Annotated in this window: 28 protein-coding genes and 1 pseudogene (1 of these 29 running past the window's edge); 14 read left to right on the forward strand and 15 right to left on the reverse strand. The window is 72.5% G+C overall.

Translation table 11 applies throughout. The features are described from left to right. Nucleotides 1-128: 128 nt before the first annotated feature. The 3 genes from ACFWHU_RS33060 to ACFWHU_RS33070 all read right to left on the reverse strand — a co-directional run bounded on the left by ACFWHU_RS33060 (nt 129) and on the right by ACFWHU_RS33070 (nt 3159). A complete protein-coding gene (locus ACFWHU_RS33060; protein WP_385802264.1) occupies nt 129-1100 on the reverse strand; it encodes a sugar phosphate isomerase/epimerase family protein in 972 nt (323 codons plus the stop codon). A gap of 271 nt (nt 1101-1371) precedes the next feature. Continuing rightward, on the reverse strand, nt 1372-2319 hold the full coding sequence (locus tag ACFWHU_RS33065) for a hypothetical protein (RefSeq protein ID WP_385802266.1): 948 nt from the start codon (nt 2317-2319) through the stop codon (nt 1372-1374). A gap of 441 nt (nt 2320-2760) precedes the next feature. Further along, nucleotides 2761-3159 (reverse strand): winged helix-turn-helix transcriptional regulator, encoded by a 399-nt coding sequence (locus ACFWHU_RS33070; protein ID WP_385802268.1) that lies wholly within the window; start codon nt 3157-3159, stop codon nt 2761-2763. 118 nt (nt 3160-3277) lie between these two features. Between ACFWHU_RS33070 and ACFWHU_RS33075 the strand changes: the two genes are divergently transcribed. After that, complete coding sequence (locus ACFWHU_RS33075; RefSeq protein ID WP_387229486.1) at nt 3278-4138, forward strand: SDR family oxidoreductase; 861 nt, start codon at nt 3278-3280, stop codon at nt 4136-4138. 109 nt (nt 4139-4247) lie between these two features. Here ACFWHU_RS33075 and ACFWHU_RS33080 read toward each other — a convergent pair. Next, nucleotides 4248-5210: pseudogene (locus ACFWHU_RS33080) on the reverse strand (SDR family NAD(P)-dependent oxidoreductase). 353 nt (nt 5211-5563) lie between these two features. On the opposite strand from ACFWHU_RS33080, the gene ACFWHU_RS33085 reads away from it, so the two are divergent. The 3 genes from ACFWHU_RS33085 to ACFWHU_RS33095 all read left to right on the forward strand — a co-directional run bounded on the left by ACFWHU_RS33085 (nt 5564) and on the right by ACFWHU_RS33095 (nt 7714). Beyond that, complete coding sequence (locus ACFWHU_RS33085) at nt 5564-6331, forward strand: NPP1 family protein (protein ID WP_387229489.1); 768 nt, start codon at nt 5564-5566, stop codon at nt 6329-6331. A 234-nt stretch (nt 6332-6565) separates the two neighbouring features. Beyond that, nucleotides 6566-6799, forward strand: coding sequence for a hypothetical protein (locus tag ACFWHU_RS33090; RefSeq protein WP_387229492.1), 234 nt, complete (start codon nt 6566-6568; stop codon nt 6797-6799). An 81-nt stretch (nt 6800-6880) separates the two neighbouring features. Continuing rightward, the gene (locus ACFWHU_RS33095) at nt 6881-7714 is read left to right on the forward strand and encodes an SDR family oxidoreductase (protein ID WP_385801501.1); all 834 of its coding nucleotides are present in this window, start codon (nt 6881-6883) and stop codon (nt 7712-7714) included. Between the two features lie 45 nt (nt 7715-7759). On the opposite strand, the gene ACFWHU_RS33100 is transcribed toward ACFWHU_RS33095, so the two are convergent. From ACFWHU_RS33100 to ACFWHU_RS33120, 5 genes are read right to left on the reverse strand one after another with little or no spacing between them, the layout of a single operon-like run. Continuing rightward, nucleotides 7760-10582, reverse strand: coding sequence for a hypothetical protein (locus ACFWHU_RS33100; RefSeq protein ID WP_387229495.1), 2823 nt, complete (start codon nt 10580-10582; stop codon nt 7760-7762). Beyond that, nucleotides 10579-11691, reverse strand: coding sequence for an AAA family ATPase (locus ACFWHU_RS33105; RefSeq protein WP_385801505.1), 1113 nt, complete (start codon nt 11689-11691; stop codon nt 10579-10581). The genes ACFWHU_RS33100 and ACFWHU_RS33105 overlap by 4 nt, the downstream gene beginning before the upstream one ends. A 39-nt stretch (nt 11692-11730) precedes the next feature. Then, nucleotides 11731-13086, reverse strand: a complete 1356-nt coding sequence (locus ACFWHU_RS33110) for a VWA domain-containing protein (protein WP_387229501.1) — start codon at nt 13084-13086, stop codon at nt 11731-11733. Continuing rightward, nucleotides 13083-14501 carry a hypothetical protein gene (locus tag ACFWHU_RS33115; RefSeq protein WP_387229504.1) on the reverse strand — a complete coding sequence of 473 codons (1419 nt, stop codon included), beginning with the start codon at nt 14499-14501 and terminating at the stop codon, nt 13083-13085. Before ACFWHU_RS33115 ends, ACFWHU_RS33110 begins: the two co-directional genes overlap by 4 nt. Then, nucleotides 14471-14974 (reverse strand): hypothetical protein, encoded by a 504-nt coding sequence (locus tag ACFWHU_RS33120; RefSeq protein ID WP_385801511.1) that lies wholly within the window; start codon nt 14972-14974, stop codon nt 14471-14473. Before ACFWHU_RS33120 ends, ACFWHU_RS33115 begins: the two co-directional genes overlap by 31 nt. A gap of 227 nt (nt 14975-15201) precedes the next feature. Between ACFWHU_RS33120 and ACFWHU_RS33125 the strand changes: the two genes are divergently transcribed. Further along, nucleotides 15202-16230 carry an aldo/keto reductase gene (locus ACFWHU_RS33125; RefSeq protein ID WP_387229507.1) on the forward strand — a complete coding sequence of 343 codons (1029 nt, stop codon included), beginning with the start codon at nt 15202-15204 and terminating at the stop codon, nt 16228-16230. 21 nt (nt 16231-16251) lie between these two features. Here the strand turns inward: ACFWHU_RS33125 and ACFWHU_RS33130 are convergent, their stop codons facing one another. Beyond that, nucleotides 16252-17115: an SDR family oxidoreductase gene (locus ACFWHU_RS33130; RefSeq protein ID WP_385801515.1), complete on the reverse strand. Its 864-nt coding sequence runs from the start codon at nt 17113-17115 to the stop codon at nt 16252-16254. Nucleotides 17116-17422: 307 nt separating this feature from the next. Between ACFWHU_RS33130 and ACFWHU_RS33135 the strand changes: the two genes are divergently transcribed. From ACFWHU_RS33135 to ACFWHU_RS33150, 4 genes are all read left to right on the forward strand, one after another. Further along, nucleotides 17423-22873, forward strand: a complete 5451-nt coding sequence (locus ACFWHU_RS33135) for an SDR family NAD(P)-dependent oxidoreductase (RefSeq protein WP_387229510.1) — start codon at nt 17423-17425, stop codon at nt 22871-22873. Next, nucleotides 22816-27627 (forward strand): type I polyketide synthase, encoded by a 4812-nt coding sequence (locus tag ACFWHU_RS33140; RefSeq protein WP_387229585.1) that lies wholly within the window; start codon nt 22816-22818, stop codon nt 27625-27627. The genes ACFWHU_RS33135 and ACFWHU_RS33140 overlap by 58 nt, the downstream gene beginning before the upstream one ends. A 64-nt stretch (nt 27628-27691) precedes the next feature. Beyond that, a complete protein-coding gene (locus ACFWHU_RS33145) occupies nt 27692-43510 on the forward strand; it encodes an SDR family NAD(P)-dependent oxidoreductase (RefSeq protein WP_387229513.1) in 15819 nt (5272 codons plus the stop codon). Nucleotides 43511-43549: 39 nt separating this feature from the next. Further along, on the forward strand, nt 43550-47497 hold the full coding sequence (locus tag ACFWHU_RS33150) for a type I polyketide synthase (protein WP_387229516.1): 3948 nt from the start codon (nt 43550-43552) through the stop codon (nt 47495-47497). Nucleotides 47498-47591: 94 nt separating this feature from the next. Here ACFWHU_RS33150 and ACFWHU_RS33155 read toward each other — a convergent pair whose 3' ends face one another. After that, nucleotides 47592-47858: a hypothetical protein gene (locus tag ACFWHU_RS33155; RefSeq protein WP_385801524.1), complete on the reverse strand. Its 267-nt coding sequence runs from the start codon at nt 47856-47858 to the stop codon at nt 47592-47594. A gap of 360 nt (nt 47859-48218) precedes the next feature. Between ACFWHU_RS33155 and ACFWHU_RS33160 the strand changes: the two genes are divergently transcribed. Genes ACFWHU_RS33160 through ACFWHU_RS33175 form a run of 4 tightly spaced genes read left to right on the forward strand, consistent with a single transcriptional unit; the run spans nt 48219 to nt 53597 of the window. Next, nucleotides 48219-49019, forward strand: a complete 801-nt coding sequence (locus ACFWHU_RS33160; RefSeq protein WP_385801526.1) for an ABC transporter ATP-binding protein — start codon at nt 48219-48221, stop codon at nt 49017-49019. Then, complete coding sequence (locus ACFWHU_RS33165; RefSeq protein ID WP_385801528.1) at nt 49019-51544, forward strand: FtsX-like permease family protein; 2526 nt, start codon at nt 49019-49021, stop codon at nt 51542-51544. The genes ACFWHU_RS33160 and ACFWHU_RS33165 overlap by 1 nt, the downstream gene beginning before the upstream one ends. A gap of 11 nt (nt 51545-51555) precedes the next feature. Then, a complete protein-coding gene (locus ACFWHU_RS33170; RefSeq protein ID WP_387229520.1) occupies nt 51556-52989 on the forward strand; it encodes a sensor histidine kinase in 1434 nt (477 codons plus the stop codon). After that, on the forward strand, nt 52953-53597 hold the full coding sequence (locus ACFWHU_RS33175; protein WP_385801532.1) for a response regulator: 645 nt from the start codon (nt 52953-52955) through the stop codon (nt 53595-53597). The genes ACFWHU_RS33170 and ACFWHU_RS33175 overlap by 37 nt, the downstream gene beginning before the upstream one ends. A 96-nt stretch (nt 53598-53693) precedes the next feature. Here the strand turns inward: ACFWHU_RS33175 and ACFWHU_RS33180 are convergent, their stop codons facing one another. From ACFWHU_RS33180 to ACFWHU_RS33195, 4 genes are all read right to left on the reverse strand, one after another. Next, complete coding sequence (locus tag ACFWHU_RS33180) at nt 53694-54455, reverse strand: thioesterase II family protein (RefSeq protein WP_387229524.1); 762 nt, start codon at nt 54453-54455, stop codon at nt 53694-53696. 19 nt (nt 54456-54474) lie between these two features. After that, nucleotides 54475-54666: a ferredoxin gene (locus tag ACFWHU_RS33185; RefSeq protein ID WP_385801536.1), complete on the reverse strand. Its 192-nt coding sequence runs from the start codon at nt 54664-54666 to the stop codon at nt 54475-54477. A gap of 28 nt (nt 54667-54694) precedes the next feature. After that, nucleotides 54695-55924 carry a cytochrome P450 gene (locus ACFWHU_RS33190; protein ID WP_387229526.1) on the reverse strand — a complete coding sequence of 410 codons (1230 nt, stop codon included), beginning with the start codon at nt 55922-55924 and terminating at the stop codon, nt 54695-54697. 90 nt (nt 55925-56014) lie between these two features. Then, nucleotides 56015-57238: a cytochrome P450 gene (locus ACFWHU_RS33195; protein ID WP_385801541.1), complete on the reverse strand. Its 1224-nt coding sequence runs from the start codon at nt 57236-57238 to the stop codon at nt 56015-56017. A gap of 424 nt (nt 57239-57662) precedes the next feature. Here ACFWHU_RS33195 and ACFWHU_RS33200 point away from each other — a divergent pair, with 424 nt between their 5' ends. After that, on the forward strand, nt 57663-57671 hold the 5' portion of the coding sequence (locus tag ACFWHU_RS33200; protein WP_387229528.1) for a proline iminopeptidase-family hydrolase. The gene runs 888 nt beyond the window's last position; the window shows 9 of its 897 coding nt (coding positions 1-9); it begins with the start codon at nt 57663-57665; its stop codon lies off the right edge, out of view.

A 57671-nucleotide genomic window follows, 5' to 3' on the forward strand; every position in this document is an offset into this window, starting at 1 on the left:
TTTTCTTGGTTCTTGGGGTGGGGGGATGGGTTTTGCTTCTCCTCGTCCGTGTTCGTTAGGGGGGGGTGTGCGGGGGGGGCGCCCCCGGGGGGGGGCGGCCCCCGACCGTCTTCCGGGGGGAAGCCCTCTCAGCCGAGGAGTCCCTTGAGCGCCGTGAAGCTGCGCTCCGCCGCGCCGAGCGAACCCGGCGGATTGGGCTGGGTGTTGGGCGCGGTGTCCTGCTCCCAGATGCCGACGTGCGAGGCGCGCGGACCGATGTCGCGCACGAACTTCTCGTACGGGAGGTCGCCGGCACCGAACTCGACGATGTCGAAGCCGTTGGCGTTCGCCGAGTTGGCGTCGCCGTCCTTCATGTGGAACAGCGGGTAGCGGTACGGCTGGTTGCGCACGTACGCCGCCGGGTCGAATCCGGGGTAGCGGTACTGGCCCACGTACGCCCAGTAGATGTCCAGCTCCAGATAGACGTGGCGCGGGTCGGTGTTCTTGAGGAACACGTCGTACAGCCGGACCGACGGCTGGTCGGTGGCGAACGCGAACTCGCCCGCGTGGTTGTGCTGGTAGAGCTTCAGACCGCGCGCGGTCGCCGCGGCGCCCCAGACGTTGAACTCGTCGGCGGCGGCGCGGTAGCCCGCGACGGTGTTGACGTTCGTCGGCGCGTTGGCCGTACCCACGTGGGGCATGCCGAGGATCTGCGCGGCGTCCAGCTCGCCCTGGAGGTTCGAGCGGAAGTTGCCGATGCCGACGTGGCTGCCGACCGCGCGCAGGCCGTTGTCGTCGAGCAGCTTGCGGATCTCCGGGAGGGTGATCTGCCGGCCCAGGATGGAGGTGTTCTGGGTGTAGCCGGCGAACTCGATCTCCTTGTAGCCGATCCGCGCCAACTCGGGCAGGACGACGCCGAATCCGAGGGCGCTGACCTTGTCGCGGATGCTGTAGAGCTGGATGCCGATGCGGTCCTTCGGGATGGACAGACTGGCCGGCGCCGCGGCTGCGGCGGAGGTCGCGGCGGCCCCGGTGACGGAGGCAGCGGCGAGGGCCACGGTGGTGCCGGCGGTGGCGCGCAGGAAGTCTCTGCGATCAAACGACTTGCGAATATGGCTCACGGTCACTCCTGGGGAATGAGGAGAAGAGGGTAGGACCGGGGCGCGCGCGGCCGAGTCGCTGCTCGGCGGTGCGCGCCACTACGGCGGGGGTGGGCCGCTGCCGGCGGGAGGGGAGCCGCCCGGCGATACGGAGATGCGAGATGCGGAGATGTGGAAGTGCGGAGGTACGGCGGCGGGGGCGGCCGCCGTCACCTGCCGGTGTCGCCGCGTCAGCCGCGACACACGCCGGGACAGGCGCCGCTACGGGCGCTGTCGCGGGCGCCTTTCGGGATCAGAGGCGGGACTTGCCCGCCTCATGGGCGTCGGACCGCGCCTCGGCGGCGCGCTCGGCGGCCCGCTCGGCGAGGTCGGCGCCGCGGTCCTGCGGCGCGGCCTTCCTGGCGGAGCTGGAAGAGCCGGCGGCGGCGGTCTCGCCGGTGACGGCGCCACGGATACGGGTCAACTCGCCCACGACCAGGACGGGGTTGTTGCCGGTCGCGGTGAGCCCGCCGCGCACGATCGTGTTGTCGAGCACGGCGTTGGCGGTGTTGTCGGTGACCGACAGGTTGCCGCCGAAGTACGAGGCGCCGGCGCAGGAGCCGAGCACTCCCTCGCCGCCGATCTGGAGGTTGTCGGCGTTGCCCGAGTACGTGGCGGCGCCGTACACCTCGCTGGCGCAGAACACGCCGCCGAGGGCGTTCCCGTCGACGGTGAGCGCGCCCTTGACGGTGGAGTCGTACACGTCGCTGTACTGGTTGTCGGCACCGGTCAGCGAGCCGTTGAGGGTGCTGCCGGAGACGTAGAGCTCACCGGCCGTGGTGCTGACGTTCCCGCCGAGCGTCGAGTCGACCGCGTAGATGAACCCCTCGGTGGTGTTGACGGCCTTGAGGTTGCTCTTCTCCAGGTGCGTGCCGAACGCGGAGTCGGTGGTCAGCGTGCCCTTGACCGTGGTGTCGGTGAGGTCGAGATAGGCGTTCTCCTCGACGGTGACCGCGCCGTTGAAGGTGGCGCCCGCCGCCACGAGGTCGGCGCCGGCCTCGACGGTCACCGAGCCCTTGACTCTTGTGCCGGTGAGGGTGCATGACTTCCCGGCAGGTACGACCAGGTCGTTGCTGACGGTCACAGCCCCGCCGTCACCGACACAGGTGGTGTAGAGAGCCGCCTGGGCCGAACCGGAGAAGGCCACCAGGCTCCCGGATGCCACCAGCGAGGCCGTGGCGATGAACGTACGGATCTTCATGTCGCTTCCCTTCAGCTGCGGTCACGGCAGAGTCGGTGACCCGGCCGGTTTCCCGTGTTTCGACGGGGGTGCTGCACGGTGCGTGTGCGACGACCGCGGTGACGGCGATCGCGCAGCGCCTCGTGACGGGCGGTGGCCCGGCCATGGGGGGAGAGACGTGGAAAGACTCGTGGGGTGAGGGGCGTTCGGGTGAACGCCGATCGGCTGCGGTGTTACCGCGACGAAACACATGTCCCGGTGGGCCGAGACATTAGAGCGACGCGTGGGGACTGTCCAGAGGTTCGGTACGAATCTCTGGAACTTTCTAATGATTCATCAAAAGGTGTGAGGTGCCGGGAGAAAACGCGACGGAACGTACGCGGTGTCCGGCGGGGAGGCGCTCAACGGCGCGGCGGTGCGTTGCAGTTCGCGACAGTGAAGAGGGTGGGTGTGCGGGGCCCGTCAGGCAGTCGCGGCGGGCGGTACCGGTGCGCGTGCCTCGTCGTACGCCTCGCGGGCGGCGAACACCGCGTCCAGCCGTCGTTCCGTCCAGCGCGCCAGTCCCCACACCTGCTCCGCCGCCTCGCGGCCCAGCTCGGTCAGTGAGTAGTCCACGCGCGGCGGGATCACGGGCTTGGCGTCGCGGTGGACGAAGCCGTCCCGCTCCAATGTCTGAAGGGTCTGGGCGAGCATCTTCTCGCTGACGCCGTCGACCTCGCGGCGCAGTTCGCTGAACCGGTACGAGCGCTCCAGCAGCGCGGCGAGCACCAGCACCCCCCAACGGCTGGTGACATGTTCCAGCACCAGCCGGGAGGGACACATCCGCCGGTTGACGTCGGGCCTGGCTGCGCTTTCGTCCATTCCGGTACCTTACTTCAAGGTGGGTACTTCCTTTCAGTTAGTGCGGCACATATCGTAGATCCAGTCCGTTACGAAACGGGCCAATCGCCTCAAACCGCACTAGTCAGATAGGCGCCTCATGAGCATCGTCGTCACCGGAGCGACCGGACACCTCGGCCGTCTCACCATCGAATCCCTGCTGGCCGCCGAGGTACCGGCCGGCGAGATCGCCGCCGTCGCGCGGGACAGGGCGAAGGCCGCGCCCCTGGCGGCGCTCGGCGTCGAGGTGCGGACCGGCGACTACGACAGCCCCGAGTCACTGACGGACGTCTTCCGGGCGGGTGACCGCGTCCTGTTCGTCTCCGGCAGCGAGGCGGGCCGGCGCGTACCGCAGCACACCGCCGTCGTCGACGCCGCGCGGGCGGCGGGCGTGGCCCAACTCGCGTACACCGGCGTACTGGGCGGACCCGACGCCGACTTCGAGCTGGCCGCCGAGCACAAGGTCACCGAGCGGCTGATCCTTGAGTCCGGGCTGCCGTACACCTTCCTGCGCAACGGCTGGTACACCGAGAACTACACCGAGAACCTGGCCCCGGTACTGGAGCACGGCGCCGTCGTCGCCGCCGCGGGCGACGGACGTGTCGCGAGCGCGAGCCGCGCGGACTACGCGGCGGCGGCAGCGGCGGTCGTGACCGGCGAGGGGCATCTGAACAAGGCGTACGAGCTGTGCGGCGACACGGCGTGGTCCTTCGACGAGTACGCGGCGGAGCTGTCGCGGCGGACCGGGCGGACGATCGCCTACAACAACGTCCCCGGCGAGACGATGCTGGGCATCCTCACGGGCGCCGGCGTGCCCGAGCCGATGGCCGCGATCCTCGTGGACGTGGACAGGGCCATCGAGCGTGGGCTGCTGGTCGGTAGGACGGGTGACCTGTCCCGGCTCGCGGGCCGGCCGACGACGCCGCTCGCGGAGTCGGTCGCGGAGGCGCTGAAGGGCTGAGCGCGTTGCCGGGGGGTTGCCGCGGCGGGGCGGGGCGGTCTGTGGTCGTCGCGGTGGTCGGGAAGGTCTGTGGTGTTCGCGGTGACCGTCGGAGTGGCCCGGCCCCGACTCAGGGTGTCGCCGCGAAAGCGTCCACCCCGGTCAGCTCCGCCGACAACCGCCAGAGCCGCGCGGCCTCTTCGGGATCGGTCGCCCACGCGCTCACACCGCTGCCCAGGACCGTGTCCGGCGCGGCGGGCTCGGCGATGTCGCAGTCCTCGCAGTACACCCCGCCCGCGTCCGCCAGCCTTGGAGAGGTCGCCGCCCACACCTGTGTCGCGGCGCCCTCTTCAGGGGTCTTCCAGCCGCTGTTCGTCGGGCTCGAGTCGATCGACTTCGTCAGGTCGTCCAGCTCCGTCTCGGACATGTGGCGTCCCAGCGACGTGGCGATCGTGCCGGGGTGCACCGAGAACGCCCGCACCCCGGAGTCCCGTCCCAGCGCGTCCAGTCGGACCGCGAACAACGCGTTGGCCGTCTTGGCCTGGCCGTACGCCTGCCACTTGTCGTAGCCGCGCTCGAACTGCACGTCGTCCCAGCGCATCGCCGAGAGCTGGTGCCCGTTGGAGGAGACCGAGACGACGCGCGCCGCCGCGCTCGATCGCCGGCCAGAGCCGGTTCACAAGCGCGAAGTGGCCGAGGTGATTGGTGGTGAACTGCGCCTCCCAGCCGGGGCCGACACGCGTCTCCGGGGACGCCATGATCCCGGCGTTGCCGATCATCAGATCGATGTCGCGGCCCGAGGCGAGGAACCGTTCGGCGAAGGACCTGACGCTGTCGAGATCCGTCAGATCCAGCTCGTCCACCTCCACACCGTCGATCCCGTCGACCGCCGCCTGAGCGGTGGATCGCCGACGCGCGGGAACGACCACGCGCGCCCCGGCGCCCGCGAGCGCGCGAGTGGTCTCCAGGCCGAGGCCCGAGTAGCCACCGGTGACGACCGCGAGCCGGCCGGAGAGGTCGATGCCCCGCAGAACCTCGTCCGTGGTGGTTCTGGTTCCGAATCGGTACCGATCTTGTGCTGTTGAGTGGTCATGAATCGAAGCTAGGGATTGGAGTGCGCTCGAAGTCAACATCGACATGGCTGTTCGCTCCGGCCCGGACCGGCCGGCGCGCCGGCCCACCTATTCGGGGGAGTCTTCCCCGACCAGGGCAGGGGGCAGGCCGCGGGCCACGCCGGGAACCGGTCTTCGGAGCACGCCGGGGCCCGGGGCGCGGATCGGGCGGCATGATCGGCCCGGTCCCCAAGTCGCCTGCCCCTTCTATTGGTTGATCTTTCACCACGCCGACACCTGTCGACGCTCGGTACGTCAACAACGACCCCAGAAGATGATCCGAGCATGTCAAAATGACCGGTGCCCCCACGCCGCGGTCGATCAGGAGGACGCAGTGAAGAAAAGCTCGCGCATCCGCAAGGTCTCGTTCACCCTTGGCAGCGCCCTCGCGCTGGTCATCGCATTCCCCGGCAGTGCTCTCGCCGATCCCCCCGGCGCCCTGCCCGCCAACGCGGACGGGCTGGAGCAGACGTTCCAGCCGGCGTACGACTACGACACCGACGGCTGCTACCCCACCCCGGCCATCGGCCCGGACGGAACCGTCAATCCGGGTCTCAACCCCAGCGGCGCCCTCAACGGCCAGTGCCGCGACTCCTGGGACCTCGACAACACCAACGGATACTCGCGGTCCAAGTGCAACAACGGCTGGTGCGCGATCGTGTACGGCCTCTACTTCGAGAAGGACCAGGCCGTGGTGGGCAGTTCGCTCGGCGGGCACCGTCACGACTGGGAGCACGTGGTGGTGTGGGTGCAGAACGACCAGGCCCAGTACGTCTCCACCTCCGCCCACGGCAACTTCGACATCCACTCCCGTGACCAGATCCGGTGGGACGGGACGCACCCCAAGGTCGTCTACCACAAGGACGGAATCGGGACGCACGCCTTCCGCGCCGCGAACAACAACGACGAGCCGCCGGAGAACCACCACGGCGGATGGCAGTTCCCGCGGCTGGTCGGCTGGAACGGATACCCGGCGGGTCTGCGCGACAAGCTGAGCCAGGCCAACTTCGGCAGCGCCGTCTTCGGCCTCAAGGACGGCAACTTCAACGGTCACCTGGAGAAGGCCAAGCCGGCCGGCATCCCGTTCGACCCCAACGCCTGACGATCGGAGCACGGTCGGGGCCGGGGGGGGGGGGGGGGGGGGGGGGGGGCCCCCGCCCCCCGCCCCCCCCCCCCCGGCCCCGGCGCTGTTCGCCCTGTTAGCCTCACCGTGTGTTCCTCTTCCGTGCGTAGGACCTCGTAAAGACCGCGACGGCAGCCCGAGTCGCGGTCCTTCGGCGTCCCTGTACGGCTCGGCGCCCGAACCCGCGCCGCCTTTTTCGAGGAACCACTCCGAATGTCGTCGTACGCCGCTGTCCTGCGGACCCCGCATGCCGCGAGCACCTTCGGTGCCGCCCTTCTCGGCCGGCTCTCCTACGGGACGCTCTCCCTCTCCCTCCTGCTGGCGGTGAAGGACGCCTCGGGTTCCCTCGCTCTGGCCGGCACCGCACTGGCGCTGATCTGCGCCGCCGTGACGCTCCGCGCCACGAGTCGCCGAAGCCCGGTTCGAGGCGCCGCAGGGGCTTCTTGACCTGAAGTCCGGTTGAGGTCCTAGCGTCGGATCTCGCGCGCGACCGTCGCACCGCCGCTCCACGACAGGAGAGAACAACTCATGATCCTCGTGACCGGGGCCACCGGAAACATAGGGAGCACTCTCGTGCGGGAGCTCCAGGAGTCCGGTGCCGGACCGTTGCGGGCTCTCACCCGGGACACCTCGTCGGCGGCGTTCCCGGCGGGGACCGAAGCGGTGGAGGGCGACCTCGCCCGGCCGGCGTCGCTGAAGAGCGCGCTGGACGGCGTGCGCTCGCTGTTCCTCGTCTCGCGTATCGGCCCGGACGCCGAGATCATCCGGGCCGCCCGCTCGGCGGGTGTGGAGCATGCGGTGCTGGTGTCGTCCATCACCGTCCGGACCCATCCGCACCTCGGCCCGGCAGAGGAGAACCTGACCGTCGAGCGACTCCTCAAGGACAGCGGCATGACGTGGACGATCCTGCGTCCCACCCAGTTCGCCTCGAACGCCCTGTGGTGGGCGGCGACCATCCGCGAGCGGGAGACGGTGCGCGTGCCGTACGCGGACGTCGGCCTCCCCACGATCCACCCCGCGGACATCGCGTCCGTGGCGCGGGTGGCGCTGACCGAACACGGCCACCGGGGACACACCTACGCGCTGACCGGGCCGGAGCGGATCACGGCCCGGCAGCAGGTGGCGACCATCGCGACGGTGCTGGGGCGGGACGTCCCGCTCGCCGGCATCAGCAGGGCGGAGGCCCACCGCACGATGGCCGCCTTCCTGGACGACGAATCCGCGGACGCGGTGCTCGACGTGACGGGCGGCGACATCAACGACGAACTGCTCGCGGTGCACGACACCGCACCCCGCATCATCGGCGCCCCGGCCAGGACGTTCCGGCAATGGGCCACGGAGAACGCCGCCGCCTTCGGCTGAACCGCCCGACCGGGACAACTCCTGGCAGGGGCCGACCGGTTCGCGTCATGTACCGGCCAGCAGCACCTCCAACGCCGCGGCCGTCTCCGGGTGGCGGGCGGCGAGCAGGGCGCCCGACGGGGCGGGATCCGCCGTCTGCCACGATCCCTCGCAGCCGAGCAGACCCGCGAGCGCGTCGCACGTCGCGGGGTGCGCGGAGAGCAGCGCGGCACCGGCGCTCCCTCCGGCTCCGGTCGCGCGGGCGGATCGAGGCACCGCGGTGTCCGGTCCTTCCCGCCAGGGCGGTGTCCACGCGTCCAGCGCGTCGAGCCGGCCGGGGAAGATCCGGCCCGCCTCACGGATCAGCAGCGGCGCCAGGTCGGCGCCGTCGGACCGCAACGTGGTGATCAGCTTCGGCAGCCACGGCAGCAGTACGTGATCCGGCAGCCGTGCGAACGCGTTGGACACCGCCTCCACGACGAAGTCCGCCAACTGCGGTACCGGCTCCAGCGCGTGCAGGAATCCGCTGAGATGGCGGGGATAGGCGGGCACCACCAGGGGATTGCCCAGCAACTCGTCGCAGCGCGCCCGAAGGTCGGCGCGCGAGAGCTGTCCGAGCTGGACCTGAGCCGCCCACAGCAGCGCCACCTTGGCGGGCTCGCGCGGATGCGACTGCGCGAACGCCAGCTCCAGTTGGGTCCGGTCGCAGCCCAGCGACACCGCCAGAGACTCCATGCTGAACAGGAAGCCCAGCATCGCGGCCACCTGCCGGACCCGCGCGTCCTCGTCGGTGAACGCCGTCGGCAGCAAGGTGCAGTAGTGCGCGTAACCGGTCTTGACGAAGGACTCGATCCACGGCGGCAGCACCGGTTCACTCGTCCGGTAGTACGCGAGCAGCCGGCGCACCCGGCGCAGCACCTCCGGCGCGCCGTCGACGCTGCGCTCGGTCGCCAGGACCTCCAGGGCGCGCGTGCCCAGTTCGTCGGCGAGGCGGCGGCTGCCCAGATACAGCGTCGCGTTCTCGACGGCCTCAAGGACATCCGCCGTGGTCGCCTGCGGATCGTACGCACGGCGCCGCAGACGCTGCTCCAGGACCTGCTCGATGCTGACGCCCTCGTAACCCAGCTCGATCAGCGCCCGCTGATGGGTGCCCAGCGCCAGGTCCCACGACTCCTGGATGGGCCGCTCGCCGAGCGCCCGTTCGCCCATGATCGCCCGCGCCGCGCCGTACGGCAGCAGATGACGCAGCATCCACAGCACGTCGGAGCACCGCTCCAGTTCCGGACTGGCCGCCATGTCCAGCAACGCCCTCTGCACACCGCGCTGTTCGAGCTTCAGACCGAGCGGCGCGAGCCGGTCGTGCACATCGCGCGCGAGCGGCGGCAGCGCGTCGTACCCGACCTGTCCGATCCGGTCGCCGCCCATCATGATCTCGACGATGCGGCGCACGTCGCGCCGGCCCGGCACGGTGTCCTTCTCGATACAGGTGATCGCCGCGTCCTGGAAGTCGTACGGCGTGGGCCTTGCCCGGTCGCGCATTCCGGCCAGCAGGATCGACGTCTCGAACACGGCGATGGCGTCGGCGGTCGAGGCGAGATAGCCGTTACGGCGCGCGGCGCGCACGATCTCCACCGACCAGCCGAGCAGTTCGGCCTCGTCCAGCCGGTCGAGCACGGGCGGGCGTCGCAGGAAACCGGACAGCTGGTCCGAGGGGGTGCCGTCCGCCTCGGGGAGGGCCGGGACCGCGGCCTTTCCCGGTTTCGTCGCCTTCTTCGCGCCCGCCTGTCCCACGAGCCGGAACGGCTGGACCTTGGTGCGCCGCAGGTTCTTCGTCCACTGGGTCGCGGCGATGGACACGGAGCCCGCGGTGAGACCGAACTGGGCCTCGATCGCCGCGTGGCTGGAGGGAATCAGACCGTGCTGCCACACGCTCGCGCTGGGCGGGCCGATCTCGAAGGTCGCGGCGCCGTGGACGCCGAACTCCTCGACCCTGCTGGCCGCGTGGAACGCACCGCAGACGTAGAGACAGTCCGCGGCGTCGGTCCCGGAGGCGGCGAGATGCTCGCGCATCCTCGTCCACATGTAGCGCTCGCGGTCCTCGTCCACGCGCACCCGCCGCGCGTCGCCGGGCGCCAGCCGGCGGAAGAGGCTGCCGATCAGCAGCATGACCTGCCGGTAGGTGTCGTGGTCGCTGTCGCCGAGCGGCAGCTCGACGTACTGGTGCCACCACTCCGACCAGTGCCGCACCCGGCCGTGGCGCAGCAGGTGCTCCTCCAACTCGGCGAAGCGCGGGCGCAGATCGCCGATCTCCACGCCGACGGCGTCGCCGTGCAGACCCGCCTCCTCCTCGGCGGGCGGCGCCTCCGGGTCGGCGGTCTCGGTGGCGTCCGCCGAGTCCGTCCCGTCCGTCTGCCACTGGAACACGTGGTCCGACGAGCGGTCCACGAGGACCAGCTCCACGCCCGGTGTGTCCAGCGCGTAGGCGATCGCCTGGTACTCGGCCGACGCCTCGGTGATCGGTGCGACGACCGACAGCGGCGCCCAGTCGGCCGGGAAGCCGTCGACCTCGCTCGCGAATGCCTGAACCGCCACCGGGAGCCGGCAGTTGCGCAGCTCGGACAGGAGCGGCGCCATGTCCTCGCACAGCTCCAGATAGACGACCTTCGGCCGCTTCTCCCGCAGCCGCCGCGCCATGGCGATCGCCGAGGCGGGCGAGTGGTGGCAGACGGGGAAGATCTCCAGCGGTTCGCGGACCGCGCGGTCGACGTCGTCCACGATGCCGAGGAGGATGCCCTCCAGCGCCTCGGGCCCGTCGGCCAGCGTCGCGGCGGCCTCGCTCAACTGCGTACGCAGTGCGTCGAAGGCCGCCTCCTTGGGCACGGCGCTCATGACAGGGTGGCGATCGCGTCCCGGCCGCCCTCCAGGAACTCGGGCCAGGCCCCGCCCTTGTCCTTGCTGCGCGGCTCGACCACACCGTGCAGGTACTTGTTGAGAATCGCCAGGTCCTCGGGTTCGCGCCGCGCCAGCGAGCCGACGAGCGAGGAGGCGAGGGCGCGAGCGGTCAGCTCGCGCTCGCCGAAGAAGTTGCTGTGCAGGATCGCGTCCTCCAGTACGCCGATCTGCTCGGCGCTCGACAGCGCCGACTCCAGCTTCTCGTCGTCGCTGCCCGCCGCCGCGGCGGAGGCGCGCAGATCGGCGAAGCTCTGGAGGAGGACGTCCAGCAGCGTGGGCGGCACGTCCAGCTCGATCCGGTGCCTGCGCAGCAGTTCCTCGGTACGGAAGCGGACGATCTCCGCCTCGCTCTTCCTGTTCGTCACCACCGGGATACGGACGAAGTTGAACCGGCGCTTGAGCGCGGAGGACAGGTCGTTGACGCCCCGGTCGCGGCTGTTGGCGGTGGCGATGACCGAGAATCCGGGCTTGGCGAAGACGATGCCGTCGCTGTCCAGCTCCGGGACCGAGATGTACTTCTCCGACAGGATCGAGATCAGGGCGTCCTGGACGTCGCTGGTGGAGCGGGTCAGCTCCTCGAACCGGCCGATCGCGCCGGTCTCCATCGCCGTCATGATCGGGGAGGGGATCATCGACTCACGCGACTGGCCCTTGGCGATCACCATGGACACGTTCCACGAATACTTGATGTGGTCCTCGGTGGTGCCGGCGGTGCCCTGCACCACCAGGGTGGAGCTGCGGCAGATCGCGGCGGACAGCAGCTCGGCCAGCCAGCTCTTCCCCGTTCCGGGGTCACCGATCAGCAGCAGGCCGCGGTCGGACGCCAGGGTCACGACGGAGCGCTCGACCAGGCTGCGGTCGCCGAACCACTTCTGCGGAATCTCGCGGTCGAGACCGTCGGAGCGCTCGGACCCCAGGATGAACAGCCGGACCATCTTCGGTGACAGACGCCAGGAGAACGGCTTGGGACCGTCGTCGACCGACTCCAGCCAGTCCAGCTCCTCGGCGTACTTGATCTCGGCGGGGGCGCGCAACAGGTCAGACATATTCGTGCCTTTCTGCTTTCTAAGTCTTTCGGGTGCCGTCTAAGTGAGAAATGTCTTGAGTTCGTGCACGAGTCCCCGGATATGGCCGGAGACGACCGGCGTCCCGAGCGCCTTGAAGCGCTCGCGGAACCAGGGGTTGACCTCCTGGCGGCCGGAACTGGTGACCGAGCCGACCGGGATGAACTTCACCCCGGAGCGGTGGACCGCCTCGATGCCCTCGAACAGCGGCTGGGAGCGGTCGAATTCGTAGAAGTCCGAAATCCACACCATCACCGTGCTGCGAGGCTCGGTGATCTTCGGGCGGGCCATCGCCATCGCCACGGGACCGTCGTTGCCGCCCCCGAGGTTGGTGCGCAGCAGCGTCTCGAACGGGTCGTCGACCCACGGAGTCAGATCGATCGCGCGGGTGTCGTAAGCGATCAGATGCACGTCCACCTTCGGCAGTCCGGCGAAAATGGAGGCCAGGATGGTGCAGTTGACCATCGAGTCGACCATGGAGCCCGACTGGTCCACGACGACGATCAGTCGCTGCGGTGTCGTCTTGCGCGCGGTGTGCCGGTAGTAGAGGCGGTCGACATAGAGCCGTTCCTCCTCGGGGCTCCAGTTGGTGAGGTTCTTCCAGATGGTGCGGTCGAGATCGAGGTTGCGGAACACCCGCTTGGGCGGCACGGAGCGATCCAGGGCGCCGACCGTGGACTTCTCCACCTGCGTGCGCAGCACCTCGGCGACCTCGTCCACGAAGCGCCTGATCAGGGATTTCGCGTTGGCCAGTGCCACTCCGGACAAGTTGCCCTTGTCGCGCAGCAGTTGCTCGATCAGCGACATGCTCGGGGTGAGCCGCGAGGCGAGCGCGGGGTCGGCCAGTACCTCGCGCAGATGCATCCGCCTGACCAGATCGGCTTCGATGGCGCCCAGCTCCGGGCCCGCGCCTCCCGCGGGGCGCCCTCCGCGCAGGGCACCGGGCTCGCAGCCCAGTGCGCGCTCCAGCCAGCCCGCGTCGGACTGCCACTGCGAGAGCTGCCCGGCGGTGACCGTGCCGGAGCCGGAGGCGAAGACGTTGAGCAGCACCTTCGACACCAGCGCCGCGCGCCGAACCTCGGCGGCCCGGTCACGTTCGTCGGCACTGTCACCGTCCGACCCGGTGGTGGACTCCGGATCGGGCACCATCAGACCGTCCAACTCGGCCGCCAGCTCGGGGTGTCGCTGCACCGTCGAGTCCACGGAGACCTTCGGGTCCAGCAGCGCGGGCGGCAGGCCGATGTCCTCGACGACGGCGAGGCTCGCCGATTCCAGCGCCGCCTGCTCCTCGGGGTCGAAGAGCCGGGCGAGAAGTCGCCAGTAAAGGACCTGGCGGCGGCTGTCGTGCGAACTCACCTCAGGGTTCTCTCCGGTCATTTCCGCAACAGCCTTCCCGCGCGCTCGCGCAGCACCGCCGCCGCGTCGGTGGCCGCCTTCTCCGCCTTGGCGCCGGCCTTGTCGGTCGTGCCGCCGGCCCAGGCCCCGGCGTGGACCGCGACGGGCTTCTTCCGCACGGTGGTCTCCACGGCGAGCGGCTGGACGGTGAACGCCCCGGCGTCCCAGCGAAGCAGGCCGACACAGGCCCTCGACGCGGCGACGGCCTCGGGGGTGAGCGGTCCTGCGGTCGGTATACGGTCGGTGTCGACGGCCAGCCGGTGTCCCGCGACGGTGAACGACAGCCCCCCGTCGTCCTTTTGAGCGCCGTAGCCCTCCAGGAATACGGGCACGGCGATGCGCGAGGGATGCCGGTCCAGGGGAGCGGCCGGGAAAGCCGTGGCGGTGGACATGGCGACGCGCGCGGTGGCGAGGGCGTCGGCGGGCCCGCCCGTACGTGCCTGCGCGTCGTTCCAGATCAGGTCGCCCTCGGCGGTGACCGGCATGTCGGTGAGGTCCATCGAGCGGGCTTCGCTCACGGCGGTCAGCAGCGACATGTGCGGGCGAAGGAGCTGCCAGAGGCCGGCTCCGACGACCGTGTCGGGCTTCGGCACCGAGACGCCGGCACGTACCAGACGCGGCGCGGCGCCGTCCGCGGGCTCGAACACGCCGTGCACCTGGGCCTGTACGGCGGTGGCGTGTTCCTGCACGTCGACGCCCAGGGGCAGGAGGCGACCGGTGGCCGTACCGGTCACGGGTACGTCGGCCGCGCCGGGCACGGTCAGCACCATCGCCCGCGACCACAGGTCCGCCCAGCGGCGTACGGGAACCCGGCCCAGGGCCGAACCCGGGCAGGACGCGGCGAGTTCGGCGGCGAAACCGTCGAGCAGCGTCGCCAGGCGGCGCAGCGCCGGGTCCGGCAGCATCGCGGACACGACGGGAGCCGCCCCCGCGACCACGTCGTGATCGATGCCCTGCCAGCCGCAGCGCGCCAGATCGGACAGCCAGGATCGGGCGGCCGTGAGCAGGTTCCCCGCCGGCCGTCCGACCGGCGCGGCGATGCTCTCCTGGGCGCGGGGCCGGCCGATCGCCTCCTCGACGCGGGCCGTCAGCGCGTCGTGGACGGAGCCGAAGAGGGCGGTGCGGGCGGCGGCGAGCGCGACGAGGTGGTCCTCGCTCGCGGCGCCGGCCACCGCCTTGTCCGCAGCCTCGGTGACCACGGCGGCCAGCGGCGTCCCCGCGACGGCGCCGGCGAGTTCCGTCAGGCCGGTGTCCCGCACGGCGTGGGGGCGGAGCAGGCCCACGACGAGAGCCTCATCGAAGGAGTCGACGGCCGCCAGGGCTTCGTCGAGCCCGTCGACGGTCTCGGTGAGCAGGTCGGCACGCATCACGCCACCGCCCTGGTCGGCGGGAACCACTGCATCTCCGGCAACGGCGTGGTGGTCGGGGCGAGTTCCAGATAGGCGAGGTGGCGCAGGAACCGGCTGAAGACGGTCGCGGCGGCGGTGGTGTCACCCTGCGGCGGACGGGTGTCCGTCATACCGGCGGTGAGGGTGTGCGCGGTCGGCTCGCCCTCGGCGGTCTCGACCCGCAGGTAGCGGGCGACGCGCTCGGCGCCGTACTGGAGCACCGCCTCCTGGACGAGGGTCCGGATGTGATTGCAGAACCCGCCGCGCGCGCCGCCGCAGGGCCGGTTGTTGTTGGTGCTGCAGGCGTAGGCGTACGTGACGGCCGCGACCGACGAGACGTAGACCCGCGCGATGTCCGAGCCACTGGACACCACACCTTGCAGACGACCGTCGGCCAGCTCGACGAACGGCACCTTGGCGAGCTTGCGTGGCCGCGCGGGTGGTACCACCCGCGCCGTGCTCGACCTCTCCCAATGTGACACCGCACCATCTCCTTTGCATCAGGGGGGAGTTCCTCGCCAGAACGGCGGAACACCGAAGAACTTACTGGTGACCACTGACAACGCCGGTTCGCAGCCGTCGTTCACGGACACGCGGACAGCCCTCGTTGCTAAACGGAGCAGCGTTCCGTATTGTCGTTCTGGAACACTGTTCCGTTTCCGTCGGCGCATCGCGCCGCGGCGGGCATCACCATCTCCGTAGGAGCGACATGAAGTACCGCACACTGGGCCGCACCGGCATCAAGGTCAGCCCCTACTGCCTGGGCGCGATGATGTTCGGCGCCCTGGGCAACCCCGACCACGAGGACTCCGTCCGCATCATCCACAAGGCGCTGGACGCGGGCATCAACTTCGTCGACACCGCCGACGCCTACTCGCGCGGCGAGTCCGAGGAAATCGTCGGCAAGGCGCTCAAGGGCCGCCGGGACGACGTCGTGCTCGCCACCAAGGCGCACCTCCCCATGGGGGAGGACCCCAATCAGCAGGGCAACTCACGCCGCTGGCTCACACGGGCGCTGGACGACTCACTGCGCCGGCTGGGCACCGATCACGTCGACCTGTTCCAGATCCACCGGCCCGCGCCGGACACCGACGTGGAGGAGACCCTCTCGGCCCTCACCGACATGATGCGCGCGGGCAAGGTCCGGGCCATCGGCACCTCCTCCTTCCCCGCTTCGGACATCGTCGAGGCGCAGTGGGTCGCCGAGCGGCGCGGCCTGGAGCGCTTCCGTACGGAGCAGCCGACGTACTCGATCCTCAACCGCGGCGTCGAGCGCGAGGTGCTGCCGGTCTGCGAGCGCTACGGCATGGGCGCCCTGGTCTACAGCCCGCTGGCGGGAGGACTGCTCACGGGCCGCTACCGCAAGGGGCAGCGGAACGACACCCACCGGGCCGGTTTCGGCTTCAAGCACCTGAGCGACGAGCGCCGGCTCGACGCCGTCGAACAGCTCATCCCCGTCGCCCGGGAGGCCGGGATGTCGCTGACGCACCTGGCGACGGCCTTCGCGATCGCCCACCCCGGCGTGACCTCGGCGATCATCGGCCCGCGCACGATGGACCACCTGGACGACCTCGTCGCGGGCGCCGACATCGGCCTGAGCGACGAGATCCTCGACCGGATCGACGCCGTCGTGGCCCCCGGCACCGACGTGGGCACGCTGGACATGGCCTACGCCCCCCCGGCCGTCGGACAGGCCCATCTGCGCCGTCGCCGGGCCGAGGAGCGCACCGCCGCCTGAGCCGTCGCGCCGCCGCCCGGCTCAGCGACCGTTCTCCGGGGTGGGACGGGGGCCCGCCAGGGTCTGCGCGTACGCGACGAACTGGGGGAGCCAGTCGTCGAAGGCGACCTTGGTCACCATCTCGATCGCCGCCTCCGCACCCTCGCCGACCGGCGAGTGCAGTGGTGTGGCGGGATCCTCGGCCGCGGCGACGACGGCTTCCGCGACCACACTCGCGTCGGCGGCCCCCTCGGCCGTGCCGAGCATGAACCGCCTCAGCCACGCCTCGTCGGCGCCGTACGGACCGTCCTGCGCCACCTCACGCGCGAGCGCGTTCGTGTGGACGTCCGTCGCGAAGCTGCCGGGCTCCAGGCACACGACACGGATCCCGAACCGTCCCACCTCACCCGCGAGGGCTTCGCTGACGGCTCCGAGTCCCGACTTGCCGGCCGCGTAGAAGCCGCCGTACGGCACCGACCAGGTGCGCCCCGCGAGCGAGCTGACGTTGACGACGACCCCACCGCCCTGTCGTCGCATGGCGGGCAGGACGGCCCGCGCGGTCCGCAGCGCACCCCAGAAGTTCGTCTCCATCACGGCCCGCGCCTCGTCGAAAGGTGTGGTCTCGACGGCGCCCACGTGATTGACACCGGCGTTGTTGACGAGGACGTCGACGGCTCCGTGCGCGCTCTCCACCTCGCGTACGGCGGCCGTCGTCGAGGCGTCGTCGGTGACATCCAGGGTGATGATCCGAAGGTCGAGACCCTCGGCCTCGGCCCGCTCGCGGAGCCGGGTCGCCTTCGCGACGTTCCGCATCGAGGCGTACGTACGGTCCCCGCGCCGGGCGAAGGCCAGCGCCGTCTCCAGACCTATCCCGCTGCTGCACCCGGTGATGAGTACCGTTGCCACGCCGGTTCCCCTGTCCCTCGATCAGAAGCGTTCCCGGCCGAGCAGACTAGAAGAGAGAACAGGGCCGGGCTCAGCCCCTACGCGCCCCTACGGCGGGAGCCCGGGATCGTTCGCCGCGTCGCGCGGAGCGCCGGCCGCGCCCGCCCCGAAACACCTGACGGGACCCATGCGCGGGCCGCTGGGGGGGTTAGGGGGTGTTGGCCTTCCGGGCCCCTGCCTAGCCTCACTGGAGCGGGGAGACGTGATCACGAAGCCGTCTCGTCCGCTGCTCGGAGGGCTTCTTCGATTCCGATCGGATGGCGCGTTGGTGAACAACGACGATCAACTCCTCGACTACCTCAAGCGAACGGCCTCCGATCTGCGGGAGGCCAGGCGCCGGCTGCGCGAGTGGGAGCAGCGGGCCCACGGCCCCGTCGCGATTGTGGGCATGGCCTGCCGCTACCCCGGCGGTGTCAGCACGCCCGAGGAGCTGTGGCGCCTGGTGGCGTCCGGGACCGACGCGGTCTCGGACTTCCCCGCCGACCGCGGGTGGGACGTGGAGGCTCTCTACGACCCCGACCCCGACGCTCTCGGCAAGACGTACGCGCGCAGCGGCGGATTCCTGCACGACGCGGCCGACTTCGACCCCGACTTCTTCGGGATCAGCCCCCGCGAGGCACTGGCCATGGACCCGCAGCAGCGCCTGCTGCTGGAGGTGAGCCACGAGGCGTTCGAGAACGCCGGGATCGTGCCCGCCGACCTGCGCGGCAGCAGGACCGGGGTGTTCGCGGGCGTCATGTACAACGACTACGCCACCCGCCTCGCGACCGTGCCCGACGACCTCAACGGCTATCTGAGCAACGGCAGCGCCGCCAGCATCGCCTCGGGCCGGGTCGCCTACACGCTCGGGCTCGAAGGGCCCGCCGTCACCGTCGACACCGCGTGCTCCTCCTCGCTCGTCGCCCTGCACTGGGCCGTCAGGGCGCTCCAGTCCGGTGAGTGCACGCTCGCGCTGGCCGGCGGAGTGACCGTCATGTCGACGCCCGAGACATTCGTGGACTTCAGCAGGCAGCGCGGTCTCTCCCCGGACGGCAGGTGCAAGGCCTTCGGCGCGTCGGCCGACGGCACCGGCTGGGGCGAGGGCGTCGGCATGCTGGTGGTCGAACGGCTCGCGGACGCCCGGCGCAACGGACACCCGGTGCTCGCCGTCGTCAAGGGCAGCGCGATCAACTCCGACGGTGCCAGCAGCACGCTCACCGCGCCCAACGGGCCCTCCCAGCAGCGCGTCATCCGCCAGGCCCTGGCCGGCGCCGGACTCACCCCGGCCGATGTGGACGTCGTCGAGGCGCACGGCACCGGTACCTCCCTCGGTGACCCCATCGAGGCGCACGCGCTGCTCGCCTCCTACGGACGCGAACACCCCGCCGACCGTCCCCTGCTCCTCGGCTCCGTCAAGTCGAACCTGGGGCACACCCAGGCCGCCGCCGGGGTGGCCGGGGTGATGAAGATGGTCATGGCGATGCGGCACGGCACCGTCCCGCCCACCCTGCACGCCGACGAGCCCTCCACCGAGGTCGACTGGGAGTCCGGCGCCGTCGAGCTCGTCACCGAACCGCGGGCATGGCCCGCGACCGGCCGGCCGCGCAGGTCGGCGGTCTCCTCGTTCGGCATCAGCGGCACCAACGCGCATCTGATCCTCGAACAGGCCCCCGAGGCGGAAGCGGTCCCGGACTCGGAAGCGGCCCCGGAGGCGCAAGCGCCGTCCCCGCGCCCCGCCACCGTGCCGTGGCTGCTCTCCGGCCGTACGCCGGAGGCACTGACCTCGCAGGCCCACAAGCTCCGCGCGTACCTCACCCGCCCCGGTGCCGACAGTGCCCCTCCCGCCGGCGTCGGATACGCGCTCGCCACCACCCGGACGCCGTACGCCCACCGCGCGGCCGTCCTCGGCGCCACCGCCGAAGAACTGATCGCGGGACTCGACAACATCACCGGTACGGGGCAGCGCGTCACCGACGGCACCACGGCGTTCCTCTTCACCGGGCAGGGGTCCCAGCGTGTCGGCATGGGACGCGAACTGCGCACCTCCTTCCCGGTGTTCGCCCACGCCTTCGACGCCGTCGCCGCACTCGCGGACCCCGATCTGGAGCGTCCCCTCGCCGAACTGATCGAGGGCGACGCCGAACAGCTCACCCGCACCGACCACGCCCAGGTCGCGATCTTCGCCGTGGAGGTCGCCCTCTTCCGGCTCCTCGAATCGCTCGGCGTACGGCCCGATCTGCTCGCCGGGCACTCCGTCGGCGAGATCGCCGCCGCGCATGTGGCGGGGGTGCTCTCCCTGGCGGACGCCGTCACGCTCGTCACGGCGCGCGGCCGGCTGATGCGCCTGCTCCCGGCGGGCGGCGCCATGGCGGCGATCCGCGCCACCGAGGCCGAAGTCCTGCCGCACCTGACGGACGGCGTCGCACTCGCCGCCGTCAACGGGCCCGCGTCCGTGGTCGTTTCGGGCGCGGCGGCCGAAGTCGACGCCGTCGCCGCGCGGTTCACCAAGAGCCGCAGGCTGAGCGTCTCGCACGCCTTCCACTCGCCGCTGATGGAACCGATGCTGGCCGAGTTCGAGCGGGTCGTCCGTACCCTCACCTTCCACCCACCGGCCGTCCCCTTCGTCTCGGCGCTCACCGGAGCCGCCGCGGACGCCGAACTCGCCACCCCCGACTACTGGGTGAAGCACGTCCGCGAACCGGTGCGCTTCGCAGCCGCCGTCACCGCCCTGCACGCACTGGGCGCGCGCAGGTACGTGGAACTCGGCCCCGACGCCGTACTGACCGCCATGGCCCGCGACTGCCTCGGCGGTGACATCGCCGCCGTCGCCACCATGCGCCGCGACGGCGCCGAGGAGCACGATCTCGTCGCAGCCCTGGGCCACCTCCACGGCGCGGGTGTCGCCGTCGACTGGGGCGCCTTCTTCGCACCGTACGGTCCCCGCCGCGCCACCCTGCCCACCTACGCCTTCCAGCGCGACAGGTACTGGCTGGAGGCGACCGCGGCCGGCGGTGACGCACAGGGCTTCGGCCAGCAGCCCACCGGCCACCCGCTGCTCGGCGCCGTCAGTGAACTGCCCGACACCGGTGGCCTGTTGCTCACCGGACGGCTGTCCCTCGCCGACCAGCCCTGGCTCGCGGACCACGCGGTCCTCGGGTCGGTGCTGCTGCCCGGCACCGCCTTCGTCGAGATGGCCGTCCAGGCCGCCGACCGTTCCGGCTGCGCCGCTGTCGACGAACTCACCCTGCACGCACCGCTGTTGCTGCCCGCAGACGGCACCGTCGCCGTCCAGGTCGCGGTCGGCGCCGAGGCCGAGGGCCGCCGCACGCTGACCATCTTCTCGCGCCGTGCCGACGTGCCCGACGCACCCTGGACCCGCAACGCCGACGGCGTCCTCGCCGTCGACCATGACGCCACCCCGCCCGCACCGCGGGACGTATGGCCGCCCGAGGGCGCCGAGCCCGTACCGCTCGGCGACCTCTATCCCCGGCTCGCCCGAGTCGGTTACGGCTACGGCGCGGCCTTCCAGGGTCTGAAAGCCGTCTGGAAGCGCGGCGACGACCTCTTCGCGGAGGCCGAACTCCCGCAGGACGCGGGAGCGGACGCCGCGGCCGGTGCCACCGCCTTCGGCCTCCACCCCGCGCTCCTCGACGCCGTCCTCCACGTCAACCTGGTCGAACTCGCCGAGGGCGAGGCCGTCCTGCCCTTCTCCTGGAACGGGGTCACCCTGCACGCGGCCGGAGCGAGCCTGCTGCGGCTGCGCATGACCAGGTCCGAAGGTGACGGGGTCGCCCTCGAACTCTCCGACGGCCGGGGCACGCCCGTCGCGACCGTACGGGGACTCGTCGCCCGCCCCGTCAGCGCCGCCCAACTCGCCGCAGGAGCCGACGAGTCACTGTTCTGCCTCGAACGCGTACCGCTGCCGGGCGGTGCGCCCGCCCCCGTACGTACCGCCGTATGGGGCGCCACCGACCTCGGCCTCGGCGTCCCCGCCCACCCGGACCTCGGCGACATCGCCGCCCTCGCGTCCGTCCCCGACGTCGTGGTGCTGCCCGCCGCTCCCGCGCCCGGCGCCGACTCCGTGCCCGCCGAGGCGCGCGCCGAACTCCACCGCGTCCTGGGCGCCGTCCGCTCGCACCTCGCCGACGAACGGCTCGACCGGACCCGCCTCGCCGTCCTCGTACACGACGACGACCTCACCCACGCCCCGCTCACCGGTCTGCTGCGCGCGGCCGAGTCTGAGAACCCCGGCCGGTTCCTGCTGGTGCACACCGACTCCCTCCCGTCCGACAGCGCCGAACCCGCCGACGCCGGACGACTCCTCGCGGCGGCACTCGGCTGCGACGAACCCGAAGTCTTCGTCGCGGAAGGAGAGATACGAGTCCCACGCCTCGCCCGCGCCAAGACGGGGGAGGGGCCCCGGTGGGACACCGCCGGCACCGTCCTGGTCACCGGGGGCACCGGCGGACTCGGCGGCATCATCGCCCGCCACCTCGTCACCCGACACCGCGTGACCCGACTACTGTTGACGAGCCGACGCGGCGAACAGGCCCCCGGCGCAGCGGAGTTGCGCTCCGAACTCACCGTGCTCGGCGCCGAGGTGGACATCGTCCGCTGCGACGCCGCCGACCGCGGCCAACTGGCCGCGCTCTTCGACACGTACGACATCCGGGGCGTCGTCCACGCGGCCGGTGTCGTCGACAACGCCACCCTCACCGGCCTCACCTCCGACCAGATCGACCGCGTGCTGCGGCCCAAGGCCGACGCCGCCTGGCATCTGCACGAACTCACCAAGGACCGGGACACCGTCGCCTTCGTCCTGCTCTCCTCGACCGCCTCACTGCTGGTCGGCGGCGGCCAGGCCGGCTACGCGGCGGCCAACTCCTTCCTCGACGCGCTCGCCGCCCACCGGGTCGCCGAGGGACTGCCCGCCGTGTCGATGGCCTTCGGCCTCTGGTCCGGCACCGGCGGTATGGCCGACGAGATGGACGCGGCCGACCTGGAACGCATGGGCCGGCTCGGTCTGCCCGCGCTGCCCGCCGCCCAGGGCCTCGCCCTCTTCGACGCCGCCGCCGGCGGACCCGACCCCGTACTGGTCCCCACCCGCCTCGACACCGCGGCCGTGGCGGCGCGCCCCGACGGCATCCCGCCGCTCCTGCGCGGACTGGTCAGGCCCGCCCGCCGGCGCGCCGCAGCGACCGGCGCCACCGAGGAAGGCACGCCCTGGCGGGAGCGGCTCGCGCCGCTCGCCGACGACGAACGGGACCGCGCACTGCTCACGCTCGTCCGCACCCAGGTGGCCGGTGTGCTCGGGCACACCTCGGAGAGGTCCGTCGAGCCCGGACGCGCCTTCCAGGAGATGGGCTTCGATTCGCTGGCCGCCGTGGAGTTGCGCAACCTCCTCGGCAGGGCGACCGGGCTCACCCTCCCGGCGACCCTCGTCTTCGACCGGCCCACACCACTGGCACTGGCCGCGTACCTCAAGGCACAACTCGTCCCCGGCCCCGCCGATCTGGTCCGGTCCCTGCTCGTCGGAGTGGACCGGCTCGAAACCGAACTCACCGCCCTGCCCGACCTCGACGACGCCCACGCCCGCGTCGGCGCGCGCCTGGAGGCGCTGCTGCGCACCTGGTACGACACCCACGCCGCGGCCGACACAGGGGCCGGGCCCACCGACCTCGGATCCGCCACCGACGAGGAACTCTTCGCGAAGATCGACAACGAACTGGGAGCCCGGTAATGGAAGAGTCCGCCACTCAGGACAAGCTCCGCGACTACCTCAAGCGGGCCACGACCGAGCTGGAGCGAAGCCGCCTTCGGGTGCGCGACCTCGAGGAGCAGTACCGCGAGCCGATCGCCGTCATCGGCATGGGCTGCCGCTACCCCGGCGGGGCGCGCACCCCGGAGGACCTGTGGCGGATCGTCGCCGACGGCACCGACGTCGTCTCCAGCTTCCCGCTCGACCGCGGCTGGGACATCGACGCGCTGTACGACCCCGAGCCCGGCGTGCCCGGCAAGAGCTACGTACGGCACGGCGGCTTCCTGCACGACGCCGCCGAGTCCGACCCGTCCTTCTTCGGCATCAGCCCCAAGGACGCGGCAGGCACCGACCCGCAGCAGCGGCTCCTGCTGGAGACCTCCTGGGAGGCGTTCGAGCGGGCGGGCATCGACCCGCTCTCCGTGAAGGGCAGCCCCACCGGTGTCTTCGTCGGCCTGATGCACCACGACTACGTCGGCGGCACCATCTCCGGCAGCATCGTCTCCGGGCGCATCGCCTACACCCTGGGCCTCGAAGGCCCCGCCGTCACCATGGACACGGCCTGCTCCTCCTCCCTCGTCGCCCTGCACAACGCCTGCCTGGCCCTGCGCCGGGGCGAGTGCACCCTCGCGCTCGCCGGGGGCGCCGCCGTGATGGCGAGCCCCGAGATGTTCGTCGAGTTCAGCGAGCGCCGCGCGCTGTCGCCCGACGGCCGCTGCCACTCCTTCTCCGAGGACGCGGCCGGCGCCGCCTGGGCCGAGGGCGCGGGCATGCTCCTCGTGGAGCGGCTCTCCGACGCGCGCCGCAACGGCCACGAGGTGCTCGCCGTGATCCGCGGCAGCGCCATCAACCAGGACGGCGCCTCCAACGGCATGACCGCCCCGAGCGGCCCCGCGCAGATCCGCGTCATCCGCCAGGCACTCGCCGACGCGCGACTCGCCCCGCACCAGATCGACCTCGTCGAGGCGCACGGCACCGGCACCACCCTGGGCGACCCCATCGAGGCGCAGGCCGTCATCGCCACCTACGGCCAGGACCGGCCGAAGGGCCGGCCCGTCAGGCTCGGCTCCATCAAGTCCAACATGGGCCACCCGCAGGCGGCGGCGGGAGTGGCCGCCGTCATCAAGGTGGTCATGGCGATGCGCGCCGGAGTGCTGCCCAAGACCCTGCACGCCGAGCGGCCCTCCACCGCCGTGGACTGGACGGCGGGCGACATCGAACTCCTCACCGAGGCGCTGCCCTGGGACGCCGCCGACGCGCCACGCCGCGCGGGCGTCTCCTCGTTCGGCATCTCCGGCACCAACGCGCACATCATCGTCGAGGAGGCCACCGGGTCCGAGGCCCCGCGCTCCGAGCCCGGCCCCGAACTGCCCGTGGTGCCCTGGGTGTTGTCGGGCCGCACCGCGGAAGCCGTACGCGCGCAGGCGGGCCGGCTGCTCGACACCGTCGACCCGTACGACCCCGCCGACGTGGGTCTCTCGCTCGCCACCACCCGGTCCGCGTTCCCCCACCGCGCCGCCGTCACCGGCCGGGACCTGGCCGAACTCCGTGCCGGACTCGACGCGTTGGCGGACGGCCGGGAGGCGCCCAGGACCGTGGCGGAACCGGGCAGGCTCGCCGTCCTGTTCTCCGGGCAGGGCTCGCAGCGCCCCGGCATGGGACGCGAACTGCACGCCGCGCACCCCGTGTTCGCCCGCGTACTCGACGAGATCTCCGACGCGTTCGGCGAACATCTCGAACAGCCCCTGCGCGACGTCATGTTCGACCCCGAGTCCAGGCTCCTGCACCAGACCGCGTACACACAGGCCGCGCTGTTCGCCTTCGAGACCGCCCTCTACCGGCAGTTGGAGAGCTGGGGCGTACGGCCCGACCTGCTCGGCGGCCACTCCATCGGCGAGATCGTCGCCGCCCATGTCGCTGGCGTCCTGTCCCTGCCCGACGCGGTCACGCTGGTCTCCGCGCGCGGCCGGCTCATGCAGGCCCTGCCCACCGGCGGCGCCATGATCGCCGTCGCCGCCCCCGAGAGCGACGTCGCCCCGCTGCTGAGCGACGGTGTCGACATCGCCGCCGTCAACGGCCCCCGGAGCGTGGTCGTCTCGGGCGACGAGGAGGCGGCCCTCGCCGTAGCCGCGCGGTTCGAGAAGACCAACCGGCTCAAGGTCTCGCACGCCTTCCACTCGCACCGCATGGACGGCATGCTCGACGCCTTCCGCGACGTCCTCACCACGCTCACCTTCCACCCGCCGAAGGTGCCCGTCGTCTCCAACGTCACCGGCCTGGTCGCCGGCGCCGAACTCACCACCCCCGAGTACTGGGTACGGCACGTACGCGGCTCCGTGCGCTTCCACGACGGCGTCACCACCCTCGCCGCCGAAGGCGCCACCCGCTTCCTGGAGGTCGGCCCGGACGCCGTCCTCACCGGCATGGCCCAGGACGTCGTCCCCGACGTCATCGGCACCCAGCGCCGGGACCGCGAGGAGACCAAGGCCCTCATGGACGCCCTGTGCCTGTTGCACACCAGCGGCCAGGGCCCCGACTGGCACGCGGTGTTCGCGGGCGCGCGGCGCGTGCCGCTGCCCACGTACCCCTTCCGGCGCGACCGCCACTGGGAGAACGCGCCGTCGCTAGGATTCGGCGCCCCCGGACAGCCCGACGAGGAGCGCGGCGACGCCTTCTGGCAGCTCGTCACCGACGGCGACGTCGGCGCGGTGGCCGCGACCCTCGGTGTCACCGACGAGACCGCGGTCGGCGCCGTGCTGCCCGCGCTCGCCGACTGGCACGGCAAGCGGCAGGCCAACTCCGAGGTGGACGGCTGGCGTTACCGCGTCGGCTGGCGCCCGCTCCCGGTGGCGGACACCGCCGTACGGGGCCGGTGGCTCGCCGTCGTACCCGAGACGTCCGCCGACGACCCGTGGCTCAAGACCGTCCTGACCGGGCTCGCGGACCGGGGCCTGGACATCGACACGCTCCCGGTGCCGGACGACGGCCAGGACCGCGCCGCGCTCGCCGCGCTGCTCACGAGCCGCCCGGACACGGCCGGTGCCACGGAGCCCGCCGGCGTGCTGTCGCTGCTCGCCCTGGAACACCCCGTCGCCACCACGGCGGCCCTCGTCCAGGCACTCGGCGACGCCGGGATCGCCGCACCCCTGTGGTGCGCCACCCGCGACGCCGTCGCCCACGCGCCCGGCGACATACCGACCGGCTTCCGGCAGGCCGAGGCATGGGGGCTCGGCAGGGTCGCCGCGCTCGAACACCCCGACCGGTGGGGCGGCCTGGTCGACCTCCCGGCCGAACCCGGCCACCGCACCCCCGGCCTCCTCGCCGGAGTACTGACCGCCGACGGCGGCGAGGACCAGATCGTGGTCCGCGAGTCCGGCGCCTACACACGGCGCCTCGAACACGCCCCGCACCGCGCGGGCGCACCCTGGCAGCCCACCGGCACGGTCCTGGTGACCGGCGCCACCGGCGCCGTCGGACAGCACGTCGCCCGCCGGCTCGCCGCCGACGGGGCCGAACACCTGCTGCTCGTCAGCCGGCGGGGCCCCGACGCGCCGGGCGCCGGCGACCTCGTCGCCGAACTCACCGCCACCGGCGTCCAGGTCACCCTCGCCGCCTGCGACACCGCCGACCGCGCCGCGCTCGCCGCGCTCCTCGACACCGTGCCCGCCGCCCACCCGCTGACCGCCGTGGTCCACCTGGCGGGCGTGCTGGACGACGGCGTACTCGACGCGCTGACCCCCGAGCGCTTCGCCGCCGTCCTCGACGCCAAAGTGGAGACCGCACGGCACCTGCACGAACTCACGCGGGACACCGACCTCTCCGCGTTCGTCCTGTTCTCCTCGCTCACCGCGACCGTCGGCGGCGCCGGACAGGCCAACTACGCGGCGGCCAACGCCTCCCTCGACGCGCTGGCCGAGTACCGGCGCGCCACCGGACTCCCCGCCACATCGGTGGCCTGGGGCCCCTGGGGCGGCGGCGGTATGGCCTCCGACCACACCGTCCGCGACGCGGGCCGGGCACTGGGCATCAAACAGCTCGACCCGGACCGCGCGCTGACCGCGCTGCGCCGCGCCCTGGAGAGCGGCGACACCGTCGTGACCGTCGCCGACGTCGACTGGACGAAGTTCGCGCCCGCGTTCGCCGCCGGCCGGCCCGCGCCGCTCTTCGGCGACCTGCCCGAGGTGCAGGCGGCCCCCGCCGCGGCCGACGCTCCCGTCGCCGACGACTTTGCGAGGAAGCTGGCCGGACTGACCGCGGGCGAACGCGACCGCGCCCTGGAGGAGTTGGTCCGCGGGCAGGCCGCCACCGTGCTCGGCCACGGCAGCGCCGACGGGGTCGAGGCCACCGCCGCTTTCCGCGACCTCGGCTTCGACTCGCTCAGCTCCGTCGACCTGCGCAACCGCATCAGCGCGGCGGCCGGAGTCCCGCTGCCCGCCACGCTGATCTTCGACTACGCGACACCCGCCGCCCTCGCCAAGTACCTCGGCACCGAACTCGCGGGCGCCGAGGAGTCCGTGGACTCCGTCCTGGCCGAACTGGACCGGCTGGCGGCCCGATTGGCCGACCTGTCGGCCGAGGACCTTCAGGAAGGCCGTGTCACGTCCCGGGTCCGGGCCGTGCTGAACGGTCTCGACGAGCGGGTCGCGGACGGCGGTGGCGCCGTCGCCGGACAACTCGAAGAGGCCACCGCCGACGACGTCTTCGCGTTCATCGACAGAGAACTCGGCTCCGCGTGACCTGGACCCGCCCGTCCACCACGCCCACGGCCCCCTCCCTTCCGCACAGAAGTGGCGACATCCGATGACAGACGATGACAAGCTGCTCAGCTACCTCAAGCGGGTCTCGGCGGAGCTCCACGAGACGCGCCGGAGGCTGCACGAGGCCGAGTCCGAGAACCAGGAACCGATCGCGATCGTCGGCATGAGCTGCCGCTTCCCCGGCGGTGTCAGCACGCCCGACGAGCTGTGGCGGCTGCTGTCCGAGGGCACCGACGCCATCACGGAGTTCCCCGGTGACCGGGGCTGGGACGTGGAAGGGCTGTACGACCCCGACCCGGACGCCGCCGGCAAGAGCTATGTGCGCAGGGGCGGATTCCTGGAGTCCGTCGCGGACTTCGAGCCCGACTTCTTCGGCATCTCGCCGCGCGAGGCCGTCACCATGGACCCGCAGCAGCGACTGCTCCTGGAGACGTCCTGGGAGGCGCTCGAGGACGCCGGGATCGCGCCCGGTTCCGTACGCGGCGCCCGCGTCGGCGTCTTCACCGGCACCAACGGCCAGGACTACCGCGACCTGCTGGCCCGCTCCACCGACGCGGGCGAGGCGCTCGGCACCGGCACGCTCGCCGCGGTCATCTCCGGCCGCGTCTCCTACACCCTGGGCGTCGAGGGCCCCGCCGTCACCGTCGACACCGCCTGCTCCTCCGCGCTCGTCGCGCTCCACCTCGCCGCGCAGGCACTGCGACAGGAGGAGTGCACCCTCGCCCTGGCCGGTGGCGTCTCGGTGATGACCACGCCCAACTCCTTCATCGCCTTCAGCCGGCAGCGAGGGCTCGCGCTCGACGGCCGCTGCAAGTCCTTCTCCGACGACGCCGACGGCACCGGCTGGGGCGAGGGCGTCGGCATGCTGGTGCTGGAGCGGCTGTCGGACGCCCGCCGCAACGGGCACGAGGTGCTGGCCGTCCTGCGCGGCTCCGCCGTCAACCAGGACGGCGCGTCCAACGGGCTCACCGCGCCCAACGGCCCCTCCCAGCGGCGTGTCATCCGCCAGGCACTGGACAGCGCGGGCCTCACACCCGCCGACATCGACGCCGTCGAGGCCCACGGCACCGGCACCCCGCTGGGCGACCCCATCGAGGCACGCGCGCTGCTCGCCACGTACGGCCACGACCGGCCGCGGGGACGGCCGTTGTGGCTCGGCTCCGTCAAGTCGAACATCGGTCACACCCAGGCGGCCGCGGGTGTCGCCGGAGTCATCAAGATGGTGCTGGCGCTGCGGCACGGCGTACTGCCGAAGACGCTCCACGCCGACGAGGCGTCCACACAGGTCGACTGGACCGAGGGCGACGTCCGCCTGCTGACCGAGACACGGCCCTGGCCCGAGTCCGGCCGGCCGCGCCGCGCGGCCGTCTCCTCCTTCGGCGTCAGCGGCACCAACGCGCACACCATCATCGAGCAGGCGCCCGCCGACGAGCCGGTACCCGCCGATGGACCGACGGCCCCCGAGCCGCGTGTGGCGCCGTCGCCGCTGCCCTGGCTCGTGTCGGGCCGGACCGAGGAGGCGCTGCGCGAGCAGGCCGCCCGTATCGTCGCGGCGGTTGCGGAGCAGGACCCCGCCGATGTCGCCCACGCCCTCGCGACCACCCGGACCCCGCAGCAGTACCGCGCGGTCGTCATCGGCGCCGACCGCGACGCACTGCTGCACGGCATGGGCCGGGTCGCAGACGGCGCGCCCGGTCCTATCACCGGCCGCGTGGCCAAGGGGCTGACCGCTTTCCTCTTCACCGGCCAGGGATCACAACGGCCCGGCATGGGGCGGGAGTTGTACGACCGGTTCCCGGTCTTCGCCCGCGCCTTCGACGAGATCTGCGCCCGGTTCGACGACGGCCTGCGCGAGATCGTCTTCGGGACCGGCACCGGCACCTCGGACGACGCCGGGATCGACGCCGGTACCTCGGACGACGCCAGTACCGGTACCGACGCCGAACCGCTGAACCGGACCGACCGCACCCAGGCCGCGCTGTTCGCCCACGAGGTCGCGCTCTACCGCCTCGTCGAGTCCTGGGGCATCACCCCCGACTACCTCGCCGGGCACTCCATCGGCGAGATCGCCGCCGCGCACGTCGCGGGCGTCCTCACACTGGACGACGCCTGCACCCTCGTCGCCGCCCGGGGCCGGCTGATGCGGGACCTCCCCGCAGGCGGCGCGATGATCGCCGTCCAGGCCACCGAACAGGACGTCCTGCCACTGCTGTCGGAGCGCGTCGGCATCGCCGCCGTGAACGGACCGGACGCCGTCGTCGTCTCCGGCGCCGAGGCCGAAGTCATCGAGCTGGCGGGCCACTTCGCCAAGACCAAGCGCCTCGCGGTCTCGCACGCCTTCCACTCGCCGCTGATGGAGCCGATGCTGGCGCAGTTCCGCGCCGTCGCCGAGAGCCTCACGTACCACCGGCCCACGGTGCCCGTCGTGTCGAACGTGACCGGCACCCTCGCCGCCGACGCGCTCGCCACCGCGAACCACTGGGTCCGGCACGTACGGGACGCCGTGCGCTTCCAGGACGGCGTCCGCACCCTCGAACAGGCCGGTGTCACCCGCTTCCTGGAGCTGGGCCCCGACGCGGTCCTCACCGCCATGGCCCGCGCGAGCCTGGAATCCGCCGACGCCGTGCTGGCCGCCACCGCACGGCGCGAACGCCCCGAGGCCGAGACACTGCTCGCCGCCGTCGGCCGGCTCCACACCGCCGGACTCGACGTCGACTGGGGAGCCCTCTTCCAGGGCGCCCGCCGGGTCGCGCTACCCACCACCGCCTTTCGGCGTGAGCGCTACTGGGCCGACCCCGCGACGACCGGCGGCGACGTATCCTCCGCCGGACTCGACTCCGCCGACCACCCGCTGCTCGGCGCCGCCACCCTGCTCGCCGACACCGACGGCGCCGTACTCACCGGCCGCCTATCCGCGCACACCCACCCCTGGCTCGCCGACCACGTCGTCGGCGGCCGGATCGTGGTCCCCGGCACCGCCATGGTCGAACTCGCCATCCGCGCCGGCGACCAGGTCGGCAGCGGCCGGCTCGAAGAACTCGCCCTCGAGGTACCCCTCGTCGTACCCGCGGGCGAGGCCGTCCGCGTCCAGGTCACCGTCGGCCCGCCCCGCAGCGACGGCACGCGCACCGTCGCCGTCCACGCGCGCCCCGAGGACGCGACCGCCGACCGGCCCTGGACCCTGCACGCCGGGGGACTTCTCGGCGAGGCGGGAGCGGTGGGCGGCGCTGGGGTCGGCGCGGTGGGTGAACCGCTCAACGAGTGGCCCCCGCCCGAGGCGGAACCCCTCGACCTCACCGGCCTGTACGAGCGGCACGCCGCGTCCGGCCTCGACTACGGCCCCGTCTTCCGTGCCCTGCGCGGCGCCTGGCGGCGCGGCGACGAACTCTTCGCCGAGGTACGGCTGGACGAGCGCCCCGCCGCGGACGCCGCCTCCTTCGGCCTCCACCCCGCCGCCTTCGACGCCGCCCTGCACGCCCTCGCGCTGCTCGGCGACGGCTCCGACGACGACACCGCGCGCCTGCCCTTCATGTTCGCGGGCGTCTCCCTGCACGCGGTCGGCGCCTCGGCGCTGCGCGCCCGGCTCGTCCCCACCGGCATCGACACCTTCACCCTCGACCTGGCCGACGCCACCGGCGCACCCGTCGCGACGGTCGCCTCGCTCGCCGCCCGGCCGCTGACCAACCTGCGCGGCGACGGGGACACGGACAGCGGCGGGGTGAGCGACGCGCTGTACCGCACCGGCTGGCAGCCGGTGCCCTGGCTCGGCGACCCGGGCAGCGACGGTGAGGACGTCTACGACACGGACACCGATCCCGACACCGGCTCCGACTTCGCCGAGGGCGGTACGGGTGGCCCCCGCGTCCTGCACAGCCTGCCCGGCTCCGACGCCGGCGCCGTTCATGCCGCGACCCACACCGCGCTCGCCGCCCTCCAGGAGGACGACCCGCGCCCGCTGGTCGTCGTCACACGCCGCGCCGTGTCCGTCGACGGCGAGGACGTGGCCGACCTCGCGGGCGCCGCCGTATGGGGACTCGTCCGCTCGGCCCAGTCCGAGACGCCCGGCCGTTTCACCCTGCTCGACCTCGACCCGGCGGCCGACGCCGATCTCGCCGTACCGCTCGCGCTGGCCTCGGGCGAGCACCAGGTCGCCGTCCGCGAGGGCGCCGCCCACGCACCCCGGCTGCTCGCCGCGGGCACCCTCCCGGCGCAGGACCGCCCGGCGCTCGACCCGAACGGGACCGTGCTGCTCACCGGCGCGACCGGCGGCCTCGGCCCCGTCATCGCCCGGCAGTTGGTCACCGCGCACGGCGCCCGCCATCTCGCGCTGGTCAGCAGGAGCGGACGCGCCGACGACGCGCTCGTCGCCGAACTCACCGCGCTCGGCGCCCACATCACCGTCCACGCCTGCGACGTCGCCGACCGCGCGGCGCTCGCCGCGCTCCTCGACGGGATTCCCGCCGCCCACCCGCTCACCGCCGTCGTGCACGCCGCCGGCGTCCTGGACGACGGGGTGGTCTCCGCCCTCACCCCGGAGCGCCTGGACGCGGTGCTGCGCCCCAAGGCAGACGGCGCGCTGAACCTGCACGAACTCACCGCGGGCCTCGACCTGCGGGCCTTCGTGCTGTTCTCCTCCGTCGCCGGCGTCGTCGGCTCGCCCGGCCAGGGCAACTACGCGGCGGCCAACGCCTTCCTCGACGCGCTCGCCGCACACCGGTCCGCACACGGCGCCGCCGCCCTGTCCCTCGCCTGGGGCCCCTGGACCCCGCTCGGCGGTATGACCAGCAGCCTGGCCGACGCCGACCTCGCGCGGATCTCCCGAGGCGGCATGGCCCAGCTCACCGCCGAGGACGGCGCGGCCCTCTTCTCCCTCGCCCTCGGCTCCGGCCTGCCCGCTCTCGCACCCGTACGGCTCAACACGGCCTCCCTGCGCGCCCAGGGAGCGGCGGTGGCGCCCGTCTTCCGCGCGCTGACCGGCCGCACCGTCCGCCGCGAGGCCCTGGCGGAGGGCGCCGACGTGCCCTTCACCGACCGCATGGCCGCGCTCGGCGAACAGGAACGCGCCGACGCGCTGCTGCGCACCGTACGCACCCATGTCGCGGCCGTCCTCGGCCACGCCTCGCCGGACGCCGTCGACCCCGAACGCGCCTTCAAGGACTCCGGGTTCGACTCGCTGGCCGCGATCGAACTGCGTAACTCCCTCGCGGCGGAGACCGCCCTCCGGCTGCCCGCCACCCTCGTCTTCGACTACCCGTCGGCCGCCGCCCTCGCGGCCTTCCTCGGTACGAAGATCGGCGACACGCCGACGGTCCGGCGCTCGACCGGCCGCGACACGCGGCGCCGCACCGACGAACCGCTCGCGATCGTCGGCATGGCCTGCCGCTACCCCGGCGACGTACGCACCCCGGAGGACCTGTGGCGGCTGGTCGCCGATGGGACCGAGGCGATCACCACCTTCCCGGCCAACCGGGGCTGGGACACCGACCGCGTCTACGACCCCACGCGGCAGCGCCCCGACACCAGTTACGTGCACAAGGGCGGATTCCTGCACGACGCGGGGGAGTTCGACGCCGCTTTCTTCGGTATCTCGCCGCGCGAGGCACTGGTCATGGACCCGCAGCAGCGGCTGCTGCTGGAGACCTCGTGGGAGGCCCTGGAGAGCGCGGGCATCGACCCCGCCTCGCTCAAGGGCAGCAGGACCGGCGTGTTCGCCGGGGTGATGTACCACGACTACTTCGGCGCCTTCGGCACCGGCAGCATCGTGACCGGCCGAGTCGCCTACACCCTCGGCCTGGAGGGCCCGACGCTCTCCGTCGACACGGCCTGCTCGTCGTCGCTCGTCGCGCTCCACCTGGCGGCGCAGTCGCTGAACCGGGGCGAGTCCGACCTCATGCTCGTCGGCGGCGTCGCCGTCATGGCGACCCCCGAGACCTTCATCGAGTTCAGCAGGCAGGGCGCGCTCGCCCCCGACGGCCGCTGCCGCGCGTTCGCGGCCTCCGCCGGTGGCACCGTGTGGGGCGAGGGCGTCGGCGTCCTCGCCGTCGAACGGCTGTCGGACGCCCGGCGCAACGGGCACGAGGTGCTCGCCGTGCTGCGCGGCTCCGCCGTCAACCAGGACGGCGCGTCCAACGGACTCACCGCGCCCAACGGCCCCTCCCAGGAGCGGGTCATCGAACAGGCCCTGGCCAGCGCCCGGTTGAGGCCGTCCGACGTCGACGTGGTCGAGGCCCACGGCACCGGTACGACCCTCGGCGACCCCATCGAGGCGCAGGCGCTGCTCAACACGTACGGGCAGAGCCGGACGGACGAGCCCCTGTGGCTCGGCTCGGTCAAGTCCAACATCGGTCACACCCAGGCCGCCGCCGGTGTCGCCGGAGTCATCAAGATGATCATGGCGATGCGGCACGGCGTGCTGCCGAAGACCATCAACGTCGACGAGCCGTCCGACCAGGTCGACTGGACGGCGGGCGAGGTCGAACTGCTCACCGAGGCGCGGGCATGGCCCGACCGTACGAGGCCGCGCCGCGCGGCGGTGTCCTCGTTCGGCATCAGCGGCACCAACGCCCACGTCATCATCGAGCGCGCGCCCGAACCGGCCGTCGTACAAGGCGAAACGGGGCCGAACGCGGAGACGGACGCGGGGCCGAACGCGGAGACGGACGCGTCGGCGGAGGGCGGTGCCCTTGCGCCCGTCCCGTGGGTGCTGACCGCCAAGTCGCCAGCCGCGCTGCCCGAACAGGCCGCCCGCCTGCTCGCCCACCTCACCACCCACCCGCACGCGCGCCCGGCCGACATCGGCCACTCACTGGCCACCACGCGCGGCCACTTCGCCCACCGCGCCGTCGTCATCGGCCCCGACGCGGCCGAACTGCGCGACTCACTCGCCGCGTTGGCCGCCGGCGCCACCGCCCCCGGCCTGGTCGAGGGCACCGCCGCCGGACACGCCAGGCCGCTGTTCGTCTTCCCCGGCCAGGGCTCCCAGTGGACCGGCATGGCCACCGAACTCCTCGACGAATCACCGGAGTTCGCGGCGAGGATGCGTGAGTGCTTCGCCGCCTGCGCACCGCACATCGACTGGGACCCGATGGCGGAGCTGAGCGGACCGCTCGACCGGGTCGATGTCGTCCAGCCGCTGCTGTGGTCGGTGATGGTCTCGCTCGCCCACACCTGGGCGGCCCACGGCGTACGGCCCGCCGGCGTCATCGGGCACTCCCAGGGCGAGATCGCGGCGGCCGTCGTCGCCGGGGCGCTCTCCGTGGAGGACGGCGCCCGTATCGTCACCCTGCGCAGCAAGGCCATCGCCGAGGACCTGGCGGGCAGCGGCGGCATGATGTCCGTCGCCCTCGCCGCCGACGAGATCGGCGAGCGCATCGCCGCGTGGGACGGCCGGATCTCGGTCGCCGCCGTCAACGGCTCCGCGTCCGTCGTCGTCTCCGGCGACCCCGAGGCACTCGACGAGCTGAAGGTACGCCTCAAGGCCGACAACATCCGCGCCAAGCGGCTGCCGGTGGACTACGCCTCGCACTCCGCGCACGTCGAGACGCTACGGGCCCGGCTGCTCACCGACCTGGCCGACGTCACCCCCCGCACCTCCGACGTACCGCTGTACTCGACCGTCACCGGCGAACTCCTCGACACCGCCACGATGGACGCCGCCTACTGGTTCACCAACCTGCGCGAGACCGTCCTGTTCGAGCGGGCCACCCGCGCGGCCGTCGCCGCGGGCCACACCCTCTTCGTCGAGTCCAGCCCGCACCCGGTCCTGACCATCGGCGTCCGCGAGACCGACGAGTCCGTGACGGCCGTCGGCTCGCTGCGCCGCGAGGAGGGCGGACTCACCCGCTTCGTCACCGCACTCGGCGAGGCCTTCACCGGCGGGGCCGACGTCGACTGGGACACCGTCCTCGCCGCGCACGCGCCGCGCCGCGTCCCCCTGCCGTCGTACGCCTTCCAGCACGACTGGTACTGGCTCGACAGCGTCTCTGGCAACGGCGACGTCACCTCCGCCGGACTCGACAGCACCGGACACCCGCTGCTCGGAGCGGCCATGGTGCGCGCCGACGGCCAGGGCGTCGTCCTCTCCGGCCGGCTGTCCGCGGGGACGCACCCGTGGCTCGCCGAACACGTCGTCGGAGGCCAGGTCCTCTTCCCCGGCACCGGCCATCTCGAACTCGCGCTGCGCGCGGGCGACCAGGTCGGCTGCGGACGGATCGCCGAACTCACCCTGGAGGCGCCGCTCGTCCTGCCCGAGCAGGGCGCCGTACAGCTCCAGACCGTCGTCGGCGCCGACGACGGCCACGGCAACCGCCCCGTCACCATCCACTCCCGCCCCGAGAGCTCCGACAGCTCCGGCGGCTCCGGCAGTGACGTGGCGTGGACCCGCCACGCGGAGGGACTGCTCGCCGCAACGACACCGGTCACGGACGACCCCGGCCTCGGCGTGTGGCCCCCCGAAGGCGCCCAACCGGTCCCGCTGGACGGGCTGTACGAGCAACTGCTCGACGTCGGCCTGTCCTACGGACCCGTCTTCCAGGGCCTCAAGGCCGCCTGGCGGCTCGGCGCGGAGATCTACGCCGAGGTCGCCTTCGACCAGCAGACCGACGGCTACGGACTGCACCCGGCGCTCGCGGACGCGGCCCTGCACACCGTCAGCCTCACCGAAGCGGCGGGCGATGCCGCGCTCCTGCCGTTCGCCTGGTCAGACGTCCAGCTCCACGCCACCGGTGCGACCGCCCTGCGTGTACGGCTGCGTCCCGCCGACGGCGCCGGGCCCGACGGCGCCGTGGCGCTGGACCTCGCCGACCCGACGGGCGCCCCCGTCGCGAGCGTCGGCTCGCTCGCGCTGCGGGCGATCTCCACCGAGCAGATCGCCGCCGCCGCGCGCGTCAACCTGGCGGGCTCGCTCCACCGGGTCGCCTGGGAGCCGATCACGCCGATCACGCCGATCGCCCCGGCCGCCCCGGCCGACGGAGCGCCCACCGACCACCCCGTCCGGATCCTGCGCGCACCGGCCGGCACGGACGCCGCCGAGGTCCGCGCGAGCTTCGACGCCGTCCTCGGCGAACTCGGCGACGCCCTCGCCGACGAAACGACCGCCGACGGCGACCTGTTGGTGGTCACCGGCACCGACCTCGCGGGCGCGGCCGTCGGCGGCCTCGTACGCTCGGCACAGACCGAGAACCCCGACCGCATCGTGCTCCTCTCCTACGACGGGCCCGCCGCCGAACCGCTGCCGGACGGCCTGGTCGCCGCGGCCCTCGCCACCGGCGAACCGCACCTCGCCGCCGCCGGCGACGGTGCGCTGTCCGTACCGAGGATCGTCAGGACCGGACCCGCCGACGACGCTCAGGACACCCGCCCCGACCTCACCGAAGGCACGGTCCTGGTGACCGGCGCCGCCGGCGCGCTCGGCCGCGTCATCACCCGCCACCTCGTCACCGACTGGGGCGTACGACGGCTCCTGCTGCTCAGCAGGCGCGGCGCCGACGACGCGCTCGTGGCCGAACTCACCGCGCTGGGAGCCGAGGTCGACACCGCGCGCTGCGACGTAGCGGACCGCGACGCGCTCGCCGCCGTGCTGGCCGGCATCCCCGAACAGGCGCCGCTGACCGGCGTGGTGCACGCCGCGGGCGTCCTCGCCGACGGCGTCCTGTCCTCCCTCACCCCCGAGCGCGTCGACACCGTCTTCCGGCCCAAGGTCGACGCCGCCTGGCATCTGCACGAACTCACCGCCGACCTCGGACTGCGGGCGTTCGTCGTGTTCTCCTCGGCCGCCGCCACACTCGGCTCACCCGGCCAGGGCAACTACGCGGCGGCCAACGCCTTCCTCGACGCGCTCGCCACCCACCGCCGCGCCCGTGGACTGCCCGCGCACGCCCTTGCCTGGGGCCTGTGGGAGCAGGCGAGCGGAATGACCGGAGCGCTCGACGGCACCGACAAGTCCCGTATCGCACGCGGCGGAGTCGCCCCGCTGGCCACCGACGAAGGGCTCGCGCTCTTCGACGCCGCCCTAGCCGGGGAGGAGCCCGCACTGCTGCCGGTCAAGCTGGACCTGGCCGGCCTCCGCGCCCAGGGCGACGCGCTCGCGCCGCTGCTGCGCCGGCTGGTACCCGTACGGCGCGGGGCCGCCGCGACAGGGAGCGGCCAGAGCGCCGACTCGCTGCGCGGCAGGCTCGCCGGGCTCCTCGACAGCGAGCGCGAACCGCTCCTCGTCGACCTCGTCCGGTCCCAGGTGGCCGCCATCCTCGGCCACCGCTCGGCAGAAGCGGTCGAACGCACCAGCGCCTTCAAGGAGTTGGGCTTCGACTCACTCGCCGCCGTCGAACTGCGCAACGGTCTCAACGCGGCCACCGGACTCCGGCTCCCCGCGACGCTCGTCTTCGACCACCCGACGCCCACCGCACTGGCCGGCTTCCTGCTCACCCAGCTCACCGACGGGCTTGAGCCCGGTACGGCGACCGGCACCGCGCGGGCGGGCACCGCCCGGCCCGCCGCCGACCCGGACGAACCCATCGCCATCATCGGCATGGGCTGCCGCTTCCCCGGCGGCATCGAATCCCCCGAGGACCTGTGGCGGCTCGTCGCCGACGGCGCCGACGCCGTCGGCGACTTCCCCGACGACCGCGGCTGGGACCTCGACGCGCTCTACGACCCCACCCTCGACCGCCCCGGCACCAGCTACACCCGCGAAGGCGGATTCCTGCACGGCGCCGCCGACTTCGACGCCGAGTTCTTCGCCATGGACGGCGAGGAGTCCCTCGTCACCGACCCGCAGCAACGCGTACTGCTGGAGACCTCCTGGGAGGCCCTGGAACGCGCCGCGATCGATCCGGCGACACTCCGCGGCTCCCAGACAGGTGTCTTCGCCGGGGTCATGTACCACGACTACTTCGGCAGCTTCGGCTCCGGCAGCGTCGTGTCCGGCCGCATCGCCTACACACTCGGCCTCGAGGGCCCGACCCTGTCCGTGGACACCGCCTGCTCCTCGTCCCTGGTCGCCATGCACCTCGCGGCGCAGTCGCTGCGCCAGGGCGACTGCTCGCTCGCGCTGGCCGGCGGCGTGACGGTGATGGCGACCCCGGGCGTCTTCGTCGAGTTCAGCCGACACCGCGGGCTGTCGAGCGACGGACGGTGCCGGTCCTTCGCCGACTCGGCGGGCGGCACCGGCTTCAGCGAGGGCGCCGGTGTCCTCGTACTGGAACGGCTCTCCGACGCCCGCCGCAACGGCCACCAGATCCTGGCGGTCCTGCGCGGCACGGCCGTCAACCAGGACGGCGCCTCCAACGGAATCACCGCCCCCAACGGCCCCGCCCAGCAGAAGGTCATCCGCAAGGCACTCGAATCGGCCGGTCTCACCGGCGCCGACGTCGACGCCGTCGAGGCCCACGGCACCGCCACCACCCTCGGCGACCCGATCGAGGCACAGGCCATCATCGCCACCTACGGCGCCGGGCACAGCGAGGAACGGCCGCTGTGGCTGGGCTCGGTGAAGTCCAACATCGGCCACGCCCAGGCGGCGGCCGGCGTCGCGGGCGTCATCAAGATGGTGCAGGCGCTGCGCAACGGCGTCCTGCCGCCGACCCTGCACGTCGACGCGCCGTCCCGGCACATCGACTGGGAGGAGGGCAACGTACGGCTGCTCACCGAGTCGCGCGAGTGGCCCGCGTACGACAACAGGCCCCGGCGCGCGGGCATCTCCTCCTTCGGACTCAGCGGCACCAACGCGCACGTGGTCATCGAGGCGGCGGCCGAACCCGCGCCCCGGACGCCGAGCACCCCGGCCGATGACACCCCGGCGGCGCCGGACAGCGTGCCCTGGGTGCTCTCCGGACACACGGCCGAAGCACTGCGCGCCCAGGCCGCCCGGCTCCTCGACCGTTTCGAGGGCCTCCCGCGCGAGAGCGCCGACACGGCGGACACGACGGACCTCCTCGCCCCCGCCCGGCCCGTCGCAGGCGCCCTCGCCACCACCCGTGCCCATCACACGCACCGCGCCGCCGTCGTCGGCCGCACCCCGGCCGAACTCCTCGACGGTCTGCGAGCCTTGGCGGACGGCACCGGCGCGGCCACCGTGCTGACCGGGACCGCCAAGGACGGCAAACTCGCCTTCCTCTTCTCGGGGCAGGGCTCCCAGACCGCGGGCATGGGGCGCGAACTCGCCGCCGCCTTCCCGGTCTTCGCCCGCGCCTTCGACGACGTACGGACCGCGCTCGACCCGCTGCTCTCCCGCCCGCTCGCCGAGGTCATGGAGTCCGAAGAGGCCCTGGCCCGGACCGAGTTCACCCAGCCCGCCCTCTTCGCCGTCGAGGTCGCGCTCCACCGCCTGCTCGAATCCCTCGGCGTGACACCCGACGTCGTGACCGGCCACTCCATCGGCGAGTTCGCCGCCGCCCATGTGGCCGGGATCCTCACGCTGGAGGACGCCTGCGCCCTGGTCGCAGCCCGCGGCCGGCTGATGCAGCAACTCCCGTCAGGCGGCGTCATGGTGGCCGTCAAGGCGACGGAGGACGACGTACGGCCACTGCTCACCGAAGGCGTCGCGATCGCCGCCGTCAACGGACCCGACGCCGTGGTCCTCTCCGGCACCGCCGACGCCGTACGCGCCCTGGCCGGCCGCTTCGAGCGGACCAAGGAGCTGACCGTCAGCCACGCCTTCCACTCACCGCTGATGGACCCGATGCTCGCCGCGTTCGAGGACGTCGCGAACAGCGTCACCTACCACCGGCCCCGGCTGCCCGTCGTATCGGCGCTCACGGGCGCCCCGGCCGCCGAGGACGACCTCCGCTCGGCCGCCTACTGGGTGCGCCACGCCCGTGAGGCCGTACGGTTCCACGACGCCGTACGCGGCCTGGAAGAGGCAGGCGTGCGGCGGTTCGTGGAGGTGGGGCCCGGCGCCGCGCTGACCCCCATGGCCATGGGTTCCCTGACCGGCGACGCGCTCGTCGTGCCCGTACTGCGCAAGGACCGGGACGAGCCGTCCTCCGTCGTCGCCGCGCTCGCCGCGCTGCACGTGCGCGGCGGGAGCGTCGACTGGGCGCGGCTGCTGCCCGACGGCGCCGGTGTCGACCTGCCGACGTACGCCTTCCAGCGGCGCAGGTACTGGATGGACAGCGAGCCGCAGGCGGGCGGCGCCGGTGGCGGACACCCGCTGCTCGGCAGCGAGGTGGACCTCGCCGGATCCGGCGGCACGCTCTACACGGGCACCCTGTCGCCGCGCGAGCGCCCCTGGCTGGCCGACCACGCCATCGGCGGCGCCACCCTGCTGCCCGGAACCGCCTTCGTCGAGATGGCACTCGCCGCCGGTGCCCGCGCCGGATGCGACACCGTCGACGAACTCACCCTCGCCGAACCGCTGTTCCTGCCGGAGAGGGGTTCCGTACCGATCCAGTGCGCGGTCGGCGCGCCCGACGAGACCGGCGCGCGCCCGTTCCACGTCTACTCCTCGTCGGCCGCCGGCGGTCCCTGGACCGAGCACGCCGCCGGGCTGCTGCGGCCCGGCACCGACCCGGCCCCGCAGGAGGAGACGGCCGCCTGGCCGCCGGCGGGCGCGGAGCCGGTCGACGTGGGCGGCATGTACGAGCGACTGGCCGAACTCGGCGCCGACTACGGCCCTGCCTTCCAGGGGCTGCGCGCGGCCTGGCGCCTCGGTGACGAAGTACTCGCCGAGGTGACGGTCGATCAGGAGCCCGACCCGGTCGGCCCGTTCGGACTGCATCCAGCCCTGTTCGACGCCGCGCTGCACGCCGTGGGACTGCGCGAGGGCGCGGCGGAGCACCTCGCTCTGCCCTTCGTCTGGAGCGGGGTGCGGCTCCACGCCACGGGCGCGACCGCCCTGCGGGTACGGATCGGGCCGAACGGTCCCGGAGCCGTACGCGTCGAGGCCACCGACACGCTCGGCACCCCCGTCGTCCGGGTCGATTCACTGGTCCTCAGGGAGCCGCCCCGCGACCTCGCCGCACGTGCGGCGGGCGGCGAGGACACCCTGTTCACCCAGGGCTGGGCCGAACTGCCCGTGGCCGGAGTCCCGTCCGGCCGGAGCTGGGCCGTCGTCGGCGCAACCGGCGGTGACATCGTGGACGCCCTGGCCGGCCAGGTCGGCCAGGTGACGGCGGCGGACTCGCTCGACGAGGCACCGGACGCCGACATCGTCGTCCTGCCCTACGCCTCGGGCGCGGAACCCGCAGAAGTCCGTGACGGACTCGCCGCACTCCTCGGCCAGTTGGGCGCCTGGCTCACCGACGAGCGGCGCGCGGACACCACCCTGGCCGTCGTGACGTCGGGCGCGGTCGCCCGCGACGGCGGCGCGAACGCCGATCCGGGAGCGGCGGCGGTCTGGGGGCTCATCAGGTCCGCCCAGTCCGAACACCCCGACCGCATCGTGCTGGTCGACACCGACCTCGCGGACGGGTCATGGCTGCCTTTGCCCCAGGCCGTCGCCTCCGCGGTCGCGGCCGGCGAACCACAGGTCGTCGTCCGGAACGGCACACTCGCCGTACCCCGGCTCGTCCGGGCACCGCGCACCCCCGCGCACCACGCACCGGACTGGCGGGGCGGCGTCCTGATCACCGGCGGCACCGGCGCGCTCGGCCGGCTGGTGGCCCGCCATCTCGTCACCGCGCACGGCGCGGACCGCCTCGTCCTCCTCAGCAGGCGCGGCCCGGACGCCGAAGGAGCGGCCGAACTCGTCGCGGAACTCGCTGATTTGGGCGCCGAGGCGACCGTCGTCGGCTGCGACGCCGCCGACCCCGGAGCCCTGGCGGGTGTGTTCGCCGAGCACCCCGTCACCGCCGTGGTGCACGCCGCGGGTGTCCTGGACGACGCCACCCTCACCACCCTCACCCCCGAGCGCCTGGCCGCCGTCCTGCGGCCGAAGGTGGACGCCGCCTGGAACCTGCACCGGCTCACCCGCGACCTGGACCTCGGCGCGTTCGTCCTGTTCTCCTCGGCGGCCGGTCTGCTCGGCAGCCCCGGACAGGCCAGTTACGCGGCGGCCAACGCCTACCTGGACGCGCTGGCCACCCACCGGTCGGCGCTCGGACTGCCCGGCGTGTCGCTGGCCTGGGGCGCCTGGGCGGGCAGCGGCGGCATGGCCGACCGCCTCGGCGACACCGACTCGCGCCGGCTGGCACAGGGCGGTGTGGCCGCACTCGACGAAGCGGCGGGACTCGCCCTCTTCGACACCTGCGCCGGACGGCCCGAACCGGTCCTCATGCCCGCCGCCCTCGACCTGGGGGCGATGGCGCGCGGCGGCCGGATCCCGCCGCAGCTGCGCGGCCTTGTCCGGCCCTCCCGCCGACTGGCCCGCGCCGCGTCCACCGCGTCGGCGGCGCTGCGCACCACCCTGGCGGGGCTGACGCCCGACGAGCGGACCGCCGCGTTGCTCGACGTCGTCACGGCAGAGGCGGAGGCGGTGCTCGGCACGGGAGAGATCGATCCCCAACTGGCCTTCAGCGAACTGGGTTTCGACTCGCTCACCGCGGTGGAGTTCCGTAACCGGCTCAACGAGGTGAGCGGCCTCAGGCTGCCCGCCACGCTGATCTTCGACCATCCGAGCCCGTCGGTCCTCGCCGTCGAGCTGGCCGGGCAACTCGCCCCGGAGACGACGGAGAGCGCACCGAACGGCGGGGGCGCGCCGGGCACGGACGAGGAGACGGTCCGCCGGGTCTTCGCCACGATCCCGTTCGCCGATCTGCGGGAGTCCGGCCTCATGGAGGGGCTGCTCCAGCTCGCGGGCATGCGCGTCGACGGGGCGGCGGAGCCGGACGCCGACGGCGACGGCCGCGAATCGATCGACGCCATGGACGCGGAGAGCCTGATCAGCCTCGCTCTGGACGACCTCGTCAAGGACGACGACGCCCTGTGACGAGACCGTGCGACGAGAACCGTGACGAGGAGTAGGAACGTGGCCGAGCCCGCCAAGCCCGACACCAGGATGCTCGAAGCGCTGCGCGCTTCGCTCAAGGAGACCGAGCGGCTGCGCGAGCAGAACCGCGCGCTCACCGCCGCGCAGCGCGAGCCCGTCGCCATCGTGGGCATGGCCTGCCGCTACCCCGGCGGCGTGGGCTCTCCCGACGATCTGTGGGAGCTGCTGGCGGGCGGCCGGGACGGCGTCACCGCGTTCCCCGCCGACCGGGGCTGGGAGGAGGCGCTGCACGACGCCGACGGGCGGAGCAGGTCGGTCACCGACGAGGGCGGATTCCTGCACGACGCGGGGGAGTTCGACGCGGCCTTCTTCGGGATCTCGCCCCGCGAGGCCCTGGTCATGGACCCGCAGCAGCGGCTCCTCCTCGAAGGATCGTGGGAGGCGCTGGAGCACGCGGGCATCGACCCGACGACCCTCAAGGGCAGCCGGACCGGTGTCTACGCCGGGGTGATGTACCACGACTACTTCGGCAGTTTCGGCACCGGCAGCATGGTCGCCGGCCGGGTCGCCTACACGCTGGGCCTCGAAGGGCCCACCCTGTCGGTCGACACGGCGTGTTCGTCGTCCCTGGTCGCGCTGCACCTGGCCGCGCAGGCACTTCAGCAGGGCGAGGCGGACCTCGCCCTGGCCGGCGGGGTCACGGTGATGGCGTCGCCCGGCACCTTCGTCGAGTTCAGCAGGCAGGGCGCCATCTCGCCGGACGGCCGCTGCAAGTCGTACGCCGCCGACGCCAACGGCACCGGTTTCGCCGAGGGCCTCGGTGTCCTCGTCCTCGAACGGCTGTCGGACGCACGGCGGTTGGGGCATGAGGTGTGGGCGGTGGTCCGGGGTTCGGCGGTGAACCAGGATGGTGCGTCGAACGGTCTGACGGCGCCGAACGGTCCCTCCCAGCAGCGGGTGATCCGCGCGGCGCTGTCGCGGGCCCGGCTCTCCGCCGCCGAGGTGGACGTGGTCGACGGACATGGCACGGGCACCACCCTCGGGGACCCGATCGAGGCGCAGGCGTTGCTCGCGACGTACGGCCAAGGGCGCCCGGAGGGTGAGCCGTTGCTGCTCGGCTCGGTGAAGTCCAACCTCGGACACACCCAGGCCGCGGCGGGTGTCGCGGGCGTCATGAAGGTGGTGCTCGCGATGCGCCACGGCGTCGTACCGGCGACCCTGCACGCCGACGAGCCGTCACATCAGGTCGACTGGGGCTCGGGCGCGGTGGAGTTGGTGCCGGAGGCGCGGAAGTGGCCGGATGTGGACCGGCCGCGCCGGGCGGGGGTGTCGTCCTTCGGGATCAGCGGCACCAACGCCCATGTCGTCCTCGAACAGGCCCCCGCCGCTCCGGAGCCCGCGCACCCGGACCCGGCCGATCGGCACCCCGGCGCTGCCCAACCTCCCGTCGTCGTCTGGCCGTTGTCCGCCCGTACCCCCGAGGCCCTGGCGGCGCAGGCCGCCCGGCTCAGGGACTTCACCGCCGAGCGCCCGGAGCACACCCCCGCAGCAGTGGCGCGGGCCCTTGGCACCCGGCGTACCGCTTTCGCCCACCGGGCGGCCGTCACCGGCACCGACCGGGACGGTCTCCTCGCCGCGCTGGACGCGCTGGCCCGGGGCGACAGCGGCCCCGCGGTCGTACGCGGCCGCACGCGCGCCAAGGCACGCACCGCCTACCTGTTCACCGGCCAGGGCGCGCAGCGGCTCGGCATGGGCGCCGAACTCCGCGCCCTTTACCCGGTGTTCGCCGCCGCCTTCGACGAGGCGGACGCGGCGCTCGGGGTCGGACTGAGCGAGGTCCTGGCGGGCACGGACGGCGCGGCCGTCGACCGCACGCTGTACGCACAGGCCGGCCTTTTCGCCTTCGAGGTCGCGATGTTCCGTCTGCTGGAGTCCTGGGGCGTCCGGCCCGACTTCCTGGCCGGCCACTCCATCGGCGAACTCGCCGCCGCGCATGTGGCGGGCGTCCTCGGACTGGCGGACGCGGGGCGGCTGGTGGCCGCCCGAGGGCGGCTCATGCAGGCGCTCCCGGAGGGCGGGGCGATGGTCGCCGTCCAGGCCACCGAGGACGAGATCCGGCCCCTGCTCGGCGCGGGCGTTCAGATCGCCGCCGTCAACAGCCCCTCGGCGGTGGTGATTTCGGGTGCACTCGACGCCGTGATCGGCGTCGCGGACAACTTCACCAGGACGAAGCGGCTCACGGTCTCGCACGCCTTCCACTCCTCGCTGATGGACGACATGCTCGACGACTTCCGCGCGGTCTGCGAGAAGGCCGTTCTCCACGAGCCCCGTATCCCGCTCGTCTCCGGTGTCACCGGCGAGATCGCCCGGCCCGGTCTGCTCACCGACCCCGAGTACTGGGTCCGGCACGTGCGCGAGCCGGTGCGGTTCGGGGACGCGGTGCGGACGCTCTCCGAGCGTGGCGCCGGCCGGTTCGTGGAACTGGGCCCGGACGCCGTCCTGACCGGCATGGCGCGCGAGTGCGCGGTCCCCGACGACGCGCTGTTCGTCGCGCTCGGCCGCCGCAAGACAGCGGAGAGCGCCGCGGTCGCGACCGGTCTCGCGCGTCTGTACGCGGACGGGCTCACACCGGACTGGTCCGCCGTCTTCCCCGGCACTGCGGCCTCACCGCTGCCCACGTACGCCTTCCAGCACGAGCGTTACTGGATCGCGGCGGACGTCGCACTCTCCGCGCCCGCCCTCGACACACCTCACGGCCTGTCCACGGCGCCCGCTCCGGCGCGCGAGCCACTGCGGGACCGGCTGGCCGGGCTGACCCCGACCGAGGCGACCGAGGTGCTGACCGAACTGGTGAGCGCCGAGGCCGCCGCGCTGCTCGGATACGCGGCGGACGGCGGCATCGGCCCCGACACGGTCTTCCTCGAAGCCGGCATGGACTCGGTGACCGCCGCCGAACTGCGCGGCGCGGTAGGTGCCGCCACCGGACTCACCCTGACGACGGGAGCCGTCTTCGACCACGGCACACCCGCCCGGCTCGCCGCCGTCCTCCACGAGGAGTACACCCGCGCTGGCGTGTCCGCCCCCGACGAGAGCGCCGACACCCAGGAAATCGCGGTCACCACCCCCGCCCCCGCACCTGACCGTGAGTCCGTCAGCGGTCTGCTGCGGATGGCCGCGACCGGCGGCCGGATGGCGAAGGGCATGGACCTGCTCGGCGCGGTGGCCGCCATCCTGCCCGGCTTCACCACCGTCGCCGAACTGGGCTCCGTCGCACCGCCCGTACGACTGTCGCGCGGCCCCGCCGACCGGCGTCTGATCTGTGTGCCCTCGCCCATGGCGCTCGGCGGCGCGCACCAGTACGCCCGCTTCGCCACGCACTTCCACGGCCGCAGGGAGGTCGCGGTGCCGGCCGTCCCCGGCTTCGGCCGTGACGAGCCGCTGCCGTTGTCCTTCGACGCGGTCGTCGACGTCCTGACCGAGGGGACACGGGCCGCGGCCGGCGACGCGCCCTTCGTCCTGCTCGGCTACTCCTCGGGCGGCCAGTTCGCCCACGCCGTCGCCGAGACGCTGGAGAAGGCGGGCACACCCGCGGACGCGGTCGTCCTGCTGGACACCTATCTGCCCGACGGCGGCGACAACGACGACCTGTGGCGGGAGATGTTCGAGGGAATGCTGGACCGCGAGGACAGCTTCGGCGGTTTCAGCGCCCCGCGGCTCGCCGCCATGAGCCGCTACAGCGAGCTGATCCTCGACCGGTCGCCCGGCGCGCTCACGGCGCCCGTCCTGTTCGTACGCCCCGCCGAGTCGTTCACGTCCGCCGGGCCGGACACCGACGACTGGCGGGCCGGCTGGGACGCGGACCACACCCTGCGGGAGGTGCCCGGCAACCACTTCACGCTCCTGGAGGAGTCGGCGACCACGACGGCGGTGGCGGTCGACGACTGGCTCGCGGGGCTGCCGGGCGGCGGCCGTGCGCCCGGCATGTGACCTCAGGTCACGCCGTATCCGGGCGTACGGGCCGCGCCGACCCGCGTACGGGCCACACCGACCCGCGTACGGGCGGCGCCGGCCCACCTACCGGTCACGCCGAACACCGGCGCACCAGACCCTCGTCCTGGAAGTGACTCACCCACGCGTCCACCTCGGGACGCAGCGACTCGGAGGCGATGCCCCACTGTTCGGCCAGGACCTCGGCCGCGCGCTCCGCCTGCCACTCCTGCCGCTGGAGGACGATCCACATCAGGGTCCCCGTGGGGCCGCAGCGATGCCGCAAACCCGTGCGGGGAAGAAAGAAGTCGACCTTGCCGTCGGGCAGAACTTGCGTCTCCAGACCGTTTTCCGATCGCATGGCGACTCAATCCTCCAATTGCCGTGGGGGGCGTTTTCCGTGTGCGCTTCGAGCATATTGACGGGTGCGTCGCCGCGTAATACAGCGGACTCCCGAAATTCAGGTGCACGAAACGACACCGACCGTAGTGGGGTTGCGTGCACCTTGACAGCAGGCACCTCCGAAACCTGTGGGAGAGGTGGCCGAAAACAGGTCCCATCAGGCGTGATGTGGTCTGCCGGGAGCTTTCTTCCGGACCGGAGGTAGAAGAACTTCTACGTCCGATACACCGCCTGGAGCCAATGCCTCCGAACCCGCGTATTGCCTACGCTTGTGCTCGACGACGTGTCACACATATCAAATTTCGGTAGGGGAGTCCCTGTGTACGCCAATGAACATGCCACCCGCGAAACGGCGGTACGGCTCGACGCCGTCGCCAAGATCTACGGTGACGGCGACAATCAGGTCGCCGCGCTCAAGGAATTGACCCTGAGCTTCGGCGCGGGGACCTTCACCGCCGTCATGGGCCCGTCCGGATCCGGCAAGAGCACCTTTCTGCACTGCGCCGCCGGCCTGGTCAAGCCCACCTCCGGCTCGGTGTTCGTCGGCGGTACGGACCTCGCGCACATGGACGAGGTCCAGCTGACGAAGCTGCGCCGCGACCGGATCGGCTTCATCTTCCAGGCGTTCAACCTGCTTCCGGCGCTGACCGTGATGCAGAACATCCTGCTGCCGCTCGAACTGGCGGGCCGCCGCCCCGACAAGGAGCTGATCCGCTCCGTCGTCGACCGGGTCGGCCTCGCCGACCGGACCCGTCATCTGCCGGGCGAACTCTCCGGCGGCCAGCAGCAGCGGGTGGCGATCGCCCGCGCCCTGGTCACACAGCCCGCCGTGGTCTTCGCCGACGAGCCGACGGGCGCCCTCGACACACGTACGGCGGGCGCGGTCCTCGCGCTGCTGCGCGAGTCGGTGACCGTCGCCGGGCAGACCCTGGTGATGGTCACCCACGACCCCGTCGCCGCCTCCTACGCGGACCGTGTGGTGTTCCTCGCGGACGGCATGCCGGCGGGCGAACTCCAGCGGCCGACCGCCGACGCCGTCGCCGCGCGCATGACCCGCCTCGGTGCCTGGGAGAGCGACGCACAGCCGGCCGCGCCCGTCGCGACGGGCGGCCGGTTCTGATGGGTCTCCTCGCTTTCCGCACCCTCAAGTTCCGCAAGGCGAGCTTCATCGCGACTTTCGTCGCCATGTTCCTCGGCGCGGCGATCGTCATGGCCTGCGGCGGTCTCATGGAGACCGGCATCCGCATGGACGCGCAGCCCAAGCGGCTCGCCGCCGCCCCGATCGTGGTGACCGGCCATCAGACCGCCGGCTCCGACGCCCTGTCCGAGCGCGGCCGTCTCGACGCGGGACTCGTCGAGACCGTGCGCTCCGTGCCCGGCGTGGCGAAGGCCCTGCCCGACGTGTCCTTCCCCGCCGTCGTCATCCCCGGGGGCTCCGGCGCCTCCGACATCGCCGAAGCCGACGGCGGATCCACCGCCGGCCACAACTGGGCCTCGGCGTCCCTGGCCCCGTACACCCTCGCCGACGGCGCCGCCCCCGAGGGCGCCGACCAGGTGGTGCTCGACAAGACGCTCGCCGACCGGGCCGACGCCTCCGTCGGCTCCCGTGTCGAACTGGCCGTCCAGGGTGTCTCCCACTCCTACCTGGTCAGCGGCATCGTCACCCGTTCCGGCTCCGGCGGCGACCCCGCCGTCTTCGTCTCCGACGACCGCGCGAGCGAGCTGACCGGCGGGAGCGTCGACAACGTCGGCGTGGTGCCCGGCGACGGCGCCTCCGTCGCGGCCGTCACCGCCGCCGTCAAGGAAGCGGTGGACGGCGAGGCGAGTGTCCTCACCGGCGAACGCCTCGGCCTCGCCGAGGCACCGGGCGCCCTGACCGCCCAGCGCACCGTCATCATCCTCGCCGCGGTCTTCGGCAGTTGGGCGGTGCTCGTCGTCCTCTTCGGCGTCGCCTCCACCCTCGGCCTCACGCTCCAGCAGCGCACCCGCGAGATGGCCCTGCTGCGCTCCATCGGTACGACGTCGAGTCAGCTGCGGCGGATGATCCTGTGGGAGACGTCCGTCCTGTCCGTCGTCGCCACCGCCCTCGCCGTGGCGCCCGGCTATCTGCTCGGCAAGCTCATCTGCTCGATCCTCACCGACAGCGGCGTCCTGTCCCCGGTGATCGTCTTCCACCAGGGCTGGGTCCCGATGCTGGTGGGGGCCGTCACCGCGATCCTCGCCGCCGCGGGAGCCACCCGCTTCGCCGGCCGCAAGGCGGCACGCACCGAGCCCGTCGCGGCGCTCGCCGACAGCGAGGTACGGCCCCGCTGGTTCACCAGGAACCGCCTGCTGCTGGCCCTGTTCTTCCTCACCGTCGGCATCTCCCTGTCCGCCACCACCCTGCTGGTCATGGAGAACGGCCCGACCCTGGCGAGCACCGCGGGACCCGCGTCCGTCTTCTTCAGCATCGGCATCGCCCTGCTGGCCCCCGGCATCTGCGCGGCCGTCGTGGCGGTCCTGGGCGTGCCGGTACGGCTGTTGACCGGACTCCCCGGACGCCTCGCCGTACGCAACACGGCCACCAACCCCGTCCGTATGGCGAGCGCCGCCGCCCCCGTCATCATGCTGATCGCGATCGCCACCGGCACGCTCTACATGCAGTCCACCGAGGACAGCGTCTCCGCCGAGAGCTACGCGGCGGGCATCGGCGCCGACCACGTACTCGAATCCGAGGCCGGCGGATTCCGGTCCGACGTGGCCGGACAGGTCGCCGCACTGCCCGGTGTGGCCGCGGCGTCCGGTCTCGTCACCTCGCGGGGCTTCGTGGAGGCCGAGTCGGGATCCAGCGGCATCGCCCTGCGCGGTGTCGACGCCGGGGGAGCGAGCCAGAACCTGGCCCTGCGCGATGTCACCGGCTCGCTCGACGCGCTGAGCGGCGACACGGTCGCCCTGTCCGCCGACCGGGCCGAGGAGTTCGGCGTCGCGGTGGGCGACCGGCTGCCCGTCCGGCTCGGCGACGGAACACGGTCCGACCCGAAGGTCGTCGCCCTCTTCGCCGGCGACCCCGACGAGGAGTTCCTGCTGCTGCCGGCCGGCACGCTCGCGCCGCACACCACCGCGGGCCTCGCCGAACACGTCCTCGTACGCGCCGACAAGGGCGCCGACCCGGGCGCCCTCAGGACCGAACTGGCCTCCTTCGCCGGGGAATTGCCCGGCGCCCGGGTGGCCGACAGCTCCACCCTCAGCGGCTCCAGCGACTCCATCCAACAGATCCTCGTGACCGCCAACTACACCGTCGTCGCCATGATCGTGGGATACGCGGCCATCACCGTGATCAACACCCTGGTCGTGGTGACCCGCAAGCGGCGCAGGGAGATCGGACTCTCCCGGCTGACTGGCGCCACCCGCGCCCAGGTCTTCGGCATGCTGAGCGTCGAAGGGGCCCTGATCTCCGTCGTCGCCGTGGTGCTCGGCACGGCGGCCGCCGCCACGACCATCGTCCCGTACGCGATGGTCAAGAACGACTCGTTCCTGCCGTCCGGCTCCATCGGGATCTATCTCGCGGTCGTCGGCGGATCCCTGCTGCTGATCTTCGGCGGTACGCTCTTCCCGTCCTGGCGCGGTATGCGCACCCCACCGGTCGAGACGGTGGCCGCCGAGTGAGGGAGCACACCATGGTGGCCGAAGGACCGGTGTCCGACCGGGAACGTCCGGACACCGCTCCACCGGCGGCCGTTCCACCGGCGGGCGGGCCGCCCACCGGGGACGGGCAGGCGCGGTCTCCGCGCGAACGCGCCCTGTCCCTCGGGCGGTTCGCCGCCGCCGCGGTCCGTCGGCGCACCCGCCGGGCCACGCTCGACACGGCCATGGGCACCGTGGTCGGCGCGAGCACGATGCCGTCCCTGGCGCTCTTCCTGGTGACGGCCTACTTCGTGATCCTGTTCGTCATCGGTATCGGCGCCGTGGCGCTGCCCATCTGCATCCCCGCCGTCCGCTGGCTCTGCAACCGGGCCCGGTGGGTGGCCGGTCGGACCGGCGTCAAGGTCGAGGTGCCCTACCAGCCCGAACCGCTGGAGTTCGAGAAGGACATCGTCGGATGGATGCGCCGCTGCAAGTGGATCCTCACCGACCGGGCCACCTGGCGCGACCTCCTGTGGCTCTTCCTCAACACCGGCGTCGGCATGATCGGGTTCATCCCCGCCGCCCTCCTCTACTACGTCGGTGAGGGCCTGGTCCTGGCGGGCGGCTTCTGGCACTCCCTGCTCAGCGACAACGGCACGGGACGCATGTACTGCGGCATCGTCGTCGACAGCTACCCCACCGCCGTCGCCGCCGGCCTCCTGGCCCTCGGAGTCTTCGGACTCTGGCTCTGGACCACCCCGTTCATCCTCCGGGGCTACGCCTACTTCACCCGTTATCTGCTGGGCCACACCGACACCACGCGGCTGGCCTCCCGCGTCCGCCATCTGGCGGAGAGCCGGTCCGGCGCCCTGGACACCCAGGCCGCCGAACTGCGCCGGATCGAACGCGATCTGCACGACGGCGCACAGGCCAGGCTCGTCGGCCTCGGCATGACCCTCGGTGCCGCCGACCGCCAGCTCGACAAGGACACGGCGGAGGCCCGGCGGCTGCTCCGCGAGGCGCGCGCGTCGTCCGTCCTCGCCCTGCGTGAACTGCGCGACCTCGTACGGGGCATCCACCCGCCCGTCCTCGCCGAACGCGGACTGGCCGACGCGCTGCGCGCCCTCGCCATCGCGAGTCCGCTGCCGTTCGAGGTGTCCGTGACCATCCCCCCACAGCTCTCGGCGCCCGTGGAATCCGCCGTATACTTCTCGGTGTCCGAGCTGCTCACCAACGTGCTGAAACACGCCGACGCGAGCCGCGGCGAACTGTCCGTCAGATACGAACGCGGCGTGCTCCACGCCCGCGTCGGCGACAACGGCCGGGGCGGCGCGAGCATGAGCGAAGGGTCCGGCCTCGCCGGAATCCGGCGGCGTCTCGCCGCCTTCGACGGAACGATCGACATCAGCAGCCCACCCGGCGGCCCCACCGTGACCGAGTTGGAGATTCCGTGCGCGTCGTCCTCGCCGAGGACCTTTTCCTCCTGAGGCAGGGGCTCGTGCAGCTCCTGACATCGTTCGATTTCGAGGTCGCGGCAGCGGTGGACAACGGGGAGGATCTCGCGAGAGCCGTGGCCGAACACCGCCCCGACATCGCCATCGTGGACGTACGGCTGCCGCCCACCTTCACCACCGAGGGCCTGCGGGCCGCGCTCCAGGCCCGCCGCGACATGCCGGGCCTGCCCATCCTCGTCCTGTCCCAGCACGTCGAGCAGATGTACGCGCGTGAACTGCTCGCCGACGGCACGGGCGGTATCGGCTACCTGCTCAAGGACAGCGTCCTCGACGACGAGCAGTTCGTGGAGGCGATCCGCCGGGTGGCGAACGGCGGTACGGCCATGGACGCCGCCGTGGTCGCCCAGTTGATGGTCAGTCACTCGATGGACGAGGGCGTCGGGACACTGACGCTGCGCGAGCGGCGGGTGCTGGAACTCATGGCCGAGGGATGCTCGAACGCCGCCATCGCCGGCCGGCTCACCGTGAGCGAGGGCGCCGTCGCCAAACACATCTCCGGCATCTTCAACAAACTGACGCTCCCTCAGGACAGCGACGTCAACCGGCGGGTGATGGCGGTCCTCACCTATCTGAACGCCTGACGGACCATCGGCAACAGCAGAAGGCCCTCCGCGGCCGGTGTCTTTTCACCGGCCGCGGAGGGCCTTTCCCCTCCTGCTGCGCTGCGTCGTGCGGTGTCAGGTCGTGCTGTGCACCACCGCGTCGAGCCGCCGCCGCAGACTGCCCGTCAGCTCCTGCCACCGCTCGGCCAGATAGAAGTGGCCGCCGCGGAAGATCTCCAGGGAGAAGTCCGACGTGGTGTGGTCACGCCAGCGGGCCGCCTCCTGCGAGGTGACCTTCGGGTCGTCGTCACCGATGAACGCGGTGACGGGGATGTCGAGTTCGGACCCCGGCCGGTGGACGTACGTCTCCACCGCCCGGTAGTCCGCCCGCAACGCCGGCATCACCATCGCGATGATCTCCTCGTTGTCCAGCAGCGCCCCCACCGTGCCGTCAAGCGACTTGAGTTCGGCGATCAGTGACGCGTCCGGCTTCAGATGCAGACGCTCGTCCCGGTGGGTCGACGGGGCGCGGCGGCCCGAGACGAACAGCGCGAGCGGGCGATGGTCCGCCGCGCGGAGCCGGCGCGCCACCTCGTACCCCAGCAGTGCCCCGTAACTGTGGCCGAACAGCGCGAACGGCCGGTCGGTCCACGGTCCCAGCGCCTCGGCGATCAGGTCCGCGAGCAGATGCAGATCGTCCACCGGCCGCTCGTGGCGCCGGTCGTGGCGCCCCGGATACTGCACGGACAGCACCTCGACGTCCGGGGCGAGGGCGGCCGACATCGGGAAGTAGTACGACGCCGCGCCGCCCGCGTGCGGAAGACACACCAGCCGGGTCCGGCTGTCGGGGTTCCGGTGCGGAACGCGTATCCAGGTGTCGTCGGTCGTGCCGGTCATGACGGGATTCCTCCGCTCGTCAGTCGGTGACGCTGATGACCTGCGTCGGACAGGTGAGGGACGCCTGAAGCACGTCCTCGTAACTGTCCTCCGGCGGCTCCTCCGTGAGAAGCAGGGTCAGACCGTCCTCCCCCTGGTCGAAGACCTCCGGGACGAGCATCGCGCACTGGCCGGAGCCGGTGCACCTGTCGCGGTCGATATGGACGCGCATCGCTGTCCTCCTCGAAATGGGTGGGCCGTCACCAGGTGACGGGCAGCTCGTAGACGCCGTAGACCATCGCGTCGTCCTTGAACGGCAGGGTGTCCACCGGCGCGGCCATCCGCAACCCGGGAATTCGGCGGAACAAGGTCTCGTAGACGACCTCCAGCTCCACCCGCGCGAGGTTCTGCCCGATGCACTGGTGGATGCCGAAGCCGAAGGCGAGATGGCCGCGGGCCTCGCGGCGTACATCGAGGGTGTCGGGGTCCGGGAAGACGCTCTCGTCGTGGTTCGCGGCGTTGTTGAGCGCCATGATGCCCTCGCCCGCGCGGATCACCGTGCCGTCCAGGTCGATGTCCTCGACCGCGACCCGGGCCGTGCCCGAGTCGGAGATGGAGAAGAAACGCAGCAACTCCTCCACGGCCTTCGGCATCAGACCCGGCTCGTCCCTGACCGCGGCGAGCTGGTCGGGGTGTTCGAGCAGCGCCAGGACACCCAGGGCGATCATGTTCGCCGTCGTCTCGTGCCCGCCGACCAGCATCAGCCTCGCCATCGTCACGATGTCGAGGTGGTCGCACGCCTCGGTCACCCGGTTCTTCTCGATGAACCGGCTGAGCAGGTCGTCGCCCGGCTCGCTCTCCTTGCGCGTGACCAGCTCGTCCAGATACCCGTCCAGCGTGGCCACGGCCGCGCCGTACTCCTCCTGGCTGAGGTCTCGGTTCATCAGCCGCGCCGACCACTCCTCGAACTTGGCGTGGTCGTCGTAGGGCACGCCGAGCAGTTCGCAGATGACGAGCGACGGTACGGGCAGGGCGAGCGCCGCCACCAGGTCGACGGGACCGCCGGTCGCCAGCATCGCGTCGATCCGCTCGTCCACCAGCTCCTGGATCCGGGGACGCATCTCCCTGGCCTTGCGCGCGGTGAACTCCGAGAGCAGCATGCTCCGCTGGGCGGTGTGCTCCGGCGGATCCATCGACAGCAGCATCAGCCGGATGTGCTGGAGCATCTCCTCCGGGATGTGGAACTGGTGCGGATATCCCGGCAGTTTGAGATTGGAGCTCGCCCGCGCGTCCCCGAGGACCTTGCGGACGTGGTCGTGGCGCGTGAGCAGCCACGTCGGCTTGCCGTTCACCTTGAGCGCGGCGCGCGAGACGGGTTCACCCGTGCGCAGCTTCGCGTACTCCTCCGGCGGCGCGAAGGGGCAGGTGCGGCGCATCGGGAACTCCGGCAGGCCGGTCGCGTCCGCGCTCTGGTCGGCTGACTGGGTCATGGTGCCCTCTCTGGCAGTCGCTCTGGCTCTGGCTCGCTCCGTACGGCCCCGCTCGGCCGTACGGGACTTTCAAGACACGCCCTGAGGCCGCTACCAGCTCACCGGGAGTTCGTACAGGCCCCACACGATCGCGTCGTCCTTGTAGCGCAGCTCGTCGGCCGGCTTCTCCAGACGCAGACCGGGGATCCGGCGCAGCAGTGTGTCGTAGACGACCTCCAGCTCCAGACGCGCCAGGTTCTGCCCGATGCACTGGTGGACGCCGTAGCCGAAGGCGAGATGGCTGCGGGCCGAACGGCGCACGTCGAGGGTGTCGGCGTCGGGGAAGACGCTCTCGTCGTGGTTCGCGGAGTTGTTGAGCGGCATGATGCCGTCACCGGCGCGGATCACCGTGCCGCCGATCTCGATGTCCTCCTTCGCCACGCGCGCGGTGCCCGCGTCGGAGATGCTGAAGAAACGCAGCAACTCCTCGACCGCCTGCGGCAGCAGCGCCGGTTCGGCACGCAACGTGGCGAGCTGGTCCGGGTGTTCGAGCAGGGCGAGCATGCCGAGGGCGATCATGTTCGCCGTCGTCTCGTGGCCCGTGACCAGCATCAGCCGCGCCATGCTCACGATGTCGGAGTGCTCGACGGCCGGTTCGGCGCGGTTCAGCGCGATCAGCCGGCTGATCATGTCGTCGCCCGGCTCGGCCTCCTTCAGGGTGACCAACCCGTCGACGTACTTGTCGAGTTCGTAGTGCGCGGCGCCGCGCTCCTCGTCGCTGATGTCGTGGTTCATGATCTGCCACGCCCAGTGCTCGAACCGGCCGTGGTCCTCGTAGGGCACACCGAGCAGTTCGCAGATGACGAGTGACGGTACGGGCAGGGCGAGCGCCGCCACCAGGTCGACAGGGCCGCCCTCCGCCAGCATCGCGTCGACCCGCTCGTCCACGATCTCCTGCACACGCGGCCGCATCGCCCGCATCTGGCGCAGGCTGAACTCGGGTGCCAGCATGCGCCGTTGGACGGTGTGGTCCGGCGGATCCATGGACAGGAACGTCAGCGGCACCGCCTGGAGCATCTCGTCGGGCACCGGCACCTGGAGCGGATAGCCCGGCAGCTTCAGGTTGGCGCTGACCCGCGAGTCGCCGAGGATCTGCTTCACATGGTCGTGCCGCGTGATCAGCCACGCCGGCTTGCCGTTCACCTTCAGGGACGCCCGCGAGACGGGCTCGTTCTCCCGCAGTTCCGCGTAGCGCGCGGGGGGCGCGAAGGGGCAGGCCCGGGTCATGGGGAACGGCGGGTGCTCGGCCTCGCCGGCACGGTCGGCAGGGTTCATGGTGCCCTCTCGAACTCGATACGTGGGTGGTGGCGGGCGCGGACGGCCGACGGTGCGCGGCACGTGTCCGCGGAGCGCGCGGCCCGCTCCGGGGGAGAGCGGGCCACACGCCCCACGACGGCGGGAGCCTGGGCCTGTCCGGCGGTGCTCGGTGTCCGGCCCGGCCGCCTCCCGCACACTAATTCGCCCCCCGCGGGCGCCGAACCCCCCTACCTCCCCCTGCCGGGTGTCCGGTCCCGGACCAGGGACGAAGGCGCCACCGGGCGCCTTCCCACCCGCCGGCGGACGGCCCGGCCCGGCCCCGGCCCGGCCCCGGCCCGGTAGGGGCGGTTAGGGGGTCCAGATCGGCCCCGCGGCGGGGTTAGCGTCGATCCCGATCACGCTTCCGTGGTCCCACTCAGAGAACTGGAACGGGGTGCTCACCGTGTCACCG

The sequence above is a fragment of the Streptomyces sp. NPDC060366 genome, assembly GCF_042725135.1.
Lineage (GTDB): Bacteria > Actinomycetota > Actinomycetes > Streptomycetales > Streptomycetaceae > Streptomyces.

Coding starts and splice junctions, on each gene's coding strand:
- ACFWHU_RS33065 (WP_385802266.1), bottom strand. CDS start 2,319: ATGAAGATCCGTACGTTCATCGCCACGGCCTCGCTGGTGGCATCCGGG.
- ACFWHU_RS33070 (WP_385802268.1), bottom strand. CDS start 3,159: ATGGACGAAAGCGCAGCCAGGCCCGACGTCAACCGGCGGATGTGTCCC.
- ACFWHU_RS33075 (WP_387229486.1), top strand. CDS start 3,278: ATGAGCATCGTCGTCACCGGAGCGACCGGACACCTCGGCCGTCTCACC.
- ACFWHU_RS33090 (WP_387229492.1), top strand. CDS start 6,566: ATGTCGTCGTACGCCGCTGTCCTGCGGACCCCGCATGCCGCGAGCACC.
- ACFWHU_RS33095 (WP_385801501.1), top strand. CDS start 6,881: ATGATCCTCGTGACCGGGGCCACCGGAAACATAGGGAGCACTCTCGTG.
- ACFWHU_RS33100 (WP_387229495.1), bottom strand. CDS start 10,582: ATGAGCGCCGTGCCCAAGGAGGCGGCCTTCGACGCACTGCGTACGCAG.
- ACFWHU_RS33105 (WP_385801505.1), bottom strand. CDS start 11,691: ATGTCTGACCTGTTGCGCGCCCCCGCCGAGATCAAGTACGCCGAGGAG.
- ACFWHU_RS33110 (WP_387229501.1), bottom strand. CDS start 13,086: ATGACCGGAGAGAACCCTGAGGTGAGTTCGCACGACAGCCGCCGCCAG.
- ACFWHU_RS33125 (WP_387229507.1), top strand. CDS start 15,202: ATGAAGTACCGCACACTGGGCCGCACCGGCATCAAGGTCAGCCCCTAC.
- ACFWHU_RS33145 (WP_387229513.1), top strand. CDS start 27,692: ATGACAGACGATGACAAGCTGCTCAGCTACCTCAAGCGGGTCTCGGCG.
- ACFWHU_RS33155 (WP_385801524.1), bottom strand. CDS start 47,858: ATGCGATCGGAAAACGGTCTGGAGACGCAAGTTCTGCCCGACGGCAAG.
- ACFWHU_RS33165 (WP_385801528.1), top strand. CDS start 49,019: ATGGGTCTCCTCGCTTTCCGCACCCTCAAGTTCCGCAAGGCGAGCTTC.
- ACFWHU_RS33170 (WP_387229520.1), top strand. CDS start 51,556: ATGGTGGCCGAAGGACCGGTGTCCGACCGGGAACGTCCGGACACCGCT.
- ACFWHU_RS33180 (WP_387229524.1), bottom strand. CDS start 54,455: ATGACCGGCACGACCGACGACACCTGGATACGCGTTCCGCACCGGAAC.
- ACFWHU_RS33185 (WP_385801536.1), bottom strand. CDS start 54,666: ATGCGCGTCCATATCGACCGCGACAGGTGCACCGGCTCCGGCCAGTGC.
- ACFWHU_RS33190 (WP_387229526.1), bottom strand. CDS start 55,924: ATGACCCAGTCAGCCGACCAGAGCGCGGACGCGACCGGCCTGCCGGAG.
- ACFWHU_RS33195 (WP_385801541.1), bottom strand. CDS start 57,238: ATGAACCCTGCCGACCGTGCCGGCGAGGCCGAGCACCCGCCGTTCCCC.